This is a genomic window from Gracilibacillus ureilyticus (assembly GCF_900111195.1).
Classification (GTDB): domain Bacteria; phylum Bacillota; class Bacilli; order Bacillales; family Amphibacillaceae; genus Gracilibacillus; species Gracilibacillus ureilyticus.
Genome location: NZ_FOGL01000006.1, coordinates 1 through 57671 on the forward strand (window position 1 = coordinate 1; position 57671 = coordinate 57671).

Annotated in this window: 48 protein-coding genes (1 of these 48 running past the window's edge); 36 read left to right on the forward strand and 12 right to left on the reverse strand. The window is 36.9% G+C overall.

The features are described from left to right. Positions 1-518 precede the first annotated feature (518 nt). Both BMW36_RS07510 and BMW36_RS07515 read left to right on the forward strand, forming a co-directional pair. Positions 519-1628: a GerAB/ArcD/ProY family transporter gene (locus BMW36_RS07510; protein WP_089740253.1), complete on the forward strand. Its 1110-nt coding sequence runs from the start codon at positions 519-521 to the stop codon at positions 1626-1628. 30 nt (positions 1629-1658) lie between these two features. Next, complete coding sequence (locus tag BMW36_RS07515; protein ID WP_089740254.1) at positions 1659-2255, forward strand: class I SAM-dependent methyltransferase; 597 nt, start codon at positions 1659-1661, stop codon at positions 2253-2255. Positions 2256-2325: 70 nt separating this feature from the next. On the opposite strand, the gene BMW36_RS07520 is transcribed toward BMW36_RS07515, so the two are convergent. After that, positions 2326-3801 (reverse strand): methyl-accepting chemotaxis protein, encoded by a 1476-nt coding sequence (locus BMW36_RS07520; protein ID WP_089740255.1) that lies wholly within the window; start codon positions 3799-3801, stop codon positions 2326-2328. A gap of 336 nt (positions 3802-4137) precedes the next feature. Here BMW36_RS07520 and BMW36_RS07525 point away from each other — a divergent pair, with 336 nt between their 5' ends. The 8 genes from BMW36_RS07525 (at position 4138) to BMW36_RS07560 (ending at position 12748) form a co-directional block, all read left to right on the forward strand. Beyond that, entirely contained in the window at positions 4138-4758 is a 621-nt protein-coding gene (locus BMW36_RS07525; protein WP_245711625.1) for a deoxynucleoside kinase, read from the forward strand. Between the two features lie 322 nt (positions 4759-5080). Continuing rightward, positions 5081-5815: an alpha/beta hydrolase gene (locus BMW36_RS07530; protein ID WP_089740257.1), complete on the forward strand. Its 735-nt coding sequence runs from the start codon at positions 5081-5083 to the stop codon at positions 5813-5815. Beyond that, complete coding sequence (locus BMW36_RS07535; RefSeq protein WP_089740258.1) at positions 5816-6610, forward strand: alpha/beta hydrolase; 795 nt, start codon at positions 5816-5818, stop codon at positions 6608-6610. It begins immediately after the preceding gene. Between the two features lie 190 nt (positions 6611-6800). Further along, positions 6801-7784, forward strand: coding sequence for a LacI family DNA-binding transcriptional regulator (locus BMW36_RS07540; protein WP_089740259.1), 984 nt, complete (start codon positions 6801-6803; stop codon positions 7782-7784). Positions 7785-8058: 274 nt separating this feature from the next. Continuing rightward, on the forward strand, positions 8059-9399 hold the full coding sequence (locus BMW36_RS07545; protein ID WP_089740260.1) for an ABC transporter substrate-binding protein: 1341 nt from the start codon (positions 8059-8061) through the stop codon (positions 9397-9399). A gap of 114 nt (positions 9400-9513) precedes the next feature. Continuing rightward, a complete protein-coding gene (locus BMW36_RS07550; RefSeq protein ID WP_089740261.1) occupies positions 9514-10836 on the forward strand; it encodes a carbohydrate ABC transporter permease in 1323 nt (440 codons plus the stop codon). A gap of 14 nt (positions 10837-10850) precedes the next feature. Further along, entirely contained in the window at positions 10851-11669 is an 819-nt protein-coding gene (locus tag BMW36_RS07555; protein WP_089740262.1) for a carbohydrate ABC transporter permease, read from the forward strand. Positions 11670-11764: 95 nt separating this feature from the next. Further along, positions 11765-12748 carry a Gfo/Idh/MocA family protein gene (locus BMW36_RS07560; RefSeq protein WP_089740263.1) on the forward strand — a complete coding sequence of 328 codons (984 nt, stop codon included), beginning with the start codon at positions 11765-11767 and terminating at the stop codon, positions 12746-12748. Positions 12749-12820: 72 nt separating this feature from the next. Here the strand turns inward: BMW36_RS07560 and BMW36_RS07565 are convergent, their stop codons facing one another. Further along, on the reverse strand, positions 12821-13237 hold the full coding sequence (locus BMW36_RS07565) for a VOC family protein (RefSeq protein WP_089740264.1): 417 nt from the start codon (positions 13235-13237) through the stop codon (positions 12821-12823). A 327-nt stretch (positions 13238-13564) separates the two neighbouring features. Here BMW36_RS07565 and BMW36_RS07570 point away from each other — a divergent pair, with 327 nt between their 5' ends. Beyond that, entirely contained in the window at positions 13565-15163 is a 1599-nt protein-coding gene (locus tag BMW36_RS07570; RefSeq protein ID WP_089740265.1) for a xylulokinase, read from the forward strand. An 83-nt stretch (positions 15164-15246) separates the two neighbouring features. Here BMW36_RS07570 and BMW36_RS07575 read toward each other — a convergent pair whose 3' ends face one another. Further along, positions 15247-16341 carry an AI-2E family transporter gene (locus tag BMW36_RS07575; RefSeq protein ID WP_089740403.1) on the reverse strand — a complete coding sequence of 365 codons (1095 nt, stop codon included), beginning with the start codon at positions 16339-16341 and terminating at the stop codon, positions 15247-15249. A 255-nt stretch (positions 16342-16596) separates the two neighbouring features. Between BMW36_RS07575 and BMW36_RS07580 the strand changes: the two genes are divergently transcribed. Continuing rightward, positions 16597-18339, forward strand: coding sequence for a methyl-accepting chemotaxis protein (locus BMW36_RS07580; protein WP_089740266.1), 1743 nt, complete (start codon positions 16597-16599; stop codon positions 18337-18339). Positions 18340-18733: 394 nt separating this feature from the next. Continuing rightward, positions 18734-20020, forward strand: a complete 1287-nt coding sequence (locus tag BMW36_RS07585; RefSeq protein WP_245711626.1) for a DUF5068 domain-containing protein — start codon at positions 18734-18736, stop codon at positions 20018-20020. A gap of 532 nt (positions 20021-20552) precedes the next feature. Here the strand turns inward: BMW36_RS07585 and BMW36_RS07590 are convergent. Further along, positions 20553-21146, reverse strand: a complete 594-nt coding sequence (locus BMW36_RS07590; RefSeq protein WP_089740267.1) for a TetR/AcrR family transcriptional regulator — start codon at positions 21144-21146, stop codon at positions 20553-20555. 166 nt (positions 21147-21312) lie between these two features. Here BMW36_RS07590 and BMW36_RS07595 point away from each other — a divergent pair, with 166 nt between their 5' ends. Together BMW36_RS07595 and BMW36_RS07600 are read left to right on the forward strand one after the other, a co-directional pair. Beyond that, a complete protein-coding gene (locus BMW36_RS07595; protein ID WP_089740268.1) occupies positions 21313-21738 on the forward strand; it encodes a VOC family protein in 426 nt (141 codons plus the stop codon). Between the two features lie 19 nt (positions 21739-21757). After that, positions 21758-22147, forward strand: coding sequence for a VOC family protein (locus BMW36_RS07600; RefSeq protein ID WP_089740405.1), 390 nt, complete (start codon positions 21758-21760; stop codon positions 22145-22147). A gap of 369 nt (positions 22148-22516) precedes the next feature. Here BMW36_RS07600 and BMW36_RS07605 read toward each other — a convergent pair whose 3' ends face one another. Beyond that, a complete protein-coding gene (locus BMW36_RS07605) occupies positions 22517-22963 on the reverse strand; it encodes a GNAT family N-acetyltransferase (RefSeq protein WP_089740269.1) in 447 nt (148 codons plus the stop codon). Positions 22964-23062: 99 nt separating this feature from the next. Between BMW36_RS07605 and pdxR the strand changes: the two genes are divergently transcribed. The 5 genes from pdxR (at position 23063) to BMW36_RS07630 (ending at position 27072) form a co-directional block, all read left to right on the forward strand. Continuing rightward, positions 23063-24463 carry a MocR-like pyridoxine biosynthesis transcription factor PdxR gene (gene pdxR, locus BMW36_RS07610; RefSeq protein WP_089740406.1) on the forward strand — a complete coding sequence of 467 codons (1401 nt, stop codon included), beginning with the start codon at positions 23063-23065 and terminating at the stop codon, positions 24461-24463. 458 nt (positions 24464-24921) lie between these two features. Continuing rightward, positions 24922-25272 (forward strand): ASCH domain-containing protein, encoded by a 351-nt coding sequence (locus tag BMW36_RS07615; RefSeq protein ID WP_089740270.1) that lies wholly within the window; start codon positions 24922-24924, stop codon positions 25270-25272. 68 nt (positions 25273-25340) lie between these two features. Continuing rightward, positions 25341-26030 (forward strand): hypothetical protein, encoded by a 690-nt coding sequence (locus BMW36_RS07620; RefSeq protein ID WP_089740271.1) that lies wholly within the window; start codon positions 25341-25343, stop codon positions 26028-26030. A gap of 39 nt (positions 26031-26069) precedes the next feature. Then, positions 26070-26519: a YdbT family protein gene (locus BMW36_RS07625; protein WP_089740272.1), complete on the forward strand. Its 450-nt coding sequence runs from the start codon at positions 26070-26072 to the stop codon at positions 26517-26519. A gap of 58 nt (positions 26520-26577) precedes the next feature. After that, positions 26578-27072 (forward strand): VanZ family protein, encoded by a 495-nt coding sequence (locus BMW36_RS07630; RefSeq protein WP_245711632.1) that lies wholly within the window; start codon positions 26578-26580, stop codon positions 27070-27072. A 57-nt stretch (positions 27073-27129) separates the two neighbouring features. On the opposite strand, the gene BMW36_RS07635 is transcribed toward BMW36_RS07630, so the two are convergent. Continuing rightward, the gene (locus BMW36_RS07635; protein WP_089740274.1) at positions 27130-27579 is read right to left on the reverse strand and encodes a pentapeptide repeat-containing protein; all 450 of its coding nucleotides are present in this window, start codon (positions 27577-27579) and stop codon (positions 27130-27132) included. Positions 27580-27693: 114 nt separating this feature from the next. Continuing rightward, positions 27694-28794, reverse strand: coding sequence for a UDP-galactopyranose mutase (gene glf, locus BMW36_RS07640; protein WP_089740275.1), 1101 nt, complete (start codon positions 28792-28794; stop codon positions 27694-27696). A 215-nt stretch (positions 28795-29009) separates the two neighbouring features. Here glf and BMW36_RS07645 point away from each other — a divergent pair, with 215 nt between their 5' ends. The 10 genes from BMW36_RS07645 to BMW36_RS07690 all read left to right on the forward strand — a co-directional run bounded on the left by BMW36_RS07645 (position 29010) and on the right by BMW36_RS07690 (position 43691). Next, positions 29010-29891 carry a LysR family transcriptional regulator gene (locus BMW36_RS07645; protein ID WP_089740276.1) on the forward strand — a complete coding sequence of 294 codons (882 nt, stop codon included), beginning with the start codon at positions 29010-29012 and terminating at the stop codon, positions 29889-29891. A 151-nt stretch (positions 29892-30042) separates the two neighbouring features. Next, positions 30043-31497 (forward strand): family 43 glycosylhydrolase, encoded by a 1455-nt coding sequence (locus BMW36_RS07650; RefSeq protein WP_089740277.1) that lies wholly within the window; start codon positions 30043-30045, stop codon positions 31495-31497. 336 nt (positions 31498-31833) lie between these two features. Continuing rightward, a complete protein-coding gene (locus tag BMW36_RS07655) occupies positions 31834-34713 on the forward strand; it encodes a glycoside hydrolase family 3 N-terminal domain-containing protein (RefSeq protein ID WP_089740278.1) in 2880 nt (959 codons plus the stop codon). A 102-nt stretch (positions 34714-34815) separates the two neighbouring features. Continuing rightward, positions 34816-37293, forward strand: coding sequence for a beta-glucosidase family protein (locus tag BMW36_RS07660; protein ID WP_245711627.1), 2478 nt, complete (start codon positions 34816-34818; stop codon positions 37291-37293). Between the two features lies 1 nt (position 37294). Further along, entirely contained in the window at positions 37295-37930 is a 636-nt protein-coding gene (locus tag BMW36_RS07665; RefSeq protein WP_089740279.1) for a hypothetical protein, read from the forward strand. 14 nt (positions 37931-37944) lie between these two features. After that, positions 37945-38961: a glycosyltransferase family 2 protein gene (locus tag BMW36_RS07670; protein ID WP_089740280.1), complete on the forward strand. Its 1017-nt coding sequence runs from the start codon at positions 37945-37947 to the stop codon at positions 38959-38961. A 168-nt stretch (positions 38962-39129) separates the two neighbouring features. Then, on the forward strand, positions 39130-41565 hold the full coding sequence (locus BMW36_RS07675) for a beta-glucosidase family protein (RefSeq protein WP_089740281.1): 2436 nt from the start codon (positions 39130-39132) through the stop codon (positions 41563-41565). A 130-nt stretch (positions 41566-41695) separates the two neighbouring features. After that, positions 41696-42124, forward strand: coding sequence for a VOC family protein (locus BMW36_RS07680; RefSeq protein WP_089740282.1), 429 nt, complete (start codon positions 41696-41698; stop codon positions 42122-42124). Positions 42125-42267: 143 nt separating this feature from the next. Continuing rightward, on the forward strand, positions 42268-42861 hold the full coding sequence (locus BMW36_RS07685; protein ID WP_089740283.1) for a TetR/AcrR family transcriptional regulator: 594 nt from the start codon (positions 42268-42270) through the stop codon (positions 42859-42861). Positions 42862-42881: 20 nt separating this feature from the next. Further along, positions 42882-43691 (forward strand): CPBP family intramembrane glutamic endopeptidase, encoded by an 810-nt coding sequence (locus BMW36_RS07690; RefSeq protein WP_089740284.1) that lies wholly within the window; start codon positions 42882-42884, stop codon positions 43689-43691. A gap of 102 nt (positions 43692-43793) precedes the next feature. Here BMW36_RS07690 and BMW36_RS07695 read toward each other — a convergent pair whose 3' ends face one another. Further along, the gene (locus BMW36_RS07695; protein ID WP_089740285.1) at positions 43794-44666 is read right to left on the reverse strand and encodes a helix-turn-helix transcriptional regulator; all 873 of its coding nucleotides are present in this window, start codon (positions 44664-44666) and stop codon (positions 43794-43796) included. Between the two features lie 460 nt (positions 44667-45126). Next, positions 45127-45741 (reverse strand): PH domain-containing protein, encoded by a 615-nt coding sequence (locus tag BMW36_RS07700; protein ID WP_089740286.1) that lies wholly within the window; start codon positions 45739-45741, stop codon positions 45127-45129. A 235-nt stretch (positions 45742-45976) separates the two neighbouring features. On the opposite strand from BMW36_RS07700, the gene BMW36_RS07705 reads away from it, so the two are divergent. The 4 genes from BMW36_RS07705 to BMW36_RS07720 all read left to right on the forward strand — a co-directional run bounded on the left by BMW36_RS07705 (position 45977) and on the right by BMW36_RS07720 (position 52107). Next, positions 45977-47041, forward strand: coding sequence for a TAXI family TRAP transporter solute-binding subunit (locus BMW36_RS07705; RefSeq protein ID WP_089740287.1), 1065 nt, complete (start codon positions 45977-45979; stop codon positions 47039-47041). A 106-nt stretch (positions 47042-47147) separates the two neighbouring features. Continuing rightward, a complete protein-coding gene (locus BMW36_RS07710; RefSeq protein WP_089740288.1) occupies positions 47148-47678 on the forward strand; it encodes a DUF1850 domain-containing protein in 531 nt (176 codons plus the stop codon). Next, the gene (locus BMW36_RS07715) at positions 47665-49641 is read left to right on the forward strand and encodes a TRAP transporter permease (protein WP_089740289.1); all 1977 of its coding nucleotides are present in this window, start codon (positions 47665-47667) and stop codon (positions 49639-49641) included. Before BMW36_RS07710 ends, BMW36_RS07715 begins: the two co-directional genes overlap by 14 nt. A 123-nt stretch (positions 49642-49764) precedes the next feature. After that, positions 49765-52107, forward strand: coding sequence for a polyprenyl synthetase family protein (locus BMW36_RS07720; RefSeq protein ID WP_089740290.1), 2343 nt, complete (start codon positions 49765-49767; stop codon positions 52105-52107). Between the two features lie 152 nt (positions 52108-52259). Here BMW36_RS07720 and BMW36_RS07725 read toward each other — a convergent pair whose 3' ends face one another. The 3 genes from BMW36_RS07725 to BMW36_RS07735 all read right to left on the reverse strand — a co-directional run bounded on the left by BMW36_RS07725 (position 52260) and on the right by BMW36_RS07735 (position 55330). Continuing rightward, positions 52260-53264: a FecCD family ABC transporter permease gene (locus BMW36_RS07725; RefSeq protein ID WP_089740291.1), complete on the reverse strand. Its 1005-nt coding sequence runs from the start codon at positions 53262-53264 to the stop codon at positions 52260-52262. Then, entirely contained in the window at positions 53264-54256 is a 993-nt protein-coding gene (locus BMW36_RS07730) for a FecCD family ABC transporter permease (RefSeq protein WP_089740292.1), read from the reverse strand. The genes BMW36_RS07725 and BMW36_RS07730 overlap by 1 nt, the downstream gene beginning before the upstream one ends. A gap of 129 nt (positions 54257-54385) precedes the next feature. Continuing rightward, the gene (locus BMW36_RS07735) at positions 54386-55330 is read right to left on the reverse strand and encodes an iron-hydroxamate ABC transporter substrate-binding protein (RefSeq protein ID WP_089740293.1); all 945 of its coding nucleotides are present in this window, start codon (positions 55328-55330) and stop codon (positions 54386-54388) included. A gap of 119 nt (positions 55331-55449) precedes the next feature. On the opposite strand from BMW36_RS07735, the gene BMW36_RS07740 reads away from it, so the two are divergent. Both BMW36_RS07740 and BMW36_RS07745 read left to right on the forward strand, forming a co-directional pair. Continuing rightward, positions 55450-56499 carry an NAD(P)/FAD-dependent oxidoreductase gene (locus tag BMW36_RS07740; RefSeq protein WP_089740294.1) on the forward strand — a complete coding sequence of 350 codons (1050 nt, stop codon included), beginning with the start codon at positions 55450-55452 and terminating at the stop codon, positions 56497-56499. Between the two features lie 123 nt (positions 56500-56622). Continuing rightward, a protein-coding gene (locus BMW36_RS07745; RefSeq protein ID WP_089740295.1) for a protein adenylyltransferase SelO crosses the window boundary here: on the forward strand, positions 56623-57671 show its 5' portion. 409 nt of this gene lie beyond the right edge of the window; the window shows 1049 of its 1458 coding nt (coding positions 1-1049); the start codon lies at positions 56623-56625; its stop codon lies beyond the right edge, outside the window.

The following is a 57671-nucleotide window of genomic DNA, read 5'->3' on the forward strand; positions in this document are numbered from 1 at the left end:
CACTCGATTCAGAAAAAGGCCATTTATCGCTACATTCCTTAATCTGAACGGCGCATCCAGTGGTTAGACCTTTCGTGATGAACGACGGGTAGCAGGCTAAATAAGCAGTCCAATATGGCCGCAAGGAGGAAAAGCAATCTCCTAAAAAAGTTCTGTCCCTATCATTGTCCAATGGGCTAGTCTGAATGTCTATAAAAAAATGACGGAGTCATAAAATGGGGCATCCCCCACCCTCCGCCATTTCACATATTTTATTTTTGGGTATCTTAAATAAGCATATGATCAGAATCATCTGCGTAAAAGCAATCTATACAACATGTTAGTCACGCTTCCCCCACCCACTGGTGAAGCAAAACGAAAAAGATGTGAATGAGGAAGCAATGACTTTCTCATTACTTAAAAACTTACTAATTAATAACATTTCGCGAAATGCGAAGAGGGCCTTCAAGGGGATCCGGATCCAACTGGAAATTCCTCTAAAATGAGCTCTTAAACATATTATACGAGGATGGATTACTATGAAATCAATCGTGGAAGAAAAAAAGCTGGTTTCACCATATTTACTATTTTTCCTTATGCACTCCACTCAAACAGGAGTGGGTGTATTAAAATTTCAATCACATATAATTGAGGGAGCAGGTCGAGATTCATGGATTTCTGTTTTTGCATTTGGTTTAATGCTTCACATAATTTTCTTTATGATCGTATTTATTTTAAAACAGTCAGATTCAGGTGATATCCTGTCATTTCATAAGGAAGTTTTCGGGAAAATAATTGGTGGACTTCTTAATCTTGTACTGGCATGTTACTTTTCATTTGCAAGTCTCTTTACTTTACATTCTTATATTGATATTCTTCAACTTTGGGTTTTTGATGGGATACATAGTTGGGAGTTCTCGTTACTTTTCTCTATTATAATTTACTACATTGTATTGGGTGGCTTTAGAATTATAACAGCAATTGCATACTGGGGTGTTGTTATTCCGAGCCTCTTGCTGCTTTCTCTCGTGTATTTGCTTAATTATTCTGAAGTGTCCTATATTTTACCTTTGTTTAATTCTGAACTGAAAGACTATGTGATTTCCGCTAGAGCAACTGCACCGACTTTTTTAGGTTTTGAAGCAGTCCTCGTATTTTTCCCGTTTATCAGGGAAAGAGAGTATTCGAGTAAATGGGGGCATTTGGCAATATTTTATACCACAATCCTATACACTACGATCACGATCATTACCCTGATGTTTTTTTCACTTGGAAAGCTGGAACATTTAACATGGCCTACATTAACAATGATAAAAATTATCCAGTTTCCTTTTCTCGAGCGATTTGAGTTTATATTTATCTTTACATGGCTATTGGTAGTTATGCCTGTCATTTGTATCTATTTATGGTCAGCAATCCGGTCTGTAAAAATGACATTTCCGAAAGTTAAGCAGAGTTTTGTATTAATTGGTTTACTTATTGTTTTCCATTTTGTGAACAGTGAGTTAATAGAAATGCATTTTTCCTACATAATGGCACAAATCATTGGGACCAGCGGGCTCGTTCTGCTGCTTTGTTATATTCCGCTTCTTTTTTTAATTGCTCTTGTAAAGAAAAAAATGAAAAACAGGGCCACAGATCTTACGTGAGATTTATACTAATATACAGGGGGGTGAATAATGGGAAATAATATATTTGAAAAAATGGCCAAAAGATATGATACAGAAGAAAGAATGGAATTAGCTAAAATTATTGTGAAGGAGGTAAGGCCAGAATTACTTAACAGCGCATCGAAGTCTCTAATTGATTATGGCAGCGGAACAGGACTAATTAGTTTAGAATTAACTGATTTAGTAGAAACTGTCCTTCTGGTGGATTCCTCAAAGGAAATGCTGGAGGTGGCCAAAGCAAAAATTTCGCAAAAAGGTATTGCTAATTCTAGAGTCTTATATTCAGATTTTACTCAACAGAAACCAGAACTTAAAGGAGACATTGTCTTAATGTCGCTAGTCCTTCTCCATATCCCTGATCCTAAGGGAATATTGGAAATATTGTACAATGTACTGAATAAAGACGGTAAATTAATAATCATCGATTTTAATAAAAATGATAAAATTTCACATCCGAAAGTTCATAATGGTTTTTCGCATGAACAACTGAGAAAAATTTTATCCGAAGTTGGACTTGAAACTATTGATTTGAAAACATTTTATCATGGTGAACAAATTTTTATGAATCAGGATGCCTCGCTGTTTATTTGCACAAGTATAAAATGATAATTGGTTAGATATGCAAAGCCGGATAGTCCAGGTATAGATACTGACTGTCCGGCTTTGATAATTGTTTTTAACTGCCTTCGTTTTTGGTGATTTCTTCCAATTCATTACTTAACACATTTATTTCGTTAATTGTAACGTCCATTGAGACAACGTCCTGGATCCAGTCTTCCATTGTAGCTGCTACTTCCTCAGTTGAAGCTGCCTGTTGTTGAGAAATACTTGAAACATTCATAATTTGATCCTGGATAGAAACGATATTAGTAGATACTTTTTCGATCATTTGTGTTTCAGTATTAACTGATTGACTAGTCTTTTGAAAGCCGTCTGTAAACTCCTCGAAATACACCATCACATCACCTAATATTTCATTACCTGTTTTTAAGGCTGTGTCACCTTGATTTACAGTCTGTAAAGCTTCTTCAGTTTGCTTGGAAAGATCCATAATTATTGTGTTAATTTCATTGACAATACTTGAACTGCCTTCTGCGAGTTTTCTTACTTCATCAGCGACAACAGCAAATCCTTTTCCGTGTTCGCCGGCTCTAGCTGCTTCAATTGATGCATTTAATGCTAATAGATTTGTTTGTTCTGCAATTTGGTTAATTGCATTCAAGCTGCTGATTATATCGTTTGTTTTTCCTTGCAGTTGATTAACAATCGTCAAAGAGGTACCTACCGCATCATTAATTGTATTCATTTGATTTCCCATTTGATGTACTTTTTCAGTTCCGCCTGTGACTTTTTCCATCATAAGATTAGTGTTTTCTAACACGTTTTCAGATGCCTTTTTCGTTTCATTCATTTGGCTTGCAATATCATTTATACTTTCGCTGACACTGCTAATACTTTCTGCTTGATGTTGTATTCCCTTTGCCATATCCTGTACTGTGGAATTCACGTTTTCTATTTTATTCTTATTAGATTCGAGATTTCCTGAAAATACATTAATGCTGTTATTTAATATGGTGGAACCTTCTTTCACTTTGTTAAGTGTTATATTAATAACATCTACTAACCCTAATGCTTCTTTAGCTTTGTTTTGTGATTCTGTGATAAGATTTGATCCCCACTTGTTTACAAAGTAATGACTGGCCAAGATCCCATTTACATTAATGAAAACAAGAAGAAATAAAGTGATACGTACAGCTTCACCTAATACTGCGTGAGGGTTGATGATATACACTGTAATTAGAGCGATATTTACTAGTATTCCATGAATAAAAACTAACTTCTTATTAAAATACATGGAAACAACGGCAAGAGATAAGAGTAATCCATAGGCTCCATTAAATTCCATGCCGGGAGTCAAGAAATGCATGATGGCAATTAAAACAATAAGAACAGCATAGCATAATCCTTTGATATTGCTATTAATTCTGGTGAAATAAAATGCTGTTACAACGACCCCAGTTACAATGACTGGAACTGATTCTTTTAAACCTGCTATAAAACCAAATTTTACAAAAGCCAATATCATAGTTAACAAAATAATTGAATATATAATCATCGTAGTAACTTTATCGGCATTTTTCTGGTGATTCATGGTGTGTCGCCTCCATTTATTTTTCTTTCTATATATTTTTAATATCGTCAATATTCGACGAAGATGTAGTGTCTTTTTTTATGGACCGTGCTGTTTCTTTTTTCTTAATTGCCCTCCATTTATTAAATCCAACATCTGGTATCATTTCAATGACATAAATCAATATATTGTGATTTGAATTGTGATATAATGAGTAGGCTGCTTATCCATAAGGATCTAGTAAGAATAAAACATCTGAGGATAGTTACAGTTTTTCTAAAGGAGATAAGTATGATGGGAAGCTTTTATGCTGATTGCTTAAAATTGTTAAAAAAAACCGAAGGAGAAGAATTAAACATGATAACAATAGATGGGGTTGTAGGGGCAGGTAAGACAACATTAATGGACATAATTGTAAAAGAATTAGGGTATACACCTTTTGAAGAGCCTGTGGTCAATAACCCGATTTTAGATAAATTTTACTATGATCGTGAACGTTACAGTTTTCCGTTACAGGTTTTCTTCCTGAATGAACGGTTCAATCATATTAAAAATGCCAGTAAAATCCCCAAAGCAGTATTAGATCGTTCTATTTACGGTGATGTAATCTTTGCTAAAATGCTAAAAGATGGGGGAGAAATGTCTGAAGAAGAATTCGATATTTATTTAAATTTGTTTAAAAATATGATGGAACATTGTCAGCCTCCAACATTAATGATTTACTTGGAAGTTTCGCTTGAAGAAGCAGTTCGACGTATCAATAACCGTGGAAGAAGCTATGAGATGGATACAGAAATTTCCTATTGGGAGAGACTAAACAAAGAGTATGAAGAATATTTTGATGCATATAGTGCTTCTCCGTTATTAAAAATAAATGTTGATAAGCTTGATTTTGAGAAGAACCCTGCAGATCGTGAATATATTATATCGCTCATTAAAAATAAATTAGATTCGCTTCAGTTAAAAGAAGTCAGGTAAGCATTAGTCAAACTTACAAGGACGTATAGTTGTACGATCAATATCGTATGAATTCTGGAGATGGTTTTCTGCTTAATGCAGGTAACCATCTCTATTTTATTAGAGAAATAAATAATAGCGGGAACGACCGGAGAACTAGATTTGACCATCGATAAATAGTACAATGATTAATAATTATTAAGTTATCCACGCTTCGACTAAATAAAGAGATGTAGTAAAAAATGTGATCGATTCGGATGAACTTATAGAGGAAAATAACAAGATTACAAGAGCAATACGGTAGCTTTATCAAAAATCTTATCTTATTGGAGGATTGATAGATATGCATTGGCTTCACGTCCATTTCCATTCAGAGACCCTGGGAATGCCAGTCCAGATGGAAGTGTTGTTGCCTGAGAGCCCCATACTGACTGATAAAGATTACCCAGTTCTGTATTTGCTTCATGATATGGGAGATGGCCACACCTCATGGTTAAGAAAGACTAACATTGAAACACATATAGAAGAACTTTCCATGGCAGTTGTTATGCCAATGGGCCATTTAGGGTATTATACGGATATGTTTTCTGGTAAAAAGTATTTCAGCTTTATAACCGAGGAATTACCTGCTATTTGTGAAAGAATGTTTCCGCTTTCGGAGGAACGCATAATTGCCGGAAACGGGATTGGAGGATACGGTGCGTTGAAAGCTGGCTTGTTGGCCTTTGATAAATTTAAAAAAGCAGCCTCTTTCTCTGCTCCAATTGATATTGACAGCATCTCCCGGCGGCTCACTCAGGATCAATCATTGGATATCTTTGGATTAAACGATGATCTGAAGGGAACAGAACATGATCTTTATGCAGTTGAAGTTCTGTCTTCACGGACACAATTCTATCTTTCCTGTGACGTGGATGATTACAGGAAAGATAACCGGTTGTTTGCGGAATATTTACAAAGATCCGGCCTATCCTGTTCCATAAGAGAAATTCAGCAATTTCCCGATAAGTGGAAGAACTTGGATCGCTCATTAAGTGAATTCATCATATGGTTGTCTGAGAAAAAGGGGGTTAAATGAATGGCTCTAATAGAAACCTTTGTTCATTCGAATGTATTAGGGATGGAGATGCCGGTAAACATAATTTTACCACAGGAAAAGCAACCTTACAGACGAAACAATAAGAGGAAAGTATTATGGTTACTCCATGGCGGTTCAGGGGATGAGTCCGCATGGCTCCGTATGACCAATATAGAACGATATGCGAATGATTATGATATCGCTGTCATTACTCCAGGTGGGTTAAACTCTTGTTTTACTAATATGGAACATGGAGGGAAATTCTTTACATATCTGACTGAGGAATTGCCATTCATTCTTCGTCAAATTTTCCCGCTTCTTTCGCCAAAACGTGAAGATAATTATATTGCAGGGTTTTCTAACGGGGGATACGGGTGTTTAAGAAACGGCCTTGCCCGGCCTGATATATATTCGGCAATTGGTGCTTTTTCAGCTGGTGACAAGTCTGATGTTTCTTTTGAAAATGATGGCAGTAAAAAAGCAAGGGGGAGAATAGAGGTATTTGGTGATGGTGAGATTAAAGGAACTAACCATGACCTCAAGTTTCTGGCAATGAAAGCAATCGAGACAGGTCAGCCTCTGCCTAAAATCTACCATGCATGCGGCAGCCTCGATCCATGGCTGGACTTAAACGAAATACTTTGTTCCTTCTTTCGGAAGCAAGGAGTTTATGACTATACTTATCACTTAGCGGAAGGTTACGGACATACATGGGATTTCTGGGATAAGGAAATAGTCAATTTCCTGGAATTCCTACAACTTTGTAGAGGTAATACAAGTTATATCGGGTTATAAACAAAAACAGAAGAATGGACTGATCACACTTATCACAGCACTTAACACCCGGTGTATTTACTGAAATAGTATTATAACAGTTTGAATCTGTTGTGCTGGAGAGTATCTCGTAAATCTTCCATTAAACTAGAATATAATGCAATAGACAATGTAATGGATTACATTAAGGATAGCAGAAAGGGGAACTAGCATGCCAACCATTCAGGATGTTGCACGAAAAGCAGGCGTATCAGTGGCAACTGTTTCTCGTGTATTAAATAATCCTTCAGCAGTTGCTGAAAAAACGAGATTGCAAGTACAGAGAGTGATGGAGGAAATTGATTATGCCCCAAGTATACTTGGCCGCAATTTACGTACATCAGAAAGCAGAATGTTTATTGTCCTATTGCCTATGATCTCTAACCCGTTCTATGTCAATATCGTAGAGGGAATAGAAGAGACCGCAATAGAAAATGGCTACAATATCTTGCTCTGTCAAACACACTCTAAACCTGAGCGGCAAAATGTATATTTTGAATTATTACGAAATCGTTTAGCCGACGGTGTCATTTCAATGGATCCGACATTAAATAAAGAAAAGTTAATTCATTTAGCAAAGCAGTTTCCAATTGTTCATTGCAGTGAATATGATAAAGATAAGAGTCTATCCTATGTAACAATTGATAGTGAGCTTGCAGCATATCAGATGACTAGATACTTATTGAAACAGGGCCATACACGAATTGCCCTCATTAATGCTGACGAAAAATTTCTGTATGCAAGAGAACGAAAAAGAGGATATCTAAGGGCGTTGGAAGAGTATAAAATAGATTATGATGAGAGCTGGATATTAACCGCAAGAGATGTATCATTTGATGCAGGACAGCAAAGTATGAGATCGTTATTGCAACGGAATCAGAAATTCACTGCTATCTTTGCTGTATCCGACGTATTGGCTATTGGGGCTTTAAAAGAACTGAATATAAAGGGTATTCGTGTACCTGAAGAGATGGCAATTGCTGGATTTGATAAAATAGATTTCAGCAATATGACATATCCTTCTTTAACAACGATTTCTCAACCAATGTATAAAATGGGGTGCACAGCTGTAGAAATGTTAATAAAAAAAACCCGTGGTGAGAAAGTGGATGATGTTATTCTGGAACACGAACTGATCATCCGTGAATCTACGTAATTTCATGGTATAAGTTATTCTTTAGTCTTCACCTTAATAATAAATAGTTAAGGTGAATTTTTTTCCGTTGGCAGAATAAAATCATAATAAGAAACTAAATGAATGAGAACATCAAAACACGTTTTTATTAAGTGCAGATACTATCCTGAATATCTGCTGTAATCGGGGATGATAAAAAAGTGTTTGACATGTATTTGGAATTTGTTATAATCATAAATGTAATCGATTTCATCTAAAGTGGAATCGATCAAAAAATATAAATGGGGGTTCTGTTATGGTACAGATGAAAAAGTTATTTATTGTTGTCTTTATTTTATTGATGTCTGTTTTTGTAATGGCGTGCAGCGAGGACAGTGGAACTGATTCAGCCAACGGAACAAATTCTGATGACACCGAAAATAATAATACAAATGAAGAAAATGAAAGCGCTTCAAATGACGAAGAGGTTACACTTGTGTATGCACGCGGGGTAGATACAACTGGTGCGATTGATCTAGTTATTGAAGCATTTGAAGAAAAACATCCAAATATTAATATTGAATTCAGAGAAATGCCTGCAGATACAGGTCAATCCCACGATCAATATGTGACAATGTTTAGCTCGATGAGTTCTGAGGTTGATGTGTTTGATGCAGACGTTATTTGGCCGGCAGAGTTTGCACAGGCGAATTATGCGCTGGAATTAGATCGATTCATCCAGCGGGACGGTATTGACATGGATGCATATTTTCCTGGTACTGTAGCCGCAGCAAATTTTAATGGAAAGCAATGGGCGATGCCAAAGTTTACTGATGCCGGAATGCTATATTACAGGACAGATATTGTGGAGGAGGCACCTGAGACTTGGGATGATTTAATTAAGCAGGCAAGTGAGCTTCAGGGAGAGCAGGGGACGCAGTTTGGTTATTTAATGCAGGCGGCACAGTACGAAGGGCTGGTATGTAACTATATTGAATTTATTGCATCTTATGGCGGGCAAGTTATTGATGAGAACAACAATATAGTCGTTAACAGTCCTGAAACAATCAAAGGCCTGGAGAAATTAGCGGAAATAGTTAATTCAGATTTCGTACCAGACAATATACTGAATTTTATGGAAACAGAGACGGAAAATGCATGGATAGCTGGCGATGCAGTGTTTGCACGTAATTGGCCTTATCTTCAGGCATCTTCGCAAGATGAGGAACGTTCTTCCGTTGTAGATAAAGTAGATATTGCACCATTGCCGGCGGGGGATGCAGGACATGCAGCGACATTAGGTGGCTGGATGGGAATGATTAACCGCTACACAGAACATCCTGAGGAAGCATGGGAATTCCTGAAGTTTATGACAGGTGAAGAAGGTCAGAAAATAATTGCGGTTCATGGCGGTCGCGCACCAACTTTAGAGGCACTCTATGATGATCCGGAAGTACAGGAGGCTGGTCCATTATTCTCGAATCCGGAATTCGTAAAAGTATTGCAATCTGCTGTTCCTCGTCCTGTTACACCAATCTATCCGGAGATTTCGGATATCATGCAGATTGAAATTTCTAAATTTTTGACTGGTGATCAAACAGCAGAGGAAGCAGCACAAAATATGCAGACAAAAATGGAAGCAGCGATGGCTGAATAAACTACTTAAAATTCACATATCAAAAAGCAAGGTGGGCAGCATCTCTCTCATCTTGCTTTTCTTTCAAGTACATCTTGTTTTCAGGTGTATTTGATAGAAAGGGAGGGCAGGTTGATGAAGAAGTTAGGCAAATTTCAGTTGAATGAAAAGCAGTTGGGTTATGCGATGATTTTGCCATCATTAATTTTAGTATTTGTTGTAACACTTTGGCCTGTTGCACAGTCATTTTATAACAGTTTATTTGATTATCGCTTAAATGATCCAACCAGATCACAGAAAATGTTAAATGCAACTATTGATTTGGAGCGATATGCAGATAATTATTTTTATATTGAAGGTCAATTATCGAACCTGGAAAGTAATGCAGATGGAGAAGTATCAGCAGCTGTAGAGCAGGTAAGAGAAGTGGTGGACAGTTATCATGGCGAGCTGATAAGTAACTCGGAAATAAGTGAAAAAATTAAGCAAATTGATGAAATGTTAATGAACTACCAGCCAGTGACGGATGAAAATCTTAAATACACAGAAGTAGACAATGATTTTGCTAAAGAGTATCGTTCTGCGCTTCAGGAATCAGCAGTTGAATTCCAGACAATTGCAGATTCAACAGAAAATGAACAACTGGCACAAAGTCTTTCACAAACAAGCTCATTGCTGACTGCTACAAGTGAAAATATATTGGAATCTAACTTTATCGGTTTTGCCAACTATGGGAAATACCTTAAAGATCAGAGAATGTGGCAATCTCTTGGAAATACGGTTTATTTTACAGTGGTTTCCGTATCATTTGAGCTGATTTTAGGCTTGGCTATTGCATTATTAATCAACAGAGCATTTAGAGGTCGTGGATTAGTACGTGCGTCTGTACTTATCCCTTGGGCTATCCCTACAGCGGTAGCTGCAATGATGTGGGGATTCTTATATGATGGTCAATCTGGTATCATCGGTCATTACTTTGAACAAATTGGTATAATTTCAGATGCTTCATGGCTGCTTTCAACATCAAGTGGTGGACTGTTTTCGGTAATTTTTGCTGATGTGTGGAAGACAACACCGTACATGGCTCTGCTTTTACTTGCTGGCTTGCAGACAATCCCCAGGTCTTTGTATGAAGCAAGTGATGTTGATGGTGCGAACAGATTCCAGCAATTCATTAAAATCACATTACCTTTATTAAAATCTTCTATTCTTGTTGCATTATTATTTAGAACACTTGACGCTTTCAGAGTATTCGACTTGATTTATGTACTAACTGGTGGAGGACCAGCAAATGCAACTGAGTCGATCTCCATTTATGCATATAAAACATTATTTTCCCAACAAAACTTTGGAGAAGGTTCTGTTCTGTCAGTCATTGTATTCCTATGTGTTGCATTAATCAGTTTTATCTATGTACGCCTGATTGGCTCTGATTTATTCGCTGGACGTATGAAATAGAAAGGAGAAATCGTATGAAACGAGCAGGCATTGGCTTCTATATTTTTCTCATTATTTTTGTATTTTTAGTTATGTTCCCATTCATTTGGGTCTTCCTTACATCAATAAAACCTGTTGGAGAGATATTTACATCGTTTAAATGGTTCACAACAAATCCTACATTATCTTCTTACGAAGCAGCCTTAACTAATCGCCCTTTAATGCGTTATATGTTAAACAGTTTTGTTGTATCAAGTATAACCACATTGTTATCGGTTGGATTTGCAGCCTTTGCTGCATATGCTGTTACAAGATTACCTATTAGAGGAAAAGGCTTATTTTTAGGGATTGTACTAGCAGCATCAATGTTCCCGCAAATTGCTATCATTTCACCAATGTTTAACTTAATTACATCTTTAGGATTGCGGAATAGTTATTTTGGGCTGGTTATTCCTTATATAACCATCAGTTTGCCTTTATCTATTTGGGTTCTTTCCACATTCTTTCAGAAGATCCCATTTGAATTGGAGGAGTCAGCTAAGTTAGATGGGGCAAGTCCTTTTCAAACTTTTAGAAAAATTATCTTCCCATTAGCAACTCCTGGTATATTTACAACAGGGATTTTAGTGTTTATTGCTGCATGGAATGAGTATTTATTTGCCTTAACAATTAACAGTGATGACTTGTGGAGAACTGTGCCTGTAGGTATTTCAATGTATCAAAGTGAGTTCTCGATACCTTGGGGAGATATATCAGCGGCAACCGTTATTGTAACCATCCCAATCGTTATTTTAGTATTGCTCTTCCAGAAACGAATCGTATCAGGGTTAACTTCAGGATCAGTGAAGGAATGAATTTGATTACTATTAACTAAAATATAGTTTAAATTGTTCCCAATTTTCACTTACATCTGTTATCATTTGGTAAATATGAAAAAGTAGGTGAGTGAATGCTTAAAAAGAGAGTAATTCAAGTTGGTGCAGGAGGATTTGGTCTATCATGGCTGGAGATATTACATCAGCATGAGGAGATAGAAATTGTAGCTGTTGTAGATGTGGACATCGATAACCAGAAAAGAGCACAAGAACTTTTGCAAAATGAGAAAGTTCCCTGTTTTACAGACTATAACCGTGCTTTTGAGGAGATAGTGGCCGAAATTGCAGTAATTGTTACACCACCTCAGACGCATAAAGAAATAGCAATTAGGGCATTGGAAAACGACTTACATGTATTTATGGAGAAACCCATAGCACATACTGAAAAGGATGCTATCGAACTAACTGAATTTTCAAAGTCGTGTTCAAAATCAATAATGATTAGTCAGAATTATCGTTACAGACCTGAGATTCAAGCAATAAAGAATGCTGTTAATGCCCATATGGCTGGGCCAATAGAATACGTGGAATGGAATTTTCGAAAAGCGACAAAATTTGGTGGCTGGCGTGATCAATATGATGAAATTATTGTCGAAGATATGAGTATCCATCATTTTGATCTCATGCGATATTTATTAGATGAAAATCCAACTAGCATATACGCGAAAAGCATGAGACCTTCATGGAGCTGGTTTAAAGGTAACCCGAATGTAAGCGCTACTATTAAACTTGGTAATATATTGGTAAATTATTTTGCGAGCTGGGTAACAAGTGTCCGTGAAACTTCATGGAATGGGGATTTTATGCTGTATGGTGAAAAAGGGGCAATTACCCTCATTAATGATAAGCCTTGTATCCTCAGAAATGATGGAACGAAAGAGAATTTAGTGATCCCTGAAATGGATTTAGTAGATCGGGCATATTCCATTACAGAGATGATTCGTTCCATTGATGAAAGCAGATTGCCGTTGACAGATATCTCTGATAATATTCACAGCTTCCAGATGGTAAGTACGGCCTTAAAATCGATTAAGCAAGGAAAAGAGATTTCTCTGTAATTAAATCTTGGAGTAAATATCATCATCATATTAAAACGCAACCGTCAAGAAGCAGGAATTTTACCCTGCTTCTTACCGTTTTTCTTGCATTTTCCTGATGTTATCAGGATGGAATGGTGAGTTAATGTCTTCGTACACTACACTAAATGGATTGTTATCTAAGTCAAAGAAATCAAAAAATTTCATATCATCATAGTCTTGTATTTCACTTGTTTTGACTCCATTACTAATTAGTTTATCATGTGCTGCTTCAATATCATTCACAAAGAAGTTATAATAAGAATTTCTGTTATTTCTGATGATTTCAAATTCAGTAGCTTGTGCTGATGCCACTTTTACTAAAGAGAGTTGTGCTGAACCGCTTGGCAAACAGAATCCCGCCCCATCCTCCCAATCGGATATCTTTTTTAAATCTAAGTTTCTCTCAAACCATTCTGTTGAGCTCTCTAAATTTGTCACAGGTATAAATATACTGCCGATAGAAAACATATCTTCTCTCCCTTTCCTAATAAGTTATATACTCGTTTATAATTCAGTGAGAGGGAGGAAAAAATCCTTCTATTTTATTAAAAAAGATATTTGTTTGCGAATATACACGTACGGACAAATTGTGATTGACGCGTGTATATTGTAAGTGATATCATATGAATATATATGAAGATATAATATAAAAGAGACAAATAAAGAATTTTTTTGATTGTTTAGTAATATAATTATTTGTACAGACAAGTTTAAGAGATTCATCATAATTTATCATGAATAATTGATTGCTAGTTTATTTAATATTAATTTATATTCTATTGGAGGAAAAATAATATGAGTATGGAAATTAAAGAGGCAATTCAGAATGGTAAAACGGTTTTAGGTATCGAGCTGGGATCTACCCGCATTAAGGCAGTACTTATTGGAGAAGATAATGCTCCGATTGCATCAGGCAGCCACGATTGGGAGAACAGCTATGTGGACAACATTTGGACATACAGTGTTGATGAAATTTGGAAGGGGATACAAGACAGCTATCAAAAAATGGCTAGTGATGTTAAACAGCAATATGGTGTTAACTTGAAAAAGGTAGGAGCAATTGGGTTCAGTGCAATGATGCATGGATATATGGCTTTTGATAAAAACGAAGAGCTGCTGGTCCCATTCCGTACATGGAGAAATAATATTACAGAGCAGGCTGCAACGGAATTAACAAAGTTATTTAATTATAATATTCCCCAAAGATGGAGTATTGCTCACTTGTATCAGGCGATCTTAAATCAGGAAGATCATATTGGAGATATAGCTTTCCAGACCACTTTAGCGGGATATGTTCACTGGAAACTTACAGGACAGAAAGTATTAGGCGTTGGTGAAGCATCAGGCGTTTTCCCTATAGACTTAAATACTAAAAAATTCAATCAAAAAATGATCGGACAATTTAATGAATTAATTAACTCTCGCAATCTTTCCTGGAAGCTGGAAGATATCCTGCCAGAAGTATTAGTAGCAGGAGAAAGTGCAGGTACTCTTACAGAAGAAGGTGCAAAGCTGCTTGACCCTGCTGGAGAATTAGAAGCAGGAATACCACTCTGCCCGCCAGAGGGAGATGCGGGAACAGGAATGGTAGCAACGAACAGTGTGGCGAAACGTACAGGTAATGTTTCTGCAGGTACTTCTGCTTTTGCAATGGTTGTATTGGAGAAGGATTTGTCAAAAGTATACCCTGAAATTGATCTGGTAACGACACCGACTGGTAATTTAGTAGCAATGGCACACTCCAATAACTGTACATCCGATTTAAATGCATGGGTAGGATTATTTGGAGAGTTTTCAAAAGCAATCGGTATGGATGTAGATATGGATAAATTGTATGGCACATTATTTAACCACGCACTAGAGGGAGATCCTGATGGAGGCGGTCTGTTGTCATACGGCTATTTATCGGGTGAGCATATGACACATTTTGAAGAAGGGCGTCCATTATTTGTACGGAACTCTGAAAGTAATTTCAATCTGGCTAATTTTATGCGCACACATTTAATGACAGCTTTTGGAGCAATGAAAATTGGGATGGATATCCTGATCAAAGAAGAAGGTGTCAAGCTTGATGAAATCCTGGGCCATGGTGGTGTATTTAAGACTGAAGGTGTTGGACAAAGTGTCCTGGCTGGTGCACTCAATGTTCCGGTTTCTGTTATGGAGACAGCAGGTGAGGGCGGTGCATGGGGTATGGCGCTGCTTGGTTCCTTTATGTTGAATAAAGCCGATAATGAAACGCTTGATGACTACTTAAATAATCAGGTTTTTGCAGATCAGGCAGTTAAAACAGTGTCTCCAGATCCTCAGGATGTGGCAGGATTTGAACAATTTATTGAACGCTATAAAAATGGCCTTCCAATTGAAAGAGCGGCAATTGATAATTTAAAATAACACAATAAAACGATAGGGGATAAAAATCCTCTATCGTTTTATTTATGCTTAATAAATGTGCTCGAATGTTCGCAAAATGCGGATTATTCTATTTCATATTTACCGGTTTCGTCTCCGAAATATTTATTATATCGTTTTTTAAATTTATAAAAGATGTATGTGCCGATAACTTTTACTAAAGCATATCCGGGAATACCGAGTATTACGCCGACAACTCCAAATAGATTACCAGCTATAAGTAAGACAAGAATAATAGTTAGTGGATGAATTTGCATCGTTTTCCCCATAATATTTGGGGAAACGAAATTACCTTCTAAAAATTGTACGGCAATCCAAACAATAGCTAATTTCAATAGCATAAACGGAGAGTCTACTATCGCTATAATAGCTGCAGGAATGATAGCAATAGTAGGCCCTAAATATGGAACAACACTCGTAACAGCAGCTACAATGGCCAAAGTAAAAGCGTAATCGAGTCCGATAATTAAATAACCAATAAAAAGCAGAATGCCAATTACTGATGCAACAATAATCTGGCCCTGGATGTAAGAACCTACTTGTGTATCCATATTATTTAAAATATTTCTGGCATCCTCCCGGAATTTTGGCGGGAATATTTTGATTACAAAACGCTGAAACTTTTTCCCGTCTTTTAATAAGAAGAATAGTATAATCGGAAATGTTATGATATTCACAACGGTATTAGTTATCGTACTAGCTACATTTTGAACACCTTGAAACCCATCGGAAATGTATGTACCTATTAATTGAGGCAACTCACTAAGCCTGTCCATTACCCAGTTGTATCCCTCATCATAATATGGTCCAAGAAATGAATTTTGAAGCCAATCTTCTGTAGTAGTACCTAATTGTTTCAGGTAATCTGGAAAACTTCTCACTAAATCCTTCACCTGTGCTTCAATTTCTGGTGCTGTTAATAATATTAACCCAGTAAAAGCACCGCTGATCCCAAGAATGAGAATAATAATTCCCCAGATTCTCTTAATTCGGAATTTTTCCAGCAAGTCTACTACCGGATTCAATAAATAATACGCAATAAATGCGAGAATAACAGGTGTCACAATAGTAGAAAGGATCACCTCTAAAGGATAAAATATAAACGAAACTTTTGTATAAATAAAGATCATTATACCAATTAAGATAAAAAAGGCTAGCATGTAAAAGATATTTTTGCCGCCAATAAATGATATAAATTTATTTTGATTTTCCAATCCTAACAGCTCCTTATATCGTCATGTAACATATTATAACTAATTTTCCACCATATAACGAATTTAAACAGATAAGGAGCATAATTAATTGGATAGCGCAATTTCCCCATCAACTAAAAGCGATGGGCATAAACTTTTAGTTGATAGACTTAAATTACTAGAAATATTATCCTATTATAAGTGGAAAGAAGGGGGAAAATCATGCGCAAATCTATTGCACGACGAATATTATTTATTTTGATATTTTTAACGTTTCTATTTGCAATAAATACTGCACTTAGCGGTGTTACCAATTCTCAAGTCCAATTATCTGCTAACATAATGTCCAATTATTTTCTCAATTTAGAGAATCAGAAGGCAGTGTTGGCAGAAGAAATGAGTCAAATTGAATTATCAATTCAGACATATCTTCTCGACGAAAATTCGAACAATAATGCGAAATCTGAAAGCGTATTATCCAGTGTGCAGAATGCAAACGAAATCTCAGCAGAACTGGCAGAAATAACAGAAGATTTCTCTGTTGAGTCGATGAGCAATACACTTGAAAATGCATTTAAACCATATTTTGAAGATCTGGGTTCCTATCTGGAATTAGCTGGATCAATAGCTGAAGAAATTGCTGAGGATAATGAGGAGTCGGTAAATCAAAGTTATCTCACACTACAGACTTTAGCTGCAGAAATGAACACATCAAAAAGAAACTTTCAGGAAGTGTTAGAAGAAAGTATCGCCCATGAAAAATCTCTAATACAGTCTAGAGTATCGAGATCCACTGCCATTATATGGGGAATGGCGATTTTATTTATTATTTCGGCAGGCATTGCTTTTCTGATTACAAGGAGAACAATCACGGTACCATTGAAGAAAGTAAATAACAGCCTTCATGATATTATACATAAGCTTGAAAATAATGAAGGAGATCTAACAGTCCGGATCGAAAGTAAATCTCATGATGAGATTGGCCAAATGACGAATGGTATTAACAGATTCCTGGATACACTCCAGAATGCAATGATCTCGATAAAGTCAGGTTCTAATACGATCAATACATCTACCGAAAATATAAGCAATCATATCGAAGGGTCCAAAAATTCAACAACACAGATCTCGATTGCATTAAACGAACTATCCGCAAGCATGGAGGAAATTAGCAGTACAATACAAACAATTGATGATGGCGCCCAGAATATTTTAGCAGATGCAAATGTGATTGCAGGGGACGCAAAAGAAAATTCTGACCATGTCGGCAGGATAGTGGAAAGAGCAGATCAAATCAGCGAAAAATCAGTTGAAAGTAAAGATCAGACTTCGACAATTATAAAAGGTATAAAACAAACAATGACACAATCAATTGAGAAGAGTCGTTCAGTGGAGAAAATAAATGATCTTACAACAAATATTTTAGATATTTCCTATCAGACAGATTTACTTGCATTAAATGCCTCCATTGAAGCAGCTAGAGCAGGTGAGGCAGGAAAAGGATTTGCCGTCGTGGCGGAAGAAGTAAGAAAACTGGCAGAAATCACAAAGAAAACAGCCAACGATATTCAGAGTATCAACACGCTTGTAACCGAGTCTGTAGAGGAGCTAGCTGAAAACTCTAACAAAATATTATCATATATAACAGACACTGTTCTGGATGATTATGATGAATTCGTCAATATTGCGGAAAATTATAAAGATGATATGGAAACAATTGATGAAATGTTAGGCCGGTTTAGTAAAAAGTCAGATGATCTGAGAAGAATATCTAACAATATGGCAATTGGTATACAAGAGATCACTATGGCGATTGAGGAAAGTGTAAATGTGGTACTAGAATCTAATGAAAACACATCAACATTGCTGGAATCTGTCACAACAATATCTGATGAAGCAAACCATAATAGGGAAATAGTTTATGATTTAAACAAACAGGTAAATAAATTCAGAAAAGTAGAATGAATGTGTTCACTAATGCATAGCAATCCTCTGGCCGAATTATTGCGGTCAGGGGATTTTTTAGGTTAATAAAACTCAGTTAAGTATAATCGCCTTAAGTTATTATACCTAGATAAAAGTAATTATCGGGAAGCTCCCAGGAAAACAGTTATAATGTATCATTTTAATACGGGATAAGTGAATCTTTTTCAAAATTAAGCATTATTTTTCAGTTTTTCGGAACGGTTGCCAACAGTGACAGAGTAAGAGTAAAAAGCAAAATTTTTTATTGAATAGGAACAAATACTTATCGATACAACAGTGATCTGTATCAAGTTGACAACATTAACAAGTATTGCTAAATTCTTATTGGTAGATTAATATGGATGTTTATCCATTAAGAGGGGAAGAGTTAGATTTGAAAAAGTTATTATTGTTATTTATAATGACGTGCTTCTTTGGTATAGTAATTGCTGGCTGTGGCAGTCAGGATACAGAAGCACAACCGAAAGAGGAAGCTGACGAAACAACGGGAGATGAAAAGGAAGAGGTTAATGAAGAAGAAACTGAATCTGAAGATAAAGAGAGCGACTCTGAAACTGATGGAGACAATACAGATACAGCGACAGCAGCTGATTTTTCAGAAGTAATTAGTTATATGGAGGAAGTGACAGAAGGAACTGCTGATATTCAGTATGAAGGTACTACAGACTTTGAACACGATATGGAAGGTGTAAAAACCTCAGTGGATTCTTATGTTCTGGCAAATTTAACTGATTTTCATACAGATTTCAGTATACCATTTGACGATGAGACAGATGGAGCTGTCCTTCTGGTTAAATATACGGTAAAGAATGAAACGGATAAAGACGCTTATTATATGCCAAGCTTTTATTTAACTTATACTGGTGCAACAAAATCATTTACTAATTATAAAGAATTATTGCCAGAGGAGCAACAATTGCAATCATTGTTATCACCATCTAGTGATTACTTAATCGAAGCAGGAAAAGCATATACAGGGTATTTTGCTTATCCTTTTGGCAAGTCAATTATGCCTGGTGTTTTAAATGAAGGAATTGTATCCATAGAAGTTCCAGCCCCACATGCGACAAAAGGTGATGTGAATGATAATTTTGGCAATGGAACAACCCTTCATTTAGGCCTGACAGAAGAGGCGAGCAGCAAAGTAACAGAGAATCAAAGTTTTTATCAGGATAAACTAACTACCCAGAATATGGGTGAAAAGATCATGCTGGAGGAAAAGCAAGGGATAGGAACAACAGAGACTATTAGCGATTTTGCGATTACTTTGGAAGGATACCAGTTTACAGAATTTATTCCAAACGAAGTGGAAGCACCACGGTTCGAAAATTTTACGACTGGAATGGTAATGCTAACGGTTAAGTTCCTTATCGAAAATAATAGTGATTCCGAAATTGGCTTAACTCCTCTCGGTTCAAAGCTTACTGTCAACGATGGAGCACAGTATATGTGGGATGAAGGTATGTTGCTTGATTATGGGTATGATGATGTAATTGGAGCAGGGGAATCCGGAGAACTACTGCAGATTTATGTGCTTGATAAAGAGCAGTATGATAAAATATGGAAGGAAAAATCATTTGAAGTGGAATTAGGACCGATGAAAGATCAATCAGCAAAAGATATCTCTAAAGGAAAAACAGCTGTTTTTAAACTAAAATAAGTGTACTTCAGAAAAAAAGTGAAGGTGAGACATAACCGGTCATGTGCCACAAAACACGAGAATATTAGAAAAAATCAGTGTACATTATATGGGTTACAAAAAAACTGTTTGAATCACCCAGTGAAGATGTTTGATATCCTGTATTGGGTGAACATACGTTAAAATAAAAATTCTCATGAACATTTCAAGTATATAATGTTTATGAGAATTTTATTATGTTTCTATTATTGCAACAGAGCAATACTTTAGCGTAGGCCGATTGCGTAGACTCCTGCGGGACAGGACGAGCAGAAGATCCACTTGGTGAAACGGGTTTCTTCACCAAGTTAGCTGAAGACAGCCCCGCGGAAAGCGAAGCAATCGGACGAAGCGCCACCCTTGCACACTAAAAATATCAAGGTGACTCTATTCAAGTGAATGCACATTATCCCCATAATATGCATTAAAATTGGAAGATAGAATTCACGTCATCGTTCGGATTTTATTATAACTGATATGTTTTTTCCCAGACTCATTTTCCTATTGGAAGGTGTTAATCTGAGAAGATCTTCTCGCTAATTAAGTTAAGAAAATCGCCCCATTTCTCTTGAAATTCCTGTTCCTCAGGATGTAATCCAGTGATCATCTCTGTCACTTTTCCATACAGCAGGGGATACACTGTCAGACTTGACATCATTAATGTAATCAGAGCGGGGTCCAAGTCTTTTGAAACCAGTCCCTTCTGTTGTTTCGCTTTCATATCTTCCACATAAGATTGCAACACTTTTTTTCTGCTTTCTACCCCATTCGAGTTTTCCGGGATCTCTTCAACCGCTTCCCATGCAGTAAATTTAAGAAATTCCATTAAATATTCATTATTTACTTTAAAACGAAATTCTGCAATTTTCTTTGGATCTGCAGGTAATGTAAGGTTTTCCTTTGGCACAGAGGAAGCGAAATTAGCTATTGTCGCATTAATAAGCTCCTCTTTCCCTTTGAAATAATGATAAATCAACTGTTTGTTAATGCTGGCACGTTTTGCAATAGATTCTATTCTTGCGCCAGAGAACCCCTTTTCAAAAAATTCCTCTTTAGCGGCATTTAGAATTTTATTTCTCGTCCGTTCTGCGTCACGTATTTTCCCCAATTTCTTCACCCTTTTCGGCATAAGTCTATTTTCCATCTTAATAGATCAATTAAAGAAAATCAAATATAACTTTACAAATATAAAGTTATATTATAAGATATTACCAACATAACTTTACATATATAAAGTTATGGATTTACCTAAGATGTGAAAGGTTGGGATAAAGATGAGTGAAACAGTAGGAGCAACAAAGGTTGAGAAGATTTTTGTGAATTTGCCAGTAAAAGATTTAAAAAAATCTATGGATTTTTTTAAGAAGATTGGTTTTACTTTTAATCCTCAGTTCACCAATGAATCTGCAGCATGTATGGTAATCAATGAACATATTTATTCCATGTTATTAGTGGAAGATCATTTCAAAACATTTACGAACAAGACCATCATTAATACTGAAAAAGAGACAGAAGCGATTCTTTCCCTGTCAGTCACCAGCAAAGAAGAAGTCGATGAATTAGTGGAAAAGGCATTACAAGCTGGCGGGAAAATATCTTCAGAAGCGAAAGATTACGGATTCATGTATCAAAGAGGTTTCCAGGATACTGATGGTCACTTGTGGGAAGTTCTGTATATGGATATGAATGCAGTTAATTAATGAGAAAGGGGTAATGGCGATGATTCATAAATTAGGACAAGTAATGGTATATGTTAATGATCAGGATAAAGCAGTTACCTTTTGGTGTGATATGCTTGAATTTACTATTGTCGCTGATCAAAAAACCGATAATGGGATGCGGTGGGTGGAAATCGCCCCTTCAAAAGAATCAGAAACTTCGATCGTTCTCCATAATAAAGCGAAGGTTGCGGAAATGGAACCAGAAATAAATTTGGGCACTCCTTCATTGATGTTTTATTCCGATAAAATTGAATTACTTTATGAGAAGTTAGCAGAAAACAATTTCCCGGTGGGTGAAATCACTAAACTACCTTCAGGAAGAGTATTTAATTTTGCTGATTATGAAGGGAATTACTTCGCAGTGATGGAGAAATTTATTGAGAAGTAAGTGTTTTTCTGAACCGCCTGCATGATTAAACAATTCCTCAGAAACCAGTTGAGGCGATTGCATGAATTTCTAAGTCGTAATATACAGAATATTGCGGGTGCAGAGCGAGCTGAATGCCATGGCGTGAGAAAAAACCGGAGCGAAGGCACTCGGATTCCTGAAAGGCTAATTTAAGTTTCACTCGAATGTCTTTGATAGGTAAAGACATAGTCAAAAAAAGTATTTATTGCGGTAAGTTTGAGGAAGTATACCGCCATGGCAAAGGTACAAACCATTGACATAGAAGAGCTCAACAAAAAAATGGTTCCAGACGCATTTTTTGCTCGGAACCATTTTTATACGGACTTATCCCGGTATGAACCATATAACTCACTTTAGTTCTTTTAGGAAGACATAGCTTACTTTCCTGTAACTCATTTTATCTTCATAAAAACGGTGGGCATTCTCTCGTAGTAAACCGGAAGAAAGTGAGACAATTCCGTAATCATGTTGAGTTGCCCAGTTCTCGATATAGGATAATAGTTTTCTTCCATAACCCATTGATTGCTTCTGGCTTTCTGTTACTAAATCACAAACCCAGATGAATTTTCCGTTATAGAGAGTGGTCATTGGCATAAATCCGCTCAATGCAATAATCTCGTTATTGGAATATAAACCAATTAACCTGTAGTCATGTAATTCTTTTGCTTCCTGTACTATTTTAATAAATAAATCTTTATCTAAATGTGTTCTGAGCTGTTTCATTACAGGAAATGCTTCTATCCACTCTTCTTTTGTTACTAACTCTTTGATTTGTTCTGAAACACTATTGATCATGGTCAATCCCTCCAGTTATTTTTTTAATTATTATAAGAAAACTCTGGTATAATCAAAAGAGCCAGATTGGTAAAAATGAATGGTACCAGAGGTGAAGAAATGAATGAAATCACACCGCCTTTAGATCATCAGAGTAAACAGCCCTTATATCTTCAAATATCGGATTATTTTAAGCAGGAGATTGTTCGGGGGAAGATTAAGGCAATGGAAAAACTGCCATCAAAGAGAGTGTTAGCAAACCACTTAGGAATTAGTTTAAATACAGTCCAGGCAGCGTATGAACAATTGCGTGCTGAAGGATTTATTAAAAGTGAAGAACGAAAAGGCCTTTATGTCCAGGAGATTGAAGGAGGCCAATACTTTGAATCTACTCCCCACTATTCCCAACAGACACCATCCCGGAGTGAAAATACAGAATATCTCATTGATTTTAATTCAGGAAAAGTCGATTTAGATCAGTTTCCTTATCATTTATGGCGGAAATTGACTACTGAGGCCCTTTATGAAGAGAACAGTATGTTACTGCAAATGGGCGATCCGCAAGGGGAATATTCTTTAAGGACAGAGATTGCAGCATATTTATATCAATCGAGAGGAGTAAACTGCAGTCCGGAACAGATAGTAATAGCTGCAGGAACACAGCAATTAGTTGGTTTGTTATCCATTTTAATTGGACCGGATTATCATTATGCATTGGAAGATCCGGGGTTTCACCGCACGAAACAAGTCTTGAAAGATTATCGCATCACTACCGTTCCGATTTCACTTGATCAAAGTGGTATATCTGTTAAGGAATTATTAGTATCACAAGCTAAGGTAGTATACGTTACTCCATCACATCAATTCCCTAATGGTATGGTAATGCCTATTTCCCGTAGGATGGAATTGCTAAAATGGGCGAGAGAAACAGGTAGTTTCATCATAGAGGATGATTATGATGGAGAATATCGCTACAAAGGAAAACCGATCCCCTCGTTACAGGGGCTGGACAGGCACGGATCTGTTATATATTTGGGAACATTTTCGAAGTCTTTAATCCCTTCGATTAGAACTAGCTATGCGGTACTGCCACCAGCACTTACAAAGAAATATCAGGTTCAATTAACAATTTATAAGCAAACTGTATCAAGATTTCATCAGGATACACTGTATAAATTTATGCAACGAGGCCACTACCAAAGGCACTTAAATAAGATGAGGGCATTATACCGGAAAAAACATAATATCCTGTTGAATGCTATTGAGAAAAAAATGGGAGAAAGTGTGAAAGTAATCGGTGAAAATGCTGGATTGCATATACTTCTAAGAGTATGTAATGGAATGACAGAAGAACAGCTCATAAAATCCGCTTCAGAAAAGTCTGTCAAAGTATATCCTACTTCGATTTATCATGATAAAAGATTAAATGGGGAGCCGGAGATATTAATGGGATTTGGAGGATTAGCAATCGAAGAAATAGAAGAGGGCATACAAATACTAAAAGAAGTCTGGAAAATTTAACTGCAATACAACAAAAAATCCTGAGGAAATCCGCAATACTAGTAACAGAATATTGCGGATCAGGAGAAAAGCTGTAATATCTTTTTGTATCCCAATACTAACGTCAGTAATGTTTCTACTGATCAAAAGTCTCGCTTTATCAGTTACTTCTTCAATATTTTCGCTAACAGTTTCTTTCCTTCAGGTGTTAAATAGGCATTTCTATCATGATACAGCTGGTTAGCTCTGCTTTTTGACATACTGTAGGTTTTCTTAGATGACAAGGAAAGCCCTCCCTTCCAACCACATATCATATAATATGGTCAAAAAGGGAAATTGCAAAGGACAGTTAGTGGGTGGCATTAGTGGAAAATTCTCTATTTTAAAGTTATATCAGCTCGATATTTTTAAAAGTTGATAATTTTATAAAAAGTAGTAATAATGAAAGTAATAGAAACTATGAAAGGCATGGTGTGAATATGACAAGCGGACACAACAATCAGGAACTTCCCCCAAAAACGTGTACAATAGATCGGCTTATTACAGTTCCGGAAGACATAGAAAAAGTGTTAAAGGGAAAGAAAAGTGCCACAAGAAGAAATGGCCGTTATGCTGATGTGGGAGAGATAATGACATTAGCAGGGCGACAGTTTAAAATAATAAAAGTTTATCATCAAAAACTTGGAGAACTGACAGATGCTGATGCAATCAAAGAAGGGTATGAGAATCTTGAATCATACAAAGAATCAATCTTATCCATGCACCCGGGGATGCCGTGGGTACCTGGCATGGGAGTCTGGGTACATGAATTCGTTCCTGCGGAGAATTGAAAAATAGAAAAAAGAAAAGTATGCATGAACGGACTCATTTCGGATAAATTTAAATGGGAGGTGAAATCATGGATACTTTCTTTTATTTTCTCTTTGTAATAGCCTATATTTCCTTATTAGTTTGGGCAGTTTATTCCTCCAGTCAAAATCTATCCTATAGAAGTTTTCTTTTTCTTGTCATTACAGGTCTGGTATATGACAATGCGTTACTCGCTTTCGGGCGATTTATTGGTGCCGGAGAATTATTAGAGACCTTAAATGCAGCACGCTATTGGATACACGCAATAGTCACACCAACACTCGTGTTGTACTGCTATGGGATTCTAAAGTTGCTAAATATAGAATGGGTAAATAGCAATAAAGGTAAAATGGTTTTCTACTATATTACCCTGTTGCTCATTGCAATTGAACTAATAATAGAGGTTATTCCCTTAAATTTAAAACCTGTCTGGGAAAATGGGGTACTTAATTACGCACCGGTTACAGCAAATAACCACCCTCCGTACATGATTCTTGCTGTTACTGTTATTCTACTAGTCACAAGTATTATTTTGTGTAAAAAAACAAAGTGGAAATGGATGTTGATAGGGACAGTATTAATGGGAGCAGGCAGTGCAGCAGCACCACTATTTCCTAGCGGTGCACTAACAAATGGTTTCGAATTAATATTAATCTTCACACTTGTCATTACCAAAATATATATAGAGAGGAAAAAAACACTCCCTTTTTTAGGAAATAATCCCAAAAAAGCACGTTGATATGTTATGATGATTGTATAAAAAGGGAGGGTCATATCAGTGCATTATACATTTGGAAATAGTGGTAAATGGAAAAATAAAGGCTTCGTCTCAATTATTAATGGGTGTCTTATCTTAATAGCATGGATTGTAGTTTTCGTTTTCGCCAGCAATAAATTAAGCCAGGTATTCTTTTTAATTATCACAGCAGCTCTGTTATTCTCTTTTAGCTTCCGCATATATAAAGCGGTATACTTTTTTCGATTGCCAAGTAAAGATTATGTGGTTCTTAATGAAGAATTTCTCATCTTAAGTGGCCTGTTTACAATCAAAAAGCAAATTCCCTATACGCAGATAAAGCAGGTTGCAAAAGTCAATGATACTATTGTTCTCTCATTTGAAAATGGTGGAGAGTCAATCATATATCTCGACTGGCTGGATAATGAAGATGCTAATCAGTTATGGATGCAGCTGAAAGGAAAAGCAAATTCCTTCGTGCAAAGCAGTTGATTCCTGGAAAGGTTGTCTAAAGGTGTGGTATAAAATTTATCGAATAACACTTTGGGTAGTGTTTTACTCTTACATTTGCTTCAGTTCCTATTTATTAATTTTTCAACGTGTAATAACAAGGATAATCTATTACACCAATGGCATTACAACAAATCCCTATGTTTATCTTTCACAAGAAGGTAATCGTTATATAGATACTTTTGCTGCCAATTCTAATTTGGTTCCATTCAGGAACACGGTGCGCTACTTGACATCGTCAGACCATTTTTCTTTTGTGTTCATTTTTAATAATATTATCGGGAATATACTTGTATTCCTGCCTTTAGGATTGCTGTTACCCTTATTATTTCGTCAATTCCGAAACTTTACTTCCGTCTTGATTACCGTAACCAGTCTGACAATTATGGTTGAGTTTGCACAAATCACTCTACATATCGGGCAATTTGACGTTGATGATATTATTCTGAACATTATTGGTGGTGTGACTGGATTCTGGCTAAAAAAATTAATAGCGGAGAAAACAAAAATAAAATCACAACTTGTTATTGAATAATATGTTGTGATTTTATCATTGTATGAAGGTAGATTGACAGGTCTTACAGGTGCCACTTTAACTTTTCTCCACTTTACTGATCAGTTCTTCAATTGATATTCCATTGATTGTTAAACCGGTTATATCACAATCTGTTATCTCCATGTTTGTTAAATTGCAATTTTTTATTTGTGCTTTTGTGAGGTCGCAATTATGGAATGATATCGGCTTATATCCTCCATCGGGATCGTAATTAGGTTCCCCTTCCATTGGTAAGACAGCATGATGAAATTCTGTACCAAATAAATGAATGTGATCAAACAGTGCATGTGTAAAATTCGTATGCTGTATTTTTGTACCGGATAAATTTACATCATTGATTTCCAGGTCTGCCATATTGACATTAGTAAATCTTGTTTTGGCTAAACTGACATTGTTAATATCCAATTCCTGTGCATTCACTTCTTCCCATTTTGACCGGGAGATATCTGTTTTGGTTAAGTCTAAATTCTGAACTTTTAAGGCCATTTTAACAAACTCCTTTATTATCATTTTTATCTGTATAATAATTCGATATGGCGCCAGAATATCCTCTTTTTTGGATTTATTTGAAAAATAAGGAGGTGCTAGATGGCAAAAACTTTAATCAAATTCTTTCTTCACTGACTGGAGTGCTGCACCGATCACCTGATGCATATCATAATACTTATATGTTGCCAGTCTTCCGCCAAAGATAATATTTATCTCCTTATCAGCTAAGTCTTTATATTTCCTGTAGATTTGGTTGTTTTTTTCATCATTGATTGGATAGTACGGTTCGTCCCCTTTCTTCCATTCTCTCGGATACTCTTCCGTAATCACTGTTTTTTCCTGGGTGCCAAACTCAAAATGTTTATGTTCAATTATTCTCGTATAAGGTGTTTCACTGTCGGTATAATTCACAACGGCATTTCCCTGAAAGTTAGCGGTATCTTCTATTCTTGTTTTAAATGCTAAACTCCGGTATTCTAATTCCCCGTATTTATAATCGAAATATTGATCAATCATTCCTGTATAAACAATTTTATCGGCTGAATCCATTAATTCATTGCGATTTTCGAAGAAGTCTGTATTTAACTGTATATCAATACCTTCGAGTAATTGTTCAATGATACCGGTATAACCACCAACAGGAATTCCCTGAAATCGATCATTGAAATAATTATTATCATAAGTGAATCTGACAGGTAATCTCTTTATTATAAAGGCAGGTAATTCTTTTGCAGACCGGCCCCATTGTTTTTCTGTGTAACCTTTGATTAATTTTTCATAAATATCTGTTCCGACTAATGAAATAGCCTGTTCTTCCAGATTAGTCGGGGAAGTGATGTTTGCAGATTTTCTTTGCTCATTAATTTTTTCTTTCGCTTCATCTGGAGTAGCAACTCCCCACAGTTTGTTAAAAGTATTCATATTAAAGGGAAGGTTGTAGATTTCGCCATGATAATTCGCAACAGGTGAATTCGTATATCTGTTGAATTCAGCAAACTGATTGACATAGTCCCATATCTCCTGACTATTTGTATGGAAAATATGTGCGCCATACTTATGGACATTGATCCCTTCTACATTTTCTGTATAAATATTGCCCCCAATATGATCTCTTTTATCAATGACAAGACATTTCTTTCCCCTTTTGTTAGCTTCATAAGCAAAAACTGAGCCAAATAAACCGGCTCCGACAATTAAATAATCATATAACATAGTTGATCTCCCTTACAAAATAGTGTGAATCTATGATAAGCTACTATTTAAACCATTTTCTATTTTTTCATATAAAAAGTAATATAGCAATAAGACATGTTTTTTGTTTAATATAATTTCATCAGAAAAAAGATAATAAAACATGACGAAAAATCTAATTGAAATATGCTATACTTACAATATTACGATGAGCGTTACACACGAAAGGGATCAATATGAACACAGAGTCGTTAGAATATTTCATAAAAGTTTATGAGAAAAAGAGTGTTACAGCTGCAGCGAAAGATTTATATATAACCCCCCAAGGTGTCAGTAAGACTATTAAACAGCTTGAATTAGAACTAGAGACAGAATTATTTTACCGTGGACCGCGTGGTGTAGAAGCTACAGAAGCAGGGGAATTGCTGCATGCCAGAGCGAAACACCTTCGTTATTTAATTGAAGACATTAAAAAGGAAATCAGTATCATTAGTGGGAGCAAGGGGACTCTCAATATATTGGTTACATATTCTACCACATTGATGATACCTGTAGATTACTTGTTTCGTTTTTCTGATATTTACCCGGATATCCAAGTGAAGTTGAAAGAATATCCTGACGAATATCCATTAGATAACCTATTTCAGGAAGATATAGATGCAGGTTTAGTGATGGATCCGGATAAAATTGATAATTGCGAATCAGAACTGGTTGCACATGGTGAAGTGGTGATAGTTGTTGCTAAGACACACCCATTGGCAAAAAACGATGAAATCTCTGTTCTGGATTTAGAGAGTGAATCAGTGGTTTTAAAAGCTGTTGGGGAAGGCAGAGAACACCGCTTTGTGGAAGCTTGTTTAGAAAAAGGATTCACCCCTAATATTATTCATGAATATGGAAGTATTATAAGTGCTCATAGGTTATGTGAGATGAATGGATATGCTGCAGTTTCCATAGACTTTGTCGAAGAAGCTATTGGGAATGAAAATTTAAAAATAGTCAGATTGAAAGATAAAATCCCGCAAAATATTTACTTGATTTTGAGAAAAAGAAATATACAGTCTAAGGCAGTATCCCAATTCCACAATTATATAATGGAAAAAAGCAAATCGTTTTGATGTGGCAGGTAAACATCAAAACGATTTTTTCAATTGTAAGTATTCCTATCTTCAAGTAACAATTAGTTACTAGCAGTTAACCATTGGTTGATAGTAATCTGACCTGTTTTAAGCTACGCTTTGTATAGTCTAGTAAAAACGGGGGATGGAAATGAAAGAAGAGGCATTTAATCCATATTTACCAAGCTATGAATATATTCCGGATGCTGAGCCTTATGTGTTTGGTGACAGGGTGTATATCTATGGCTCACATGACAGGTTTAATGGCAAGTTATTTTGTATGAATGACTATGTTTGCTGGTCAGCTTCTATATATGATCTTGCTAATTGGCACTATGAAGGAGTTATTTACCGGAAAAAGCAAGATCCGATGAATAAATTAGGACTCTATCAAATGTTTGCACCAGATCTGGTAAAGGGTCTTGATGGCAGATATTATCTGTATTACACATTAGGATTTCGGAGCGTGATGGGTATTGCAGTTAGTGATTCGCCTGCTGGGAAGTTTGATTTTTACGGGTATGTCAGCCAATCGAATGGAGACCTGCTTTGGAACAAGAGTGGAGATCCTTTCTTGTTTGATCCAGGCGTTCTGGTAGACGATGATGGAAGTATATATTTATACTCAGGGTTTGCACCAAGGAAAGATATCCCTGCATTTATTACCGGCGGGAAGAAAAGATCATTCGATGGAGGATATGTTATTCCACTAGCTGATGATATGAAAACCGTTAATGGTGAGCCCAAATTACTCTTCCCGAAGGTTGGTAATGCATCTGGATCTGGGTTTGAAGGCCACGAATTTTTTGAAGCAAGCTCCATCCGGAAAATAAAGGATACCTACTATTTTGTATATTCCTCAATTAATGGGCATGAACTGTGTTATGCGACAAGCAAAAGTCCAACTGAAGGATTTGTTTATAGAGGAACAATTGTTAGTAATGGAGACTTGTATATTAATGGCTATACTACTGATCAACATGCTGATAACTATATTGGTAATAACCATGGCAGTATTGTAGAGATAAATAAGCAGTGGTATGTATTTTATCATAGACAAACGAACAGACATCATTATTCCAGACAGGGTGCCGCTGAACCAATTGAGATTATGGAAAATGGGATGATCTCTCAGGTGGAAATGACTAGTTGCGGCTTGAATAATGGCCCATTGATAGGGAAGGGAAAGTATGAGGCAAGAATAGCCTGCTACCTGAAGTCGAAAAAAGGAGCGGGAAGATATGGTGTTTATTTTGGGGGTGTAACATTTAAAGATCATCCCTATTTTACTCAGAGCGGAAAGGACAGGGAGGATAGCCCGACCCAATATATCGCCAATATGAAGGATGGAGCAACAGCAGGTTTTAAATACTTTAATTTATATGATTTATCGGAAATATCACTAAGAATACGAGGGAATGCAAATGGATATATGTATATTTCCACGTCTAGGGATGAAAAACCGTTTGTTCGTATAAAAGTTAACCCATCTTCAGTATTTAGTAATTTTAGTGCCAAAGCTGCTGTAACTAATGGTGTCCATTCATTGTACTTTACGTTTAAAGGTACAGGGAAATTGGATTTCGAATCATTTTACTTAAGTTAGGTGACGAGAAATATATTGAAATAAATGTAAATCAACTAGTCTTTTGAACTATATTCACTTAAAACTCATGGAAGGACATTATGCTGTAGAACCATGATGTGTAAGGGATTGGAAGTGTATAGGTATAAATGAGTGAACCAATAGTTACTACCCCCTAACTTTTCGTTGATAGTCATCAAAAACTAGTTGCGCTATTCTAAATATACAATCTTGAAAACACATTCAATTTTCAGATTGTTCTTTCCGTTTTGTTGTCAGTGAGTCAAAAGTATATACAAAAATAGTACCATTGATGCAAACACAGAACTTTTATAATACAGGGGGGAAATTATCGAGATGGCAAAGAAAAAATGGAGCAAGAAAAAGTTTCGTGTCGTTTGGAGCACGGTATTGAGTATTTTGTTAGTGCTTGCAATTGGTGTGAATGGAGCATTAGCTTATTATTCAGATGTTATTACAGCATACTTTAATAAAATTGACACGACTAGCAGTGAAGCGGTTGAAGCCCGGGCATATTCAACCGAAGTTGTTGAAAAAATAACAGATGAAGGTATTATTCTCTTGCAAAATGATGAGAACGCATTACCATTTGCTGAGGGAACAAAGGTAAACGTATTTGGTTGGAGCTTTACTAACCCCATTTATGGTGGAGGGGGATCAAGTGGGACCGACGCATCCACTGCCATTACACCTAAAGCAGGATTAGAAGCTGCAGGAATTGAGATTAATGAAGAACTGTACAATGCCTATACTGAAACAGATTTGGAAAGACCAGAAATAGGGATTGAAGGTCAGGATTTCACCATTCCTGAACCAGAGCCGGAAGATTTTTATACAGAAGATCTAATGACTCAGGCAAAAGAATTTTCTGATACAGCTGTTATATTTATTGCGCGTTCAGGCGGGGAAGGGGCAGATCTTCCTACAAGTTTGTATGGAGAAGATACATATGATCCGAATGGAAGTGCTCAGGGACCTACAGGGCAAAAATTCGGTTTTGAAGATGATCAGGATCCGGACAAACATTACCTGGAACTGACAAACAGAGAGCTTGGAATGCTTGATGCTGTAACAGCTAATTTTGATAATATTATTGTTGTTCTGAACAGTGCGAACACGTTTGAAATGGATTGGATTAATGATTACGATCAAATCAAGAGTGTTGTAAACATTGCTGGGCCGGGACAAACGGGATTTGGTTCCTTAGGAAGAGTACTTGCTGGAGACCTTAATCCATCTGGTAGAACAGTTGATGTTTATGCGAAAGACGTTCTTGATGCACCAGCTGCAGTTAATTTTGGAGATTTCGATTATGTGATTGAAAATGCTGATGGGACTTATTCTACAGCTGCTGATGCTAAAGGTGTTCCATTAAAGTATGTTGATTTAGCAGAGGGAATATATGTAGGTTATCGCTATTATGAAACCGCTGCAGAATTAGGAACAATTGATTACGAAGAAAAGATTTTATATCCGTTTGGATACGGTCTAAGTTACACAACTTTCGAACAAGAGGTAGTTGCTGACAGTTTAGCTTGGGATGATACAAATATTTCAGTTGATGTAGAGGTTACTAATACAGGTTCAGTAGCAGGTAAAGAAGTAGTACAGCTTTATTTCACTCCACCATATACTGGACAAATTGAAAAATCATCTATTAACTTAGCGGCATTTGGTAAAACCGATGTTCTTGAACCAGGTGAATCGGAAGTAGTTACGCTTTCTTTCCAAGTAGAAGATATGGCGTCATATGATCATAATAAATTATTTAGTGCTGAAGGATCTTATGTGCTTGAAGCAGGCGAATATCAACTCATGCTGATGAAAAACTCTCATGAAAAGATCGCCGATGTAGGATCTAAAACACTTTCAGAAATTGTTTATGATTCCGGACGTTCTACAGATAACCAGATAGCAGTTAACCAGTTTGATGAAGAAGTGACAGGCGAAGGAAGCATTGAAACATATCTTTCAAGAGAAGATGGCTTTGCCAATTTAGAAGAGATTGACCAAAACGAAACATTTACTGTGACAAATGAAGATGGAACGACAAAAGAAGTTGAAGGAACATTAGTAGATCAAAGTTTTGTTGATATGGTCAACAGCAATCGATATGATGTTCCGGCAGACACTCATGACTCTGCACCAGCAACAGATGCTGACAATGGTCTAACATTATCAGACTATACGGGAGTAGATTATGATGACGACAGCTGGGAACCTTTACTTGACCAATTATCTGTTAATGATCTTGTTACGATTGTTACAAACGGTGGATATAAAACGGCTGAAATCGAATCAGTAGGTAAGCCTGCAACGGTTGATTATGATGGACCTGCTGGTATAAATAATTTTCTTTCAGCAAATCCAATGTCAGGTATCGGATTCCCGGCAGAAACGATGCTTGCATCTACATGGAATATTGAGCTTGCTTATGAAATGGGTGAAGCTGTAGGTAAGGAAGCTTTAGCATATGGGGTGACTGGCTGGTATGCTCCGGCAATGAACATTCATCGTACAGCATTTGCTGGAAGAAACTTTGAATACTATTCAGAGGATCCATATCTTTCTGGTAAATTTGCAGCTGCAACTACAGAGGCTTACCAAGATCAGGGTGGATTTGTATATGCAAAACACTTTGCTTTAAATGATCAGGAAGACAACCGTACGCTAGGCGTTTTAACGTGGGGTAATGAGCAATCGATCCGTGAGATTTATTTAAAACCTTTTGAGATTGCTGTTAAAGAAGGCGGAGCAGCAGGAATGATGTCATCCTTCAACAGTATTGGAAGCGTATGGGCTGGTGCTGATGAAAGCTTACTTAAAGAAGTGTTACGTAATGAGTGGGGCTTTAAAGGTGTAGTAAATACAGATTTCTATATCTTAGATGCTTATCCTTACATGACTGCTGAGTTAGCTGTACGTGCTGGAAATGATATTCTTCTTACTGGAGTAGCGCCATATGGTGTGCCTGAGATGGATACGGAAAGTAATGATACATTATGGGCGATGAGAGATGCTGCGAAAAATGTATTATACAATGTAGCCAACAGTAATGCTATTGATGGCGGATTAAGTACAGATACACCGCAATGGGTAGTTATTACGATTGTCGTTGATATTCTTGTTGGTTTAGGAATTGTTCTTGGTTTCTTCTTTACCTTCCGTAATTCAAGAAATAGAGAGGAAAACACTGAAAATACGAAACTGGCATAAAGGGTAGTAAAGATTATTAGGGGTACAATCATCTAATTTTGAAAAAACAAATCAGCGGTACTCCTTTGGGGTACCGCTGAAATTACAAAAGAGGACTGACATATGAAGAATGTAACCGGAATGAAGATGTTTAAATATAGAGAAATTATTGAAAAAATGACCTTAGATGAAAAAGCTTCATTAATGTCTGGAAAAGATTTTTGGCAAACGGAGAACATTGACCGTTTAGGCATTAATAATATGTTTCTTGCCGATGGGCCTCATGGTATTCGTAAACAAGCGGAAGCTGCTGACCATTTAGGGTTAAATGAAAGTATTCCTGCAACATGTTTTCCTACTGCAGCGACGGTAGCAAATAGCTGGAATACAGAGCTTGGTGAAAAAATTGGTCAATATTTAGGTGAGGAAGCTGTTGCACAAAAAGTAAATGTGTTATTAGGCCCAGGTATTAATATGAAACGTGATCCATTGTGCGGGCGTAATTTTGAATATTTTAGTGAAGATCCACTTCATGCAGGGAAAATGGCTGCTAGCTATATAAAAGGTATCCAGTCACATGGTATATCGGCATGTGTCAAACATTTCGCAGTAAACAATCAGGAAGAAAGGCGAATGTCAATTGACACGATTGTTGATGAAAGAACATTAAGAGAAATTTACTTAACTGCTTTTGAAATAGCGATTAAAGAAGGCCAAACTAAAACAGTTATGTCATCATACAACATGCTTAATGGATCTTATACAAATGAAAACATTCATCTGATGAGAGAAATTCTGCGGGATGAATGGAATTATGAGGGAGTTGTTGTGACTGACTGGGGTGGCAGCAATGACCGGGTTGCTGGGTTAATTGCCGGTAATGAATTGGAAATGCCCACAACTGCTGGCGAAACGAATAAAGAAATTATTCAAGCAATTAAAGATGGCAGATTAGATGAAGAAGTGTTAGACGAAGCTGTTAGTCGATTATTAGATCTGATTTTTACAACAGAAGAAGTATTTTCAAAACCATATAAGACAGAGTTTGATGTAAAAGAACATCATAAAGTAGCACAGCAAGTGGCTGAAGAATCTATCGTTCTTTTAAAAAATGAGGATAATATTCTTCCACTGAAAAAAGGTGCGAAAGTAGCTACAATTGGTGACTTTGCGAAAGAAGCCAGATATCAAGGTGCCGGTTCTTCGATAGTTAATCCGACCATGCTTGATAATACACTTGAATGTTTAGAACAATCAAGTTTGAATAACATTGGATTCGAGCCCGGTTTTGATCGCTATGGGAAGAAAAATAGCAAAAAATTAAAAAGCGCTTGTGCTCTTGCGGAAAAAGCAGATGTAGTCCTATTGTATATCGGTTTAGACGAAGTTACAGAGGCAGAAGGTCTTGACCGTCAGAGTATGAAAATACCGGAAAACCAGATTGAATTATTAGAAGCAATCTCTAAAGTAAATCAAAATATTGTTGTTGTCTTATCTTGCGGTTCAGCTGTGGAAATGCCTTGGATTAATAATGTAAAAGGTTTAGTTCACGGATATTTAAGTGGTCAAGCTGGTGCAAAGGCAACTCTTCGTGTATTGACTGGTGAAGTAAATCCATCCGGAAAGTTAGCTGAAACATATCCACTAAAATATGAAGACACTCCGGCATTCCACCATTTTCCAGGGAAAGAAGTAAGTGTGGAATATCGGGAAGCGATGTATATTGGCTACCGTTACTATGATACAGCAAATGTTAATGTATTATTTCCATTTGGTTATGGGTTGAGCTACACGACATTTGAGTATTCAAATATAGAAGTTAATGATGACGAAGTAAGTTTCAATATTACGAATACTGGTGAGATTTCAGGTATGGAGATTGCACAACTTTATGTATCATGCAATTCTGATGAGATTTTCAGACCGAATAAAGAATTAAAAGGATTTAAAAAAGTATTCCTAAATGCTGGCGAAACAAAGAAAGTAACTATTCCTTTTGATGACAAGACATTCCGTTATTTTAATGTGAAAACAAATAATTGGGAAGTAGAAGAGGCAACGTATTCTATACTGGTTGGTGCATCTAGTGCAGATATTCGGTTAAATGATTCACTGTTCGTAAAAGGTACGAACGCTCCAACACCATATGAGAAAACTGCTTTACCTTCTTATTTCACCGGAAAGGCAGATCAAGTGCCGGTAGAAGAATTTGAACAATTACTGGGCCGAAAAGTACCTGTTGCGACATGGGATCGATCGAAGCCATTGGGATACAATGATACGATTGCGCAATGTCAGTATGCTAAAGGGGCAGTTGGAAGGCTAGCCTTTCACTTAATCAATTTTGCTCATAAATTTTTGAAAAAGATCGGCAAAAGAGAAACAGCGAACTTAATTATGATGTCGGTCTACCATATGCCATTTCGAGGAATTGCCAGAATGACAGGTGGTATGGTAAATATGCCAATGCTCGATGGTCTGCTGATGATGGTTAATGGTCATTTTTTCAAAGGGCTAAGACATTTCCTTAGTGAGAGAAGAAAGATGTTAAAAGTCGCAAAACAAGATTTAGTAGTGACAAACGCGACAGAGGAGAGGTAAAATGAGTAATGGAAAAGCAAAAGACAATAAATTAGCTGCGGGACCATTAGGTTTTTGGGCGAGATATAAGGAAAATCACCCAAACATTGCCCAATTCCTGGTTTTTTTCCTTTTAAGTAATGGAATAACCGTCCTGCAGCTCGTATTAATGCCAGTTTTTAAGAGTATTTTTGCACAGACTTCTTTAGTGAGTACTAGTTTTCAAATTTTACAGTTCGGTCAAAACTTTGATGGCAGCCCCTATTATGTGTTTGATTATGCAGCCGGTTCACTTTCGTCAGGAGGCGGTGGCGGGCTTGCCTATTTCCTGGCGGTTCAAATTACCATCGCAATTGCGCAGATCATTAATTTCTTTGCCCAAAGAAGTATAACATTTAAATCAAACAGCAATATCTGGGTAGCAGCATTTTGGTATTTGGTTGCATATATAATTATTACGATAGGTGCTGCGGCAGCCCAAGGTTTCTATAAAGCGCCAATCTATGATTTATTAATGAATACATGGGGACTCGGATCAGTTGGTGAGACAACTGCTGATGTTATCACAATGATAATCAATAGTGCGATCTCGTTCTGGGTATTCTTCCCGATTTTTAAAATTATTTTCAAACAAGAACCAGAAAAACAAGCAGAGTAAAGGTAGTGTGAAAGATGAAGTTATTATCAGTAGTTATCCCCTGTTACAACTCGCAGGATTACATGAGATATTGTATTGAATCGCTGTTACCAGGAGGAGATGCTGTAGAGTTACTGATTGTAAATGATGGGTCTGTTGATCAGACTGCAGAAATTGCTGATGAATATGCAGCGAAGTACCCGAATATCGTTAAAGTGATCCATCAGGAAAATGGCGGACATGGTGAAGCTGTTAATGCAGGTATTCGCCACGCCAGTGCTAAGTTTTTTAAAGTAGTAGACAGTGATGACTGGGTAGATACAAGGGCATATATGAAAATATTAAATGAATTGCAGAAACTGATTTCACAACACCAGGTAGTAGATATGATTATTAGTAATTTTGTCTACGAAAAAGAAGGAGCAAAATATAAGAAGGTTATGAAGTATGATAATGTACTTCCGGAGGGGACTGTGTTTACATGGGATGATATTAAATTATTCAGAAAAGGACAATACCTTCTGATGCATTCCGTTATCTACAGAACTCATCTGCTAAAAGAATGTGGATTGGTACTGCCAAAGCATACATTCTATGTGGATAATTTATATGTTTATACACCACTTGAATATGTGAAATCCCTTTACTATGTAAATGTTGATTTTTATCGCTACTTTATTGGAAGAGAAGATCAATCAGTTCAGGAAAATATTATGATAAAACGAATTGATCAGCAAATAAAGGTAAACAAATTAATGATTAAGCAAGTGGATTTAGATAACATCGATAACGATTATTTAAGACATTATATGTTAAGACATTTAGAGATCGTAACAGTTGTTTCTGCTATACTTCTTATACGGTCAGGCACAGTAGAAAATTTGAAGAAGAAAAAAGATCTGATGAAATTTGTAAAAAGAAATAACTTACAATTATACCGCAGTTTGAAATACGGTATTATGGGCAGACTAATCAATTTGCCCGGAAGAGCAGGAAGAAGTATTTCGGTTGGAGCTTATAAAATTTCTCAACGATTAGTAGGTTTTAATTAATATGAAAAGCAGGAATCTATTACGGTTTCCTGCTTTTTCTATATTTATCGATAGTAGATAGTAGAAGAATTATGATAATATAATGAATAGAGGTTAGTTGAAAATAAAACTTTTATAAATGGAAATATGATCTTGTCGGAATAACAAATAGATAAACGAGGAATTAAGATGAAGTATAGAGAACTAATAGCGGAAATGACTTTAGAAGAGAAAGCGTCTTTAATGTCTGGTAAAGATTATTGGCAAACTGAAAATATTGAACGGCTTGGGATCAACAGTATATTTCTTGCAGATGGTCCTCACGGGATTAGAAGACAGGCTGCCGCTTCGGATAAAATCGGTCTTAATCAGGGTGTTCCGGCAACTTGCTATCCAACAGCTGCTACAGTTGCTAACAGCTGGAATGCAGAATTGGGCGAGAAAGTAGGAGAATATCTCGGTGAAGAAGCAGTATCACAAAAGGTAAATGTTTTACTTGGCCCAGGGATCAATATGAAGAGAAACCCATTATGTGGTAGAAACTTTGAATATTTCAGCGAGGATCCGTATTTGGCCGGCAAAATGGCTGCTGGATATATTAGAGGCATTCAGTCACATGGTGTGTCAGCATGTGTTAAACACTTTGCTGTTAATAATCAGGAAGAAAAAAGAATGACAATAGACACGATTGTTGATGAAAGAACTTTAAGAGAAATTTACTTAACGGCATTTGAAATTGCAGTTAAAGAAGGTAAGACAAAATCTATCATGTCGTCCTATAATAAATTAAACGGGACATATACAAATGAGAATTTCCATTTAATGCAGGAAATATTAAGAGGAGAATGGGGATACACAGGTACAGTAATTACAGATTGGGGCGGAAGTAATGACCGTATTGAAGGCTTATTAGCAGGGAATGAATTAGAAATGCCTTCAACAGCAGGTGAAACAGATCGTGAAATAATGGAAGCAATAAAGAATGGGAAGATAAAGGAAGAAGTATTAGATGAATCAGTTGACAGATTACTTGATTTAATATTTTCCACTGAAGCTGCAATAAATCGCAGTAAAGTTGAAATTGATATAGACAAGCATCATCGAGTTTCACAGAAAGTAGCCGAAGAATCTATCGTTTTGTTGAAGAATGAAGAGGATATTCTCCCACTGAAATTCGGAAAGAAAGTAGCAGTAATCGGAGAATTCGCTCAAAATGCCCGTTATCAGGGAGCAGGTTCTTCCCTTGTAAATCCAACCATTCTGGATCATACAATGGATAGCTTCGAAGAATCCGGTATCTTAAGCATTGGGTATGAACCCGGTTTCGAAAGATATGGAAAGAAAAATAAGCAAATGATTGACAGAGCGTGTGGACTAGCAGAGAAGGCTGATGTTGTCCTATTGTATATCGGACTCGATGAAGTAACAGAAGCTGAAGGATTAGATCGAAAAAATATGAAGATTCCGGAAAACCAGATTGATTTGTTACATGCGATTCATGAGGTCAATCAAAACATTATTGCGATTATTTCTTGTGGTTCGGCGGTAGAAATGCCATGGATAGAAAAAGTAAAGGGCCTGTTGCATGGTTATCTGGGTGGGCAGGCTGGGGCAAGAGCTATCCTGAGAGTGCTATCAGGTGATGTAAATCCTTCCGGGAAATTAGCCGAGACATACCCATTGAAATATGAGGATACACCTTCATACAGACATTTCCCCGGCAAAGAGGCAACAGTCGAGTATCGGGAAGGTCCTTTTATTGGCTATCGCTATTATGATACTGCTGGAGTTGATGTATTATTTCCTTTTGGTTATGGCCTTAGCTATACGACATTCGAGTATTCGGATATTCAAGTGGATCGGAGCGGGGTAAGTTTCTGTTTAACCAATAGGGGGACAAAAGCTGGAATGGAAGTAGCTCAGCTTTATATCGGATGTAGATCCGATAAAATTTTCCGTGCAAGTAAAGAACTTAAGGGATTTACAAAAGTATTTATCAATGCGGGTGAATCAAAGACTGTCAGAATACCTTTTGATGATAAAACGTTCCGCTATTTTAATATTGAGACAAATCGCTGGGAAAAAGAAAGCGCCCATTATGATATTATGATTGGTTCATCAAGTGCAGACATTCGCTTAGTTGATACCGTTTTAATAGAGGGAACAGAAGCCCCAGTGCCATATGATAAAGAAAAGTTATCTGCATACTATTCCGGAAAAGTAAGTAATGTTTCCAAAGATGAATTTGAAAATTTAATCGGCCGCAAATTGCCTGATCCGACATGGAACAGGAACAAACCATTAGGATATAATGATACAATAGCCCAATGCCAGTATGCGAAGGGCCTATTTGGAAGAATCGCCTATCACAGTATCATTTTTACACATCGTTTCCTTTGGAAAATTGGAAAAAGAAGTACAGCAAATATTATAATGATGTCTATTTTAAATTTACCATTTAGAGGGATCGCCAGAATGACTGGTGGTGTTGTTAATATGCCAATGTTAGATGGTATTTTAATGATGGTGAACGGGCATTTCTTTAAGGGGATATGGCATACAATAAAAGAAAAGATAAAATTACGTAAAGTGCTAAAAAGGAAGAATACAAATGTAAGTCAATAAAACTGCTAAAGTCTAATCATTTATTATCAGCAATAGATGGTTGGGCTTTTTTTTAACAGTTTTTATGAAAATGTCATTTACAAACATACTGTTTGTATGTTAAAGTCTGGTTAAGAAGGAGGCGAAAATTATGAATATAAAATCTTTTTATCCTGTGTTGATGTCAGAGGATGTAGAACTTACCAGTGATTTTTATAAGCACTATTTCGGCTTTAATTCTGTCTTCCAAGTAGATTGGTATACAAGCTTGAGGCAAGAGAAGGCAGGGTATGAATTAGCTATTATTGATAAGAATCACCAAACAATCCCGGCACAATTTAGTAAACATGTTCAAGGATTGATTCTGAATTTTGAAGTGGAAAATGTGGACGAGGTCTATGCCAATCTAATCAGACAAGCAAAACTTCCTCTGCATATGGATATCAGGGATGAAGAATTTGGACAAAGACACTTTATTACAAGTGACCCGGATGGTGTGTTAATCGATATCATAAAAATCATCCCGCCCTCACAGACTTTTCATGAACATTACAAGGAAAGTATCTGGATGGATGACTAATTAATGAAAAAAGCCACTGAGGATTATTGGATTACTTTAGTGAGAATGTTGTGAATCAAATTTATTTTACTGAGATATATAAAATGGTGCCACAGCATTAATCAAGATAATAGCAAATGATGTAAGAAAGGTTGGAAGGCAACATGAGAAAAAGCAGGGAAGAAACAGAATTAACGGTCCAAAAGCTGAAAGAGATCGCTAAATTTCATTTTATTGAAAAGGGATATGCCCAGGTTGCTTTGGAGGATATTGTAAAGGATGCTAATTTAACGAGGGGTGCGCTTTATCATCATTTTAAAAATAAACAAGCACTTTTTTTAGCTGTTTTTGAATCAATCCAAAGGGATGTCGCGGAATATGTGGAAGCTGAAGCCGGAAAAAGTGATGATCTGTGGGAACAACTTATAAATGGATGTCGCGCATTTCTAACTGCTGCAACCGAAGCAAATAATGTGAAGATTTTGTTAATCGATGGTCCATCAGTGTTAGGGTGGGGTGTTTTTCGCGAAATGGACGAGAAATATTCCATGAATTCATTAAGAGAGCAACTTATATATTTGCAGGAAAATAATCAATTGAAGGAAATAAGCATTGATGCGGTAACACACAGTTTGTCTGGTGCAATGAATGAAGCAGCACTATGGATAGCAGAACAGCGAGACCGACAAAAGAGAATAGGGGAAGCTGTAGATACAATCATACTTTTATTAGAGGGAGTTAAAAACGAAACAACCTAAAAGAAAGGTGTGTTTTAGTGATGGAGGGAAAGCATCAATTAAGATCAAAGATATTAACCAGGATTGCAATTGTTTTTGTAGTGACGAACATTATCTGGTTAGTAACGAGTATGTCTAGTAACCTATACAGCAATGAAAATTACGCTCGTACCACCCATTTTTTAATGGGGCTTTTTATATCTTTTCTTATAATTCTTCTTTTATTGTTTGTCTGTAAAAAAGGCAATACATCATGGTCCAATATTGGCTTTGCGAAGAGTTTGAAGGTGAATTTTATCGCGGTTACTCTGGGGATAGCTATTTGGTTAATTCCCGCATTAATTGGCACATTATTACTGCAAACTATCGGACTGGTCGATATTGGTCTCCAGTCTGGCTGGGGAGAGATTATCGGGAATCTTTTGTTTTTATTTCTGGCGGTCTTTTTAATTGAAGCATTGCCTGAAGAACTTATTTTTAGAGGGTATATATTCTCACAGCTTCAAAAGTTGTTTCCGGATAATGTTGTGATTTTACTGCAAGTGATGCTGTTTACATTATTTGCTTACTTAATAGGTTCAATCTATTCATTGGAACAGCTGATGTTCATTCCTGGATTTGCTTTTATTCTTGGATATTTCCGGGCAATATCAAAAAATATATGGGTTCCAATCGGCTTCCACTTAGCAATAATGACAGGTACACAACTGTTGGGACCCCTTCACAACCATTTTGTAATAAGTAACTTTTTCACACTTCAATTTGCAGCATTCATATTATTCCCAAGCGCTATAGGGGCAATTGTGTTAAATTATCAATTTGACAAAAGAAAAAGCATAGCTTTAAATTAAGGCGTATTAAATAATATTTTGAAACTCCCATATAACCTGGAGGGTTGTTAATAAACGAACGGATTTCGAAAGAATATACAAGAGAGAAGACTAAGGGCTCGCTTAGTCCTCAAAAGTTAAGTTAATTGGTTCGTCCAAAAGCACTTGTCCAAAATCAATGTGGGTGGTCGGTGTACTTTCATCTGCTTCTTCTAGTTTAAAATTGTCCACCCATACTTTCCCGGTTCCATATAAGAGGACACCAAAGGAAATAATAGCACTTTGTTCTGGTACATCTAAAACAATCGAATATGGAGTCCAATTCGTTGTACCAGCAATTGGGCGATCATTCATATTATCGAATTGAAGTATATCCTCTGATTTATTATCAATCCTCATCCACATTCCAGCATACTCGGCAACATCTTCAGTTTTTAGGAATCCAGTAAGTTTTAATCTTTTTCCAATATACTTATCTGCCTTAAATTGCTGCATCATTGTTCCAAAATCACCGGGATTATTAGCTTTTGACCGAAAAAAGCCCGCCGCTTTTCCCTGATGAACAGTCTTATAGTCTAGATCGAGTTCATAGTTATAGGGATTGCTTCCACTTAAAAACCAGCCTTTTATTTTCTCTTCCACGACTAATTCCTCCTTTTTCTCAAACATTTCTCTCATTACTTTACGATATCGCCCTGGCGGTATATGAAATAATTGCTTAAATGCTCTTGTGAACGCCTCTTGTGAATCAAATTGGTAGTAAAGAGCGATGGTTAAGACATTTTCATCCGAATGAATTAGTGAGCTGGCGGCATTTGTCAATCGTCTGAGACGGATATATTTCGAAAAGGAAATGCCAAGTTCAGACTGAAATACTCGGTGAAAATGAAATTTTGAAAAGCTGGCAATACCGGCAACATCATCCGCAGTTATAGGTTCGTGTAAATGCTCTTCAATCCAGTCAATAGTTCTCTGGATAATCCTTTCATATTTCAATATTTCACCTCCTTGATCATATAATAGCAAATCTGTAAAAGAGATATTTGATAATTATTGCTATAATCCATAAAAGCAATGTATGCCCGAATAGCGGACCATTGCCACCTTGTGATGATGAAACGCCATTTATTCATCCCAACGCTGGGTTATTCTCCTTGTTCAGATGAATAATCCCTTCCTATTCATCGCAACAGGGTTACATGCTCCGTCTTGTGATGATGAAACGCCATTTGTTCATCCCAAAGCTGGGTTATTCTCGTTGTTCAGATGAATAATCCCTTCCTATTCATCGCAACAGGGTTACATACTCCGTCTTGTGATGATGAAACGCCATTTATTCACCCCAACGCGGCGGGGGGGCTCCTTAATAAACAAAAAATCCGAACACTCACGTTCGGATTAGAATGTAACACTAATATAATATTTACTCGCTCTCTATGTATGTGGAGGTATAGTTCTAGTTCTGGATATACTTATCGAATACCTCACTGAAATCTTTCTGTGTGTTTTGATTATATGCAGTATTTAACCAGTCGTTAGCAAATTTGGTTGCTTTTTCGAATTCGGTGGAAATAGTTCCATCATGGAATCTGTTATCAGTAAATAAAAATTTTGATAACTCAAGGCTCTCTTTTGCATAATCTTTCATTCTTTCATTCTCATCCTGAATATGGGAGATAGCAATTAAAGACTTATACAGGTCAGCTATTGCTTCTCCTTCCCGCTTGTCAATATCTACTGAGATAGACTGACCGCCTATTGAGAATTTAATCTCTAAATCTAAATCAATGGTTCCAGCAGTTTCAACAGATACATTTTTAATAGGGAATCGGTAGTATTCATAGCGGTAAATGTTCCGTTTGCTGCTTGTTGCCTTTTCACCGTCTAAGTGAATTAATGCACGATTGGTAAAACAATACTCATCAGATTTCGATTTAATGAGAAAGTGAATTTTCTCCCCGTCTTCATGTAAAACATAGTCATCTGACTCGGTTTTATCAAAATCTTCCGGATTAATAATTTTGCCAATATCACTTAAACCTAATGCATCACTAGCAATCTTTTTAAACATAAAGCAGCTCCTCCTTCAAAATTTATACATATATTTACATTCTATCGTAAAATACAAATAATAAAAACGTAGTATCTCCAAAATAAGCCAATAGTCTCAGTGATGGAGAAATGAAATTTGTAAAGTTCAAGTTCCACTTACAGCTCGTTTTAAAATCTGTATAATGTGATGAATGTTTCTAAACTTTGAAACATAGTATGAGACATACACTACATTCTTAATGGGGGTATGTTTAATGAAAAAGGGAAATATATTCGTCCTGCTTCTTTCCTTTTTAGTGATGTCATTTGTTCTTATTGCGTGTGGATCAGATAATTCCGGGAATGAGACTGAACCGGAAGAACCGGCTGATACGTCAGAGAACACAGCAGAGGATGAAACAGATGGGAATAAAGAAGTGGCAGAAGAAGAAACTGAAGAACAGTCGTTTGATTTTTTAAGTATGTTAACAGGTGGTACAAGCGGAACCTACTATCCGCTTGGTGGAGAAATGGCCTCAACAATTACGGATGCGACAGGGATTCAGACAGATGCACTCTCATCGAATGCATCAGCAGATAATGTGGTTGCACTGCAAAATGAGGAAGCAGAATTAGCTTTTGTTCAGACTGATGTAATGGATCATGCAGTAAATGGTATTAATGCTTTTGATGGGAATCCGGTAGAAAATGTTCAGGCAATTGGTTCACTTTACCCTGAAACGATCCAAATTGTAACAAAAAAGGACTCCGGCATTGCCTCAGTTGAAGACCTGGCTGGAAAGAAAGTATCTGTTGGGGCTCCAGGCTCGGGAACATATATTAATGCGGAACAAATATTAGAAATCTACGGAATGACAATGGATGATATTGAAGCACAAAATCTTGATTTCAGTGAATCAACTGGTGGAATTCAGGATGGAAATATTGATGCGGCATTTATTACATCAGGTACACCGACAGGGGCTGTTGAAGGACTTTCTGCGACTGTAGATGTAGCAATTGTACCAATAGAAGAGGATAAGATTGAAGCATTAATCGAGCAGTATCCTTTCTATGCGAAGGATACAATTGCAGCAGGAACTTACGGATTGGAGGAAGACGTTGTTACAGTTGCGGTTTTGGCGATGTTAGCAGTTACAGATAACATCCCTGAAGAGTTAGGATATGAAATTACAAAAGCTATTTATGAAAATGCAGAATCTATGGCTCATGACAAAGCTTCCTTTATCACTGTTGATTCAGCTTTGGATGGAATCGGTATAGAGCTACATCCGGGAGCGAAAAAATACTTCGATGAACAGGGAATCGCCCAGGAATAACAGCTTTACCATAATAGTCGACTGTTGATAAACAGTCGGCTATTTCATAACAGAAAAATCTTCAACCAGCATGGAATGATGAATTTTGAAAAAAAGAGGGTTTACAGTGTCAGGGAAAATTTTCGGAAGTGTTTGTATCTGTTGCACAGTTATTGCCATCGTTATCTTTCTTGTTCCAGCCACTACAGCATTAGTTTTTTATCACGAGAATACAAATAAAATTGAAGCATTTCTGCCATTAGAAACAGGAGATACATTCCAATTTATATTCACCCACTCCATTCATTTAACAGACGTTGTGGAAACATATGAAGTTACGGATGATTTAGAAATCAAACAGAATGAAATCGCTTACGAACATTTCGGTATTGGAATGCCTTCAAATGCTGGAGAAGGAGAAAAGTTCACATATGAAGATGGCAAATACCGTATAAGCAAATTAGATAATATTTTTTCATCGATTAATATAAGAAATGGAAAAACTGTTTCACGGAATCGACTGATTTGGGGCAATGAAGGAGAAAATTTAATCTGGTTTAATCAATATTTTGATCCGGGTGCCTGGTTCAAAGTGAAAATAAAAAGAATCACACTATGGGAATATATCAGAGGGGTGAGGATATATGAGGGAAGATAGCGGGGGTACTTCTATTTCAGAAGATAAGAAGAGAGAATTGCTGGAAAAATATGACTCGGAAGCCGGTATAAGAAATTTATCCGGGATGCTTGCTAAGGCAGTTGTCATTATTCTTGTCGGCTTTTCTTTATTTCAAATTTATACAGGCATATTTGGTCAATATACGGCATACATTCAGCGAACTGTACATTTAGGCTTTGCACTTGTACTGATTTTCTTCCTATTTCCTTCTATTAAGAATAAAGGAAAAACTTCCGTCCCGTGGTTTGACTATATACTGATTATGTCAGCAATTGTTGTATGTGCTTATTGGCCATTATTTTATCAAACACTCGTACAAAAAGTCGGCGGAATTGATAATATCCAAATGGTGATTGGCGGTGTTGCTATTCTGCTTGTGCTGGAAGCTTCCAGAAGAGCGGTCGGGCTGCCAATAACTGTTATTGCAATCATTTTTTTACTTTATGCGTTATTGGGTCCTTATATGCCGGGAATGCTTGCACATCGGGGCTTAAGCTGGAATCAGTTAATTGATTCCATGTTCTTCACAACAGAGGGGATTTTAGGGACACCATTACAAGTATCCTCCACCTATATTTTTCTGTTTTTACTGTTTGGTGCTTTCCTCGTACAAACAGGTGTTGGTCAATATTTTAATGATTTAGCATTAGCGATAGCAGGTAAAAGAACAGGTGGACCAGCCAAAGTAGCGATATTCTCAAGTGCGTTAAATGGAACAATCTCTGGTAGTTCTGTTGCAAATACTGTTACTACTGGCTCTTATACTATACCAATGATGAAAAAACTAGGGTATCATAAAAATTTCGCTGGTGCTGTGGAGGCAACTGCCTCAACTGGTGGTCAGCTAATGCCTCCGATTATGGGTGCAGCGGCCTTCTTAATGATCGAATTTGCCGGGGAAAGCTACTGGAATATTGCCAAGGCAGCAATTATTCCTGCTAGTCTTTATTTTGCAGGGATCTGGATTATGACACATTTAGAGGCAAAAAGAATCGGTTTGCACGGGTTAAAGAAAGAAGAGCTTCCTAATCGAAAAGAAGTTTGGAAGAAGCTTCATTTATTAATCCCGATATTAGCTATTATCTTATTTCTGTTTCAGGGAATGAGTGTGGAGCGTGCTGCTTTGTACGGAATATTAGCAACAGTTATTGTTAGTCTCTTCCGGAAGGAAACGAGAATAACACCAAAGAAAGTGTTAACAGCATTACAACAGGGTGCACGAACAGCTTTAGGAGTAGCAGCAGCAACCGCTTGTGCCGGGATAATTGTCGGTGTTGTAACAAAGACGGGGTTAGGGTTAAAACTAGGCAACAGTCTTGTTGATATTGCGGGTTCCTTATCGTTTTCTGTTTCATCGCAATTGTTATTAACATTATTTTTTACCATGGTCGCCTCCATCATACTAGGAATGGGATCCCCAACAACTGCTAACTATATTATTACATCAACAATTGCTTTGCCTGCCATATTAGCATTAAATGACAGTTTAGAAATAGCTATTCCTGTTCTGGCTGCCCATATGTTTGTCTTTTATTTCGGAATTTTAGCCGATATTACCCCACCCGTTGCATTAGCAGCATTTGCGGCAACAGGCATCTCTGGCGGTGAACCGATAAGAACAGGAATTAATGCGGCGAAACTTGCCATTGCTGCATTTATCATCCCCTATATGTTTGTGCTGAATCCCACACTATTAATGATTGATGCAAGCTATCTGGAGGTCGGCTGGTCATTATTGACAGCTTTACTTGGTATGATGGTTATCGGTGCATGTATGATAGGTTACTGGTATCGCAGACTTTACTGGTTTGAAAGAATTCTAACATTAATTTCAGGCTTATTTCTTATGTATCCAGAAGGTATATCTGATATAGTGGGATTAGGTGGATTTATCATTCTTTTCCTCATTCAGATATTTACAAAGGAAAAGAAAGAAGTATAAAACAAAAAGAGCAGGTGAAGTTATAAATCACCTGCTTTTTTTGAAACAAATCCTCTTCCTGAATCGTAAGGTGATTATGGAGTTAATAATATTATTAATGAGACAGAAAAAGAGGTACATAGAATGAACGATAATCAATTGAAAAATTCCAATACAATGTACCAGGCGGCGGAAAAACAGGCTGAAGTGTATTTTCAAAAGTTACTTCATTTAATCCAGTCAGGTGAAGTTTTCCCGGCTTTAGAAAGTGACTTGGAAACACTAAAAGGAAAACATTCCATATCCAGACTTTTTTCCATATCAGCTAAACTCGTACAAACGAAAGAATACTCTTCCTATATCAATTTGCTGAAAAAATCCGGATCTTTAACGAGTTATTTAGAGCGGAGTATCTCTTATATTTATTTGCGGGATTTAGGTAAATCGTTAGCCTCTCAGGAAACGAGAGAAAGGATTACTAGTACTGTCAGTGATCTGGAGAAATATCTGACCAGTAAAAGTGGTATGGAGCCATTTCGTTTAACAGAACTGTATCGATGGGCAAAAAATGAACAGATTGAAGAAACGTTCCTCTGGTTAATGGATAAGTTGAAACTGGTCTCTGATCATATTCCTGAAGGCATGGACAAAGACAATGCTAAACGTAAACTCATTAAAATAATTGGAGGGGTGCTTCTCCATGAATATGATGAGATGGAAGAGAATATGGAAGGAAATAAGAGAGCCAAACGACTGGATGAGGCAATCCGTTTGGGCTATTGTTATGGATTAACATATCCATTTATTGATGATCTGTTGGATGCTGATATTTTGACAGCCCATGAGAAAAAGCAATATTCGGATCTGTTACGAACCACTTTTACAAACAGAGAGGTTGTTGTGTGGAAAGAGTGGGAAGGAGAAAATGAAGAACTGATTCGTTTTGTTCACAGGGAACTTGGAGAAGCATTTTCCTTTATTACACAGCGAATATCCGTGGAATTAAGAGAAAAGTTTTTTGATCAGGTAAATATTTTTTTCCAATCACAGGAGATTGACAGGGAGAAAAACTTAACAAACCCCTCTCTTACTAATAGAGAACTCTATCTTCCCGTAATTTTAAAGTCTTCATCTTCACGCCTGATTGTCCGGTCTTTAATTAGCAGTACAGATAAAGAAATAGATAATCGGACATTTTACTACGGAATCTATAATCAATTATCTGATGACTTTACTGATTTTTTCCAGGATTATGAAGACGGAGCTGTTACACCATATACGTATTATTTTACTTACTATGACAAGAGGAATGATTTAATAAATCCGTTTGAGCTATATTGGGCAGTTATCTATTATTTAATTCACAATGTTTATCATTCTGATAAAAAAACTGCACACATTATCTTAAGCAGGGCAATAAATGGCTTGAAACGAAATAAAGAGAGATTAGGTGAGGATAAATATCAACAGCTGATGGGTGTCTTTGCAAGAAATATCAAGGAATTTCACCAATCTATTCTTCAGCTGATTCATAAAGTTAATGATGTTGATTTTTTTGATAAGCTGTTGCGTGATCATATGCTGAAAACAATGAAAGAAAATCGTGAGGAGAAGAAACAATTTTTAAGGAATGTTTCTGTAATAAGAAATAGGTTAAACAAAAGGTTACCGATTCAGCAGAGTGAAGAAATACGTGAATTAATTACAGGGGCTGCGAACTACAGTTTAGTAAGTGATGCAAAAAGATTACGTCCGATTGTCGCTTCAATGGTTGCTACAGATATCTATCAATTAGATGAAGTGGCCATTATACCGCTGTTGAAATCACTGGAATACATGCATACCGCTTCACTTATATTTGATGATTTACCATCACAGGATAATGCTTCTATAAGACGGGGGAAACCGACACTGCATGAAGCTTATAATAGTGCTGTCGCAGAGTTGACAGGTTTATTTCTCACCCAAAAGGCATACGAAGAACAGGCAGCACTGGATCAGTTTGACCCCAAAAGTGTTCTTGGTCTCATCCAGTATTCAGCCAAAATGACTGCCCAAATGTGCAAAGGGCAGGCGATTGATCTGGAATCTAAAGGCAAGAAGCTGACACTATCAGAACTGAATCAAATGTGTTATTTTAAAACAGGAATTGGATTTGAAGCCGCTATAATTATGCCAATGATTCTTGCGCAGGCCTCAGATACGGAAAAAAGTTATATGAAGAAATATGCTTATCATGCCGGAATCGCTTTTCAAATTAAAGATGACTTGCTCGATGTGGAAGGGAAAAAGGATATTATCGGAAAGCCTACAGGAAACGATCAACATAATGACAGCTCAACATTTGTTTCAGTACTCGGAATTGTGGAAGCCAAAAAAGCAATGTGGGATCATTATTGTGAGGCACAGGAAAGTTTAGATGGAATGTCGCAAAATTCCAATTTCCTGAAACACTTACTGGATTATTTTATTAACAGGGAGAAATAATGATATCGTCGTTGCTGACTGATTGGAAAAGCATCAAATAATCCATTTGATGCTTTTTCAGTTACGATTGTTTTATTTCCGCGTTGTTTCAAGAGGCTCTGAAAGTTCAGCGAGTATAGGGAACCAATGATGAGCAGTCCTGGAGACGATATTCATTTTTTTCGAAGTAACAGAAAGATAAAGTATGGGGCACCAATCAGGGCAGTAATAATCCCTGCTGCAATCTCCTCAGATTCTAATGCATTACGCCCTATTGTATCAGCAATAAGTAACAACAGTCCCCCTATTAAAATAGCAATGGGAACAAAGAGATGGTTTCGAGGACCAACTAGCGACTTAGCAATATGTGGTGCCATCAGTCCAACAAAAGCAATCCCGCCTGTTACGGAAACAGCAGCAGCAGCTAACGCGACTGCAGAAATTAACAGGACAACTCTCTCTTTTTCCACCTGTACCCCTACTCCGACAGCCACTGGTTCACTAAAAGCCAGTAAATCTAACTTACTTGCTTTATATAAAGTAAAAGGAACAAGAATAACAAGCCATGGAAGGAGCGCGAGAATAAATGGCCAGTCTGTGCCCCAGATGGAACCTGCCAGCCACTTGGAGATGAAAGCAACTTTTTCATCCTCTGCCGATGAAATGAGGACAACCATTCCTCCGGAGCATGCCATAGAAAAACCTACTCCAACAAGAACCAGTTTTATTGGCTGAACACCAAGTCCTTTCGTATAGGAAAATATGTAGATGAAAAATGCAATCAGGATAGCACTGAAAAAAGCGACCGCTGGGAGTGCATATACAAAGCTTCCAGCTTCAACAGGATAAAATAAAAAGAAGATCGCTACCCCAATTCCTGCTCCAGCATTGATGCCGATTATACCGGGATCAGCTAAGTCATTTCGTGTAATACTTTGTAATATGGCCCCAGATAATGCTAGTGCCATCCCTGCCAAAATGGTGACAAGGATTCGAGGTAATCTGAATGAAAATAGTACCATTTCTTCTTTAACTGTGCCTTCACCTAAAAGTGTAGGAATTATCCGCTGAAAAGATACGGAAGAATAACCTAATCCCAGACTGAGTATTGCTGCAATGATAATTAGTAAAATTAAAGAAATGACAATAACCCGCTGTCTTACTAATTTATTCGTCATCAAATCTGTTTCGCTCCTTTTCTTACAATAATCAGAAAAAATGGTAATCCAATTATCGATATAATTGCTGCAACTGAAGTCTCGTACGGTGCATTAATTGTTCTGCCAATTGTTTCAGCGGCTACCAGAAAGGCGGCGCCTATGATCATAGACATTGGGAGAATATTTCGATAATCAGAACCAACAATAGCACGCACGACATGCGGTATCATTAAGCCGACAAAGGCGAGGTTCCCGACTAATGCAACAGAAGCTCCAGCTAATAGACTGATTAGTAAAAAAAGGACTGCTTTAATCACAAGAATGTTTTGTCCAAGTCCGACTGCAACATCTTCATTTAAACTTAATAAAGAAAGCTGTCTGGAAAACAGTAAGGAGACGATTAATGTTACAGCAATAAACGGTAAGACGACTTGTAACTGAGACCAGTTTGTTCCAATAAATCCTCCAGCAGTCCACATTGATACATCTTTTGAGATGTCGAAATAAATGGCGATCCCATCTGCAATTGCATATAGGAAAGCAGAAACAGCTGAACCTGCGAGGACTATTCTCAACGCTGAGAATCCACTATTGCTAATGGCACCGATTCCAATAACGAGCAATGTTCCAATTGTTGCTCCAATAAAGCATGCGATCATAATAGAAAAATAATTTGCAACAGGAATGAATGCCATTGTCATAGCAAGTGCCACATTTGCTCCAGCAGATACCCCAAGTAATCCCGGGTCTGCTAATGGGTTGCGAGTTACCCCTTGCATAATGGCTCCTGCTACTGCTAGAGCAGCACCAACAAAGATAGTAGCGATAATTCTTGGGAACCGAATTTCCTGCAGCATTGTTACTGTATCTGTTTTTTTCGAAGAGGTAACAGCAAACCATACATCTTTCAACGAAGTATCCGCAGCACCGAATCTCATTGCAATCAAGCTGACGAGAATCAGTAAGATGAAACTTCCTGTTAACTTGTAAGAGAAATTTTTCGCTTTCATTATTTATCAACGTCTTTCCTACAGATTATCGTTTTCTTCTTTTATCACAGCGCTAAATGTCTGTCATACCCTATTGATTAAATGTAATGAATAGAGGATGGGACTGAAAACAGGCCCATCCTAGAGTAATTATTTTTCTAAAAAGTTATCGAGGAAAAATTCCAGCTGGTTATCCAGTGTAATTGGATCAGTAAAATAAAACTCTCTCGCATCTGCGACCATAACTTGATCGTTTTGAACAGCAGGGATGTTCTTATAAGTTTCGGTTTCCATAAAAGAGGTTTCCGTTTCTTCTGTCTTACTGATAACAAGATAATCACCAACATAGTCTGGGAGAACTTCTAATGATAAGGTATAATAGCCAGCCTCTAATGCATCCTCTTTCACTTTATCAGGCATTGCCAGACCCATTTCCTGATAGAGAATTTCCGTACCGCGAGCCCAGTTATCACCGAACACATATAATTCTTTATCTGCATTCTCAATTACTGTAACAGTGGCATCTTCACCGATTTCTACCTTAATTTCTTCTCCGGCCTGTTGAGCGCGTGCTCTAAAATCTTCTACCCATTTCGTTGCCTCTTCTTCTTTGTTTAATAACTTTCCAATTTCAATATGTTGATCTAAATAATCATATTCCCCATATGTAAATGTTACAGTAGGAGCAATTTCGCTTAATTGATCATAATTTTTAATTGTAGTGAGTCCGATAATCAAATCAGGATCTAACTCAATAATTTTTTCTAAATTCTCATCTGAAACTTCTTGTACCCCTTCAAGGTCATATAATGGATTCTGCATGCTGAATGATTCTGCCCCAATCAAAGGAACATCCAATGCAAGAACATTACCTGCAAAGCCGGATAGTGCGATTACACGCTGCGGATCGGAAGGAACTTCAATTGGCCCATTCTCTGATTCATAGGTTATCGTCCCTTCTGCGGATTGATTATCTGCAGCTGTTTCTTCTTCATTTGTATTATCCGAATTATTAGTGTCTGTTGCGCTTTCACCGCCACATGCGGCAAGTATAAATAAAGGGATAATAAAGATAAGCCATAAAAACTTTTTCATATGTAAAACTCCTTTTTAAAATTATTAATTGAAATCGATTATCAATATCGTTTATAATGATAATGGTTATCATTATCGTTTGTCAACGGTTTTTTAAAATATATGTTGGAGGGATTGCTTTGCGACAAGAGGACTGTTTTGATGTAACTGTAATCGGTGGAGGACCTGCTGGATTATATTCAGCTTTCTATAGCGGATTAAGAGAAATGAAAACAAAGATTATTGAATTCCAGCCGCAATTAGGCGGGAAAATCCATGTATACCCAGAGAAAATGATCTGGGATGTCGGAGGTTTATTACCAGTTACCGGCCAGCAGCTGATTGATCAATTAACCGAACAAGGATTAACGTTTCAGCCGGAAGTTGTCCTGAATGAAAAGGTGGAATCAATTGAAAAGAGAGCAGATGGAATTTTTCTCTTACATGGAAGTACAGGAAAAGTCCATTACACAAGAACAGTCATTGTTGCAACAGGGAGCGGTATATTAAAACCTCAGAAATTAGAGATAGATGGAGCAGAACGTTTCGAGCTGACTAATTTGCATTATACAGTTCAGTCTTTTAAAAAATTCAAAGATAAAGTTGTCATAATTTCTGGTGGTCGTGATTCAGCAATTGATATCGCAAATGAACTGGAGCCAATTGCGAAGAAAGTCTACCTGACATATCGCCGCGAGAATTTAAATGGACATGAAGCACAAATAACACAATTGCTAAATAGCTCGATTGAATGCTTCTTTCAGACAACTATTACTAAATTAATATCTAATCAGAAGAAAGAAAAAATTAATCAGGTGGAACTAACCAACAGCAAGACTGGAGAGGTTACGTCAATACCAGTAGATGATGTTGTCATTAACCATGGTTTTGATCGTGATTCATCCCTCATTGAAAACAGTGATTTACCTATTGAGCTTATCGACGATTTTTATATCGCTGGAGATAACAAATCGGCATCTAACGTTGGAGGTTTATTTGCTGCGGGAGATAAATTAAAAAATGATGGGAAAGTGCATCTTATATTAGGAGCATTTCAGGATGCAGCTAATGCGGTGAACAGTGCCAAAAAATACTTAGAACCAGAAGCAACGGAATATGCGATGGTTTCTTCACATAATGATATATTTAAAGAAAAGAATAAAAAATTAGTGCAGGATTTACTGAAGTAAACAGATACTTATATAGTGTATCTGTTTTTTTGTTAAACTGGAAGAATAAAGAGGAATATAGTCAATCTTTTAACAGAATAATAAAAGAATATACGATAATTATCGACTGGAAAGGGAGATTCAATGGCTAAAATAGGTTTTCACTTTGATAATAGTTACACATCATTGCCGGAGCGGTTTTACAGCAAAACAAATCCAACACCTGTGAGTAGTCCTGTTTTACAATTGTTTAATGAAGGTTTAGCAGAACAGCTTGGCCTTAAGGTGGATGAATTAAAGCAGGAAACCAATATTGGAATACTGGCAGGTAACACAATACCTAATGGGGGAATGTCTATCGCACAAGCATATGCAGGACATCAATTCGGACATTTTACAATGCTGGGGGATGGGCGTGCAATCCTGTTAGGAGAGCATGTTTCACCAAATGGTGATAAATTTGATCTGCAATTAAAAGGGGCAGGTATCACACCATACTCCAGAGGTGGTGATGGCCGGGCGACTCTTGGACCGATGCTGAGAGAGTATATTATTAGTGAGTCAATGCATGCTTTAGGAATTCCAACTTCAAGGAGTTTAGCTGTTGTGACAACTGGAGAACAAGTAATGCGTGAAACTGTACTGCCTGGTGCTATTTTAACACGGGTTGCTTCAAGTCATATTCGATTTGGTACTTTTCAATATGCAGCGACATTTGGGGAAGAGGGAGATGTTCAGAAATTAGCAGATTATACAATTAAACGGCATTATCCTGATTTGGAAAAGATGGACAATCCTTATCTTGCTTTGTTGCACGAAGTTGTGAAGCGGCAGGGAAACCTTATAGCAAAATGGCAACTGGTTGGGTTTATCCATGGTGTAATGAACACAGACAACATGACAGTAAGTGGTGAAACGATTGACTATGGGCCCTGTGCATTTATGGATGAGTATGATCCGGCAACTGTTTTTAGTTCTATTGACAGGCAAGGTAGATATGCATACGGAAACCAGCCAAACATCGGCGGTTGGAATCTGGCTAGATTTGCCGAAAGTTTAATACCATTAATAGATGAAGATAATGACAGGGCAGTTGAGTTGGCACAAGAAGCAATCTCAAAGTTTCCTGAACATTTTCATAATCATTGGCTCAAAGGAATGTGCGCAAAGCTCGGCATTTATAATCCGGAAGA

Bases quoted from the DNA above. Each gene is read 5' to 3' on its own strand.
- BMW36_RS07510 (WP_089740253.1), top strand. From the start codon at position 519: ATGAAATCAATCGTGGAAGAAAAAAAGCTGGTTTCACCATATTTACTA.
- BMW36_RS07515 (WP_089740254.1), top strand. From the start codon at position 1,659: ATGGGAAATAATATATTTGAAAAAATGGCCAAAAGATATGATACAGAA.
- BMW36_RS07520 (WP_089740255.1), bottom strand. From the start codon at position 3,801: ATGAATCACCAGAAAAATGCCGATAAAGTTACTACGATGATTATATAT.
- BMW36_RS07525 (WP_245711625.1), top strand. From the start codon at position 4,138: ATGATAACAATAGATGGGGTTGTAGGGGCAGGTAAGACAACATTAATG.
- BMW36_RS07530 (WP_089740257.1), top strand. From the start codon at position 5,081: ATGCATTGGCTTCACGTCCATTTCCATTCAGAGACCCTGGGAATGCCA.
- BMW36_RS07535 (WP_089740258.1), top strand. From the start codon at position 5,816: ATGGCTCTAATAGAAACCTTTGTTCATTCGAATGTATTAGGGATGGAG.
- BMW36_RS07540 (WP_089740259.1), top strand. From the start codon at position 6,801: ATGCCAACCATTCAGGATGTTGCACGAAAAGCAGGCGTATCAGTGGCA.
- BMW36_RS07545 (WP_089740260.1), top strand. From the start codon at position 8,059: ATGGTACAGATGAAAAAGTTATTTATTGTTGTCTTTATTTTATTGATG.
- BMW36_RS07550 (WP_089740261.1), top strand. From the start codon at position 9,514: ATGAAGAAGTTAGGCAAATTTCAGTTGAATGAAAAGCAGTTGGGTTAT.
- BMW36_RS07555 (WP_089740262.1), top strand. From the start codon at position 10,851: ATGAAACGAGCAGGCATTGGCTTCTATATTTTTCTCATTATTTTTGTA.
- BMW36_RS07560 (WP_089740263.1), top strand. From the start codon at position 11,765: ATGCTTAAAAAGAGAGTAATTCAAGTTGGTGCAGGAGGATTTGGTCTA.
- BMW36_RS07565 (WP_089740264.1), bottom strand. From the start codon at position 13,237: ATGTTTTCTATCGGCAGTATATTTATACCTGTGACAAATTTAGAGAGC.
- BMW36_RS07570 (WP_089740265.1), top strand. From the start codon at position 13,565: ATGAGTATGGAAATTAAAGAGGCAATTCAGAATGGTAAAACGGTTTTA.
- BMW36_RS07575 (WP_089740403.1), bottom strand. From the start codon at position 16,341: ATGCTAGCCTTTTTTATCTTAATTGGTATAATGATCTTTATTTATACA.
- BMW36_RS07580 (WP_089740266.1), top strand. From the start codon at position 16,597: ATGCGCAAATCTATTGCACGACGAATATTATTTATTTTGATATTTTTA.
- BMW36_RS07595 (WP_089740268.1), top strand. From the start codon at position 21,313: ATGAGTGAAACAGTAGGAGCAACAAAGGTTGAGAAGATTTTTGTGAAT.
- BMW36_RS07600 (WP_089740405.1), top strand. From the start codon at position 21,758: ATGATTCATAAATTAGGACAAGTAATGGTATATGTTAATGATCAGGAT.
- BMW36_RS07605 (WP_089740269.1), bottom strand. From the start codon at position 22,963: ATGATCAATAGTGTTTCAGAACAAATCAAAGAGTTAGTAACAAAAGAA.
- pdxR (WP_089740406.1), top strand. From the start codon at position 23,063: ATGAATGAAATCACACCGCCTTTAGATCATCAGAGTAAACAGCCCTTA.
- BMW36_RS07615 (WP_089740270.1), top strand. From the start codon at position 24,922: ATGACAAGCGGACACAACAATCAGGAACTTCCCCCAAAAACGTGTACA.
- BMW36_RS07620 (WP_089740271.1), top strand. From the start codon at position 25,341: ATGGATACTTTCTTTTATTTTCTCTTTGTAATAGCCTATATTTCCTTA.
- BMW36_RS07635 (WP_089740274.1), bottom strand. From the start codon at position 27,579: ATGGCCTTAAAAGTTCAGAATTTAGACTTAACCAAAACAGATATCTCC.
- glf (WP_089740275.1), bottom strand. From the start codon at position 28,794: ATGTTATATGATTATTTAATTGTCGGAGCCGGTTTATTTGGCTCAGTT.
- BMW36_RS07645 (WP_089740276.1), top strand. From the start codon at position 29,010: ATGAACACAGAGTCGTTAGAATATTTCATAAAAGTTTATGAGAAAAAG.
- BMW36_RS07650 (WP_089740277.1), top strand. From the start codon at position 30,043: ATGAAAGAAGAGGCATTTAATCCATATTTACCAAGCTATGAATATATT.
- BMW36_RS07655 (WP_089740278.1), top strand. From the start codon at position 31,834: ATGGCAAAGAAAAAATGGAGCAAGAAAAAGTTTCGTGTCGTTTGGAGC.
- BMW36_RS07660 (WP_245711627.1), top strand. From the start codon at position 34,816: ATGAAGAATGTAACCGGAATGAAGATGTTTAAATATAGAGAAATTATT.
- BMW36_RS07665 (WP_089740279.1), top strand. From the start codon at position 37,295: ATGAGTAATGGAAAAGCAAAAGACAATAAATTAGCTGCGGGACCATTA.
- BMW36_RS07670 (WP_089740280.1), top strand. From the start codon at position 37,945: ATGAAGTTATTATCAGTAGTTATCCCCTGTTACAACTCGCAGGATTAC.
- BMW36_RS07675 (WP_089740281.1), top strand. From the start codon at position 39,130: ATGAAGTATAGAGAACTAATAGCGGAAATGACTTTAGAAGAGAAAGCG.
- BMW36_RS07680 (WP_089740282.1), top strand. From the start codon at position 41,696: ATGAATATAAAATCTTTTTATCCTGTGTTGATGTCAGAGGATGTAGAA.
- BMW36_RS07685 (WP_089740283.1), top strand. From the start codon at position 42,268: ATGAGAAAAAGCAGGGAAGAAACAGAATTAACGGTCCAAAAGCTGAAA.
- BMW36_RS07690 (WP_089740284.1), top strand. From the start codon at position 42,882: ATGGAGGGAAAGCATCAATTAAGATCAAAGATATTAACCAGGATTGCA.
- BMW36_RS07700 (WP_089740286.1), bottom strand. From the start codon at position 45,741: ATGTTTAAAAAGATTGCTAGTGATGCATTAGGTTTAAGTGATATTGGC.
- BMW36_RS07705 (WP_089740287.1), top strand. From the start codon at position 45,977: ATGAAAAAGGGAAATATATTCGTCCTGCTTCTTTCCTTTTTAGTGATG.
- BMW36_RS07715 (WP_089740289.1), top strand. From the start codon at position 47,665: ATGAGGGAAGATAGCGGGGGTACTTCTATTTCAGAAGATAAGAAGAGA.
- BMW36_RS07720 (WP_089740290.1), top strand. From the start codon at position 49,765: ATGAACGATAATCAATTGAAAAATTCCAATACAATGTACCAGGCGGCG.
- BMW36_RS07725 (WP_089740291.1), bottom strand. From the start codon at position 53,264: ATGACGAATAAATTAGTAAGACAGCGGGTTATTGTCATTTCTTTAATT.
- BMW36_RS07730 (WP_089740292.1), bottom strand. From the start codon at position 54,256: ATGAAAGCGAAAAATTTCTCTTACAAGTTAACAGGAAGTTTCATCTTA.
- BMW36_RS07735 (WP_089740293.1), bottom strand. From the start codon at position 55,330: ATGAAAAAGTTTTTATGGCTTATCTTTATTATCCCTTTATTTATACTT.